Annotated in this window: 48 protein-coding genes (1 of these 48 running past the window's edge); 26 read left to right on the top strand and 22 right to left on the bottom strand. The window is 58.7% G+C overall.

Annotated features, from left to right (window positions below):
- From DU29_RS0102355 to DU29_RS0102275, 17 genes are all read left to right on the top strand, one after another.
- Positions 1–311, top strand: the end of a protein-coding gene (locus DU29_RS0102355) for a sensor histidine kinase (RefSeq protein WP_028620256.1). The gene continues 811 nt to the left of window position 1, outside the view; only the last 311 of its 1122 coding nucleotides appear in the window; its start codon lies beyond the left edge, outside the window; the stop codon is at positions 309–311.
- Positions 312–437: 126 nt separating this feature from the next.
- Complete coding sequence (ycaC, locus tag DU29_RS0102350) at positions 438–1064, top strand: isochorismate family cysteine hydrolase YcaC (RefSeq protein ID WP_033050230.1); 627 nt, start codon at positions 438–440, stop codon at positions 1062–1064.
- A 192-nt stretch (positions 1065–1256) separates the two neighbouring features.
- Positions 1257–1853 carry an MliC family protein gene (locus DU29_RS0102345; protein ID WP_028620254.1) on the top strand — a complete coding sequence of 199 codons (597 nt, stop codon included), beginning with the start codon at positions 1257–1259 and terminating at the stop codon, positions 1851–1853.
- Positions 1854–2641: 788 nt separating this feature from the next.
- The gene (gene rfaH / locus DU29_RS0102340) at positions 2642–3175 is read left to right on the top strand and encodes a transcription/translation regulatory transformer protein RfaH (RefSeq protein ID WP_028620253.1); all 534 of its coding nucleotides are present in this window, start codon (positions 2642–2644) and stop codon (positions 3173–3175) included.
- A 42-nt stretch (positions 3176–3217) separates the two neighbouring features.
- Complete coding sequence (locus DU29_RS0102335) at positions 3218–4378, top strand: outer membrane beta-barrel protein (RefSeq protein WP_028620252.1); 1161 nt, start codon at positions 3218–3220, stop codon at positions 4376–4378.
- A gap of 11 nt (positions 4379–4389) precedes the next feature.
- A complete protein-coding gene (locus DU29_RS0102330; protein WP_028620251.1) occupies positions 4390–4923 on the top strand; it encodes a polysaccharide biosynthesis/export family protein in 534 nt (177 codons plus the stop codon).
- Between the two features lie 2 nt (positions 4924–4925).
- A complete protein-coding gene (locus DU29_RS0102325; RefSeq protein ID WP_028620250.1) occupies positions 4926–7238 on the top strand; it encodes a GumC family protein in 2313 nt (770 codons plus the stop codon).
- A 135-nt stretch (positions 7239–7373) separates the two neighbouring features.
- Positions 7374–8765, top strand: a complete 1392-nt coding sequence (locus DU29_RS0102320; protein ID WP_028620249.1) for an undecaprenyl-phosphate glucose phosphotransferase — start codon at positions 7374–7376, stop codon at positions 8763–8765.
- 23 nt (positions 8766–8788) lie between these two features.
- Positions 8789–10147 (top strand): UDP-glucose dehydrogenase family protein, encoded by a 1359-nt coding sequence (locus tag DU29_RS0102315; protein ID WP_028620248.1) that lies wholly within the window; start codon positions 8789–8791, stop codon positions 10145–10147.
- Positions 10144–10851, top strand: coding sequence for a WecB/TagA/CpsF family glycosyltransferase (locus DU29_RS0102310; protein ID WP_028620247.1), 708 nt, complete (start codon positions 10144–10146; stop codon positions 10849–10851). The genes DU29_RS0102315 and DU29_RS0102310 overlap by 4 nt, the downstream gene beginning before the upstream one ends.
- Positions 10852–10880: 29 nt before the next feature.
- Entirely contained in the window at positions 10881–11963 is a 1083-nt protein-coding gene (locus DU29_RS0102305; protein WP_028620246.1) for a glycosyltransferase, read from the top strand.
- On the top strand, positions 11960–13072 hold the full coding sequence (locus DU29_RS0102300) for a glycosyltransferase (protein ID WP_028620245.1): 1113 nt from the start codon (positions 11960–11962) through the stop codon (positions 13070–13072). Before DU29_RS0102305 ends, DU29_RS0102300 begins: the two co-directional genes overlap by 4 nt.
- Complete coding sequence (locus DU29_RS01000000129375; RefSeq protein WP_081832417.1) at positions 13069–14397, top strand: O-antigen ligase family protein; 1329 nt, start codon at positions 13069–13071, stop codon at positions 14395–14397. Before DU29_RS0102300 ends, DU29_RS01000000129375 begins: the two co-directional genes overlap by 4 nt.
- Complete coding sequence (locus tag DU29_RS0102290; protein WP_028620244.1) at positions 14391–15326, top strand: glycosyltransferase family 2 protein; 936 nt, start codon at positions 14391–14393, stop codon at positions 15324–15326. Before DU29_RS01000000129375 ends, DU29_RS0102290 begins: the two co-directional genes overlap by 7 nt.
- A 237-nt stretch (positions 15327–15563) precedes the next feature.
- The gene (locus DU29_RS0102285) at positions 15564–16982 is read left to right on the top strand and encodes an oligosaccharide flippase family protein (protein ID WP_028620243.1); all 1419 of its coding nucleotides are present in this window, start codon (positions 15564–15566) and stop codon (positions 16980–16982) included.
- A 28-nt stretch (positions 16983–17010) separates the two neighbouring features.
- Positions 17011–18063: a UDP-glucose 4-epimerase GalE gene (gene galE, locus DU29_RS0102280; protein WP_033050229.1), complete on the top strand. Its 1053-nt coding sequence runs from the start codon at positions 17011–17013 to the stop codon at positions 18061–18063.
- A gap of 29 nt (positions 18064–18092) precedes the next feature.
- Positions 18093–19568, top strand: a complete 1476-nt coding sequence (locus DU29_RS0102275; protein ID WP_028620241.1) for a family 16 glycosylhydrolase — start codon at positions 18093–18095, stop codon at positions 19566–19568.
- Between the two features lie 27 nt (positions 19569–19595).
- Here DU29_RS0102275 and DU29_RS0102270 read toward each other — a convergent pair whose 3' ends face one another.
- Positions 19596–20684 carry an AI-2E family transporter gene (locus DU29_RS0102270; RefSeq protein ID WP_028620240.1) on the bottom strand — a complete coding sequence of 363 codons (1089 nt, stop codon included), beginning with the start codon at positions 20682–20684 and terminating at the stop codon, positions 19596–19598.
- A 170-nt stretch (positions 20685–20854) separates the two neighbouring features.
- Between DU29_RS0102270 and DU29_RS0102265 the strand changes: the two genes are divergently transcribed.
- The gene (locus tag DU29_RS0102265; protein WP_028620239.1) at positions 20855–22009 is read left to right on the top strand and encodes a MalY/PatB family protein; all 1155 of its coding nucleotides are present in this window, start codon (positions 20855–20857) and stop codon (positions 22007–22009) included.
- Between the two features lie 284 nt (positions 22010–22293).
- On the top strand, positions 22294–23151 hold the full coding sequence (locus DU29_RS0102260) for a glucose 1-dehydrogenase (RefSeq protein ID WP_028620238.1): 858 nt from the start codon (positions 22294–22296) through the stop codon (positions 23149–23151).
- A 363-nt stretch (positions 23152–23514) separates the two neighbouring features.
- Here DU29_RS0102260 and DU29_RS0102255 read toward each other — a convergent pair whose 3' ends face one another.
- Positions 23515–24015: a CinA family protein gene (locus DU29_RS0102255; protein WP_028620237.1), complete on the bottom strand. Its 501-nt coding sequence runs from the start codon at positions 24013–24015 to the stop codon at positions 23515–23517.
- A gap of 168 nt (positions 24016–24183) precedes the next feature.
- Between DU29_RS0102255 and DU29_RS0102250 the strand changes: the two genes are divergently transcribed.
- From DU29_RS0102250 to DU29_RS0102240, 3 genes are all read left to right on the top strand, one after another.
- Positions 24184–24795: a Yip1 family protein gene (locus DU29_RS0102250; RefSeq protein ID WP_028620236.1), complete on the top strand. Its 612-nt coding sequence runs from the start codon at positions 24184–24186 to the stop codon at positions 24793–24795.
- Between the two features lie 46 nt (positions 24796–24841).
- Positions 24842–26185 carry a cation:proton antiporter gene (locus tag DU29_RS0102245; protein ID WP_028620235.1) on the top strand — a complete coding sequence of 448 codons (1344 nt, stop codon included), beginning with the start codon at positions 24842–24844 and terminating at the stop codon, positions 26183–26185.
- A gap of 181 nt (positions 26186–26366) precedes the next feature.
- A complete protein-coding gene (locus tag DU29_RS0102240) occupies positions 26367–26663 on the top strand; it encodes a hypothetical protein (RefSeq protein ID WP_028620234.1) in 297 nt (98 codons plus the stop codon).
- A 96-nt stretch (positions 26664–26759) separates the two neighbouring features.
- Here DU29_RS0102240 and DU29_RS0102235 read toward each other — a convergent pair whose 3' ends face one another.
- Positions 26760–27986, bottom strand: a complete 1227-nt coding sequence (locus tag DU29_RS0102235) for a zinc-dependent alcohol dehydrogenase (RefSeq protein WP_028620233.1) — start codon at positions 27984–27986, stop codon at positions 26760–26762.
- A gap of 340 nt (positions 27987–28326) precedes the next feature.
- Here DU29_RS0102235 and DU29_RS0102230 point away from each other — a divergent pair, with 340 nt between their 5' ends.
- Entirely contained in the window at positions 28327–28803 is a 477-nt protein-coding gene (locus DU29_RS0102230; protein ID WP_028620232.1) for a hemerythrin domain-containing protein, read from the top strand.
- 68 nt (positions 28804–28871) lie between these two features.
- Here DU29_RS0102230 and DU29_RS0102225 read toward each other — a convergent pair whose 3' ends face one another.
- From DU29_RS0102225 to DU29_RS0102200, 6 genes are all read right to left on the bottom strand, one after another.
- Positions 28872–29408 carry a hypothetical protein gene (locus tag DU29_RS0102225; RefSeq protein ID WP_028620231.1) on the bottom strand — a complete coding sequence of 179 codons (537 nt, stop codon included), beginning with the start codon at positions 29406–29408 and terminating at the stop codon, positions 28872–28874.
- 52 nt (positions 29409–29460) lie between these two features.
- Positions 29461–29985, bottom strand: a complete 525-nt coding sequence (locus DU29_RS0102220) for a hypothetical protein (RefSeq protein ID WP_028620230.1) — start codon at positions 29983–29985, stop codon at positions 29461–29463.
- Positions 29986–30076: 91 nt separating this feature from the next.
- Positions 30077–31996, bottom strand: coding sequence for a hybrid sensor histidine kinase/response regulator (locus DU29_RS0102215; protein WP_028620229.1), 1920 nt, complete (start codon positions 31994–31996; stop codon positions 30077–30079).
- A gap of 85 nt (positions 31997–32081) precedes the next feature.
- Positions 32082–32999: a zeta toxin family protein gene (locus DU29_RS0102210; protein WP_028620228.1), complete on the bottom strand. Its 918-nt coding sequence runs from the start codon at positions 32997–32999 to the stop codon at positions 32082–32084.
- Positions 33000–33123: 124 nt separating this feature from the next.
- Positions 33124–35403 (bottom strand): ATP-dependent DNA helicase, encoded by a 2280-nt coding sequence (locus DU29_RS0102205; protein WP_028620227.1) that lies wholly within the window; start codon positions 35401–35403, stop codon positions 33124–33126.
- A complete protein-coding gene (locus DU29_RS0102200; RefSeq protein WP_028620226.1) occupies positions 35400–37067 on the bottom strand; it encodes a VRR-NUC domain-containing protein in 1668 nt (555 codons plus the stop codon). The genes DU29_RS0102205 and DU29_RS0102200 overlap by 4 nt, the downstream gene beginning before the upstream one ends.
- Positions 37068–37265: 198 nt before the next feature.
- On the opposite strand from DU29_RS0102200, the gene DU29_RS0102195 reads away from it, so the two are divergent.
- On the top strand, positions 37266–37490 hold the full coding sequence (locus DU29_RS0102195) for a YgdI/YgdR family lipoprotein (RefSeq protein ID WP_028620225.1): 225 nt from the start codon (positions 37266–37268) through the stop codon (positions 37488–37490).
- Between the two features lie 243 nt (positions 37491–37733).
- Here DU29_RS0102195 and DU29_RS0102190 read toward each other — a convergent pair whose 3' ends face one another.
- From DU29_RS0102190 to DU29_RS0102140, 11 genes are all read right to left on the bottom strand, one after another.
- Positions 37734–40781, bottom strand: a complete 3048-nt coding sequence (locus DU29_RS0102190; RefSeq protein ID WP_028620224.1) for an autotransporter serine protease — start codon at positions 40779–40781, stop codon at positions 37734–37736.
- A 201-nt stretch (positions 40782–40982) separates the two neighbouring features.
- Entirely contained in the window at positions 40983–42344 is a 1362-nt protein-coding gene (locus DU29_RS0102185; protein WP_028620223.1) for a TolC family outer membrane protein, read from the bottom strand.
- Between the two features lie 2 nt (positions 42345–42346).
- The gene (locus DU29_RS0102180; protein ID WP_028620222.1) at positions 42347–43681 is read right to left on the bottom strand and encodes an HlyD family type I secretion periplasmic adaptor subunit; all 1335 of its coding nucleotides are present in this window, start codon (positions 43679–43681) and stop codon (positions 42347–42349) included.
- Positions 43678–45444: a type I secretion system permease/ATPase gene (locus tag DU29_RS0102175; RefSeq protein WP_028620221.1), complete on the bottom strand. Its 1767-nt coding sequence runs from the start codon at positions 45442–45444 to the stop codon at positions 43678–43680. Before DU29_RS0102175 ends, DU29_RS0102180 begins: the two co-directional genes overlap by 4 nt.
- An 88-nt stretch (positions 45445–45532) precedes the next feature.
- Positions 45533–45955 carry an AprI/Inh family metalloprotease inhibitor gene (locus DU29_RS0102170; protein ID WP_028620220.1) on the bottom strand — a complete coding sequence of 141 codons (423 nt, stop codon included), beginning with the start codon at positions 45953–45955 and terminating at the stop codon, positions 45533–45535.
- Between the two features lie 65 nt (positions 45956–46020).
- The gene (locus DU29_RS0102165) at positions 46021–47478 is read right to left on the bottom strand and encodes a serralysin family metalloprotease (RefSeq protein ID WP_028620219.1); all 1458 of its coding nucleotides are present in this window, start codon (positions 47476–47478) and stop codon (positions 46021–46023) included.
- A gap of 413 nt (positions 47479–47891) precedes the next feature.
- Positions 47892–48350 (bottom strand): REP-associated tyrosine transposase, encoded by a 459-nt coding sequence (locus DU29_RS1000000131075; RefSeq protein WP_081832416.1) that lies wholly within the window; start codon positions 48348–48350, stop codon positions 47892–47894.
- Positions 48351–48437: 87 nt separating this feature from the next.
- Positions 48438–49523 (bottom strand): polyamine ABC transporter substrate-binding protein, encoded by a 1086-nt coding sequence (locus tag DU29_RS0102155; RefSeq protein WP_028620217.1) that lies wholly within the window; start codon positions 49521–49523, stop codon positions 48438–48440.
- Between the two features lie 63 nt (positions 49524–49586).
- A complete protein-coding gene (locus DU29_RS0102150; RefSeq protein ID WP_028620216.1) occupies positions 49587–49928 on the bottom strand; it encodes a cupin domain-containing protein in 342 nt (113 codons plus the stop codon).
- A gap of 41 nt (positions 49929–49969) precedes the next feature.
- Positions 49970–51376, bottom strand: a complete 1407-nt coding sequence (locus tag DU29_RS0102145) for an NAD(P)/FAD-dependent oxidoreductase (protein WP_028620215.1) — start codon at positions 51374–51376, stop codon at positions 49970–49972.
- 50 nt (positions 51377–51426) lie between these two features.
- Positions 51427–52242: an AraC family transcriptional regulator gene (locus tag DU29_RS0102140; RefSeq protein WP_028620214.1), complete on the bottom strand. Its 816-nt coding sequence runs from the start codon at positions 52240–52242 to the stop codon at positions 51427–51429.
- 262 nt (positions 52243–52504) lie between these two features.
- Here DU29_RS0102140 and DU29_RS0102135 point away from each other — a divergent pair, with 262 nt between their 5' ends.
- The gene (locus DU29_RS0102135; RefSeq protein WP_028620213.1) at positions 52505–52780 is read left to right on the top strand and encodes a DUF1652 domain-containing protein; all 276 of its coding nucleotides are present in this window, start codon (positions 52505–52507) and stop codon (positions 52778–52780) included.
- Positions 52781–52930: 150 nt separating this feature from the next.
- Here the strand turns inward: DU29_RS0102135 and DU29_RS0102130 are convergent, their stop codons facing one another.
- A complete protein-coding gene (locus tag DU29_RS0102130) occupies positions 52931–55393 on the bottom strand; it encodes a UvrD-helicase domain-containing protein (protein ID WP_028620212.1) in 2463 nt (820 codons plus the stop codon).
- Positions 55394–55629: 236 nt separating this feature from the next.
- Here DU29_RS0102130 and DU29_RS0102125 point away from each other — a divergent pair, with 236 nt between their 5' ends.
- Positions 55630–56325, top strand: coding sequence for a pirin family protein (locus DU29_RS0102125; protein ID WP_028620211.1), 696 nt, complete (start codon positions 55630–55632; stop codon positions 56323–56325).
- A 138-nt stretch (positions 56326–56463) separates the two neighbouring features.
- Here the strand turns inward: DU29_RS0102125 and DU29_RS0102120 are convergent.
- The coding region (locus DU29_RS0102120; RefSeq protein WP_028620210.1) for a phosphoglucomutase at positions 56464–57671 on the bottom strand (1208 nt) is incomplete at its 5' end.

Genomic DNA, 57671 nt, shown 5'->3' with positions numbered 1-57671 from the left:
TGATCAATAACGCCGTACAACACGGCGATGGTCGCGAGCCCGTCACGGTCGCACTGGAAGTCTCGGGTGATAACCTTCTGTTCAGCGTCCACAACAGTGGCAGCGTCATACCGGAAGATGTCCTGCCGTTTATTTTCAATCCGATGGGCCGCTACTCCCCGCAAGCGTCGATCGATCACGGGCCTTATTCGAGCCTCGGCCTGGGTCTTTTTATTGCTGATCAGATCGTTGGTGCTCACGGCGGCCGGATCGAGGTGTCCTCGGAAAGCAAAATCGGTACGAAATTCGTGGTAGTGCTCCCAATGGAGTGATGCCGGGCCATTGTCCTACCTGAGTGGACAGTCAAACCGTTTCCAACCTCTTTATCCTGTTCTCGTACTTCCTTAATCTGAGCCCATGTTGAACGACGCCCAACCAACTCGATAAAGGATTTCACCATGACCACTTACAACCGCCTGAACAAAGACGACGCCGTAGTTCTGATGATCGACCACCAGACCGGTCTGATCTCGCTGGTGCAGGACTTCTCGCCCAACGAGTTCAAGAACAACGTGCTGGCCCTGGCCGACGTCGCCAAATTTTTCGAGCTGCCGACCATCCTTACCACCAGCTTCGAACAAGGCCCCAATGGCCCGCTGGTGCCAGAGCTGAAAGAGATGTTCCCGGATGCGCCTTACATCGCACGTCCTGGTCAAATCAACGCGTGGGACAACGAAGATTTCGTCAAGGCGATCAACGCCACCGGTCGCAAGCAGCTGATCATTGCCGGTGTGGTGACTGACGTCTGCGTCACCTTCCCGACATTGTCGGCGTTGGCAGAAGGGTTTGAAGTGTTCGTGGTCACCGATTCCTCCGGCACCTTCAACACCACCGTGCAGCAGGCTGCGTGGAATCGCATGACGCAAGCCGGCGCGCAAATGATGAACTGGTTCTCGGTCGCCTGTGAACTGCAAGGTGACTGGCGCAACGATATCGAGGGCCTGGGCAACCTGCTCTCCCAGCGCATCCCCAACTACCGCAACCTGATGAACAGTTACTCGGCAATGGCCGCGCGCCAGGCGTAATAACTGCTTACCGCTAGTGTTGAGCGCTCGGTTCCTGCACGGGGACCGGGCGCTTTGCTGCGTTCTGAGTTCATCGCAACCGATAAAATCAACTATTGGACCCCTGCCCCGCATCGGCGAAAAGCAGTGCCTGTGAGACTATGCCGGGTCACACCTGCACGTTCGCGGTGCAGCTTCACTACAGGAGTGATCATGAAGCTTTTTTATCGCACACTGGCTTGCGCCGGTTTATCTGCGCTGGCATTCACCTCGCCGGCCTCCGCAGCGCAGGGTCCGTCGTTCAAATGCCCGGAAAAAATGTCCAGCAGCGTCGAGGACATTATCTGCAGAACCCCAGAGTTGGGCGCGCTGGACCGGACGCTGGCGGCTGCTTACAACGCCGCTCTGAAAAAGGCCGGTGCCGATTCCAGAGTGTTGAAAGCCGAACAGCGCGGCTGGATAAAAGGTCGCGATGAATGCTGGAAGTCCGACGATAAACCCGCGTGCATCAGCAGCCGTTATCGCCAACGTACTGTTGAAGTTCAAAGCACATATGGCCTTGTTGCCTCGACAGGGCCTGTTACCTACGACTGTGGCCGCAACGGCACAGTGAGTGCGACCTTCTTTCAAACCGAACCACCTTCTCTCGCTGCCGTTTATAGAGACCAGCGCTCGCTGATGACGGCCGCTCAATCCGCCAGCGGCAGCCGATATCAAGGTCAGAACGAAAGTTTCCGGGAACATCAGGGTGAGGCGCGGGTGACTTGGGGCTATGGCGCAGCCGAGATGACGTGCCAAAAGAAATCCTGACATCCGGGTGCGTGCAAACGCGGGACGAATTGCACGCTCGCACCTCGGCACTTGCACCACGCGGCTGCGCCGATTAATAGATTGAATTCGCTCCCCGATCAGGTGCAAAGTGCCCGAAGTTGGGGAGAAGGACCTTGCAAGTTGCCCAGGCCGTTAACCATGACTGTAGTTCTCAACTAAACTGACATCACAATGACTTCATTCTGTGTTAGCCATCGCAAAGACTACAAAACTTGCAAAAAGTTTAATTCTTCCGACAGAAAACCAACACCCTTAATCATCAATGACTTACAGTTCATCAATTTTGCTTTTCGATAAAAGGCATTCTTTTTGACTTGTAGCGTTTGACAGCTCGCCAAGACTGGACGATAACTATATCGGCTCGGGGAATGCCCATAAATGTTGCATTGTTAATTGCCCCCCCCCGGCAAGTCAGGACACGCACGAAGCTATTTAATTAGGGTCGCAAGTATCGACCATGCGGTAGCTTTGCCCTGACAAAACTCGACGACAATTTCATTACTAATTTGACTTTAGATAGAACAAAAGGCGATTTCAGCAGTTGCCATGAACTCTATCGCGCGATTTTGTCGCACAATTAAAACCACCCCAAATATCTGTTGCATTATTGATACATCAACTTCTCCACTATAACTATTGACGCTTTCTTTCTGACGATTCACCGGCCTCCATGGGCCACTGCCTACTAGCTGCATGATGGCAAGCGCGATGGCGTAGCTGTGCCTGTCGCCTGCTGAACTATCTTCGCTATGTATGGAGCTCCCCCCATGCAAGAAGTTATCGCCCTCCCTTCCAAATGGTACCTGTTGCAGTGCAAGCCCCGGCAAGATGAGCGAGCTCAGATCAATCTTCTGCAACAGAACTACATAACGTTTTGCCCTCAACTGGTCAGCGAACGCTTGCAGCGGGGCAAGCGCTTACGAACCCTGGAGCTGCTGTTTCCGGGCTACCTGTTCATACAGCTGAGTCGAGAAGATAACTGGGGCCCGATTCGTTCCACGCGGGGCATCAGCCGCATCGTCGAATTCAACCACGGGCCCGCCACGGTGCCCGATCACGTCATCGAGCACCTGCGCACTCGGTGCATCAACTCCCTGGAACCGCATTCCGAGCCCACCCTCGAACCCGGTGACACCCTGCAAATCATCCGCGGCCCGCTGTCGCCACTGGAAGGCGTGTTCCTGTCCATGCTCGGTGCCGAGCGCGTCATGCTGTTATTGCAGTTCCTGAACAGAGAACAACAGGTATGTGTGCCCTTGAGTCACCTTGAACGACAGCCAATGGCAGCTATAAACAAATGACTAATAAATAAAAGCCAAGCTGTTCTCGTCAGGAGCAAACATATGGGTTTGAAGTCTAACTGCCCTCTCATGCTGGTCATGATGTCTTTTTATCCTGGCGCTGCCTGGAGCATCGAACCACAATCGATCGATGTGTATGGATTCGACTTCACCCCCACTTTGTTATTTTCCGAAAGTTACGATGATAACTTTCGCGAGCTGGAGCACGATGTCGACTCGACCATGGTGACCAAAATTGCGCCCACCTTCGAGCTAAAGGCTGAAGACCGCAACAGCGGCACCCGACTGATCTGGCAGCCAACCCGCTACATCTATCACGATGACTCCGACGCCTCGAATACCGCGCAACGGTTGCGAGCGGACAGCGTGATGGAGTTCACCGATCGCCATCGCTTGAAACTGGAAGCTGAGGCACGCAAGTACGAACGCACCACCTCGACGGCTGTCGACGGCATCAATGACGAGATCAGCAGTCAGCGCGTCGGCGGCGTTTATACCTACGGCGCCAAAAGCGCTCTGAATCAAATCGACCTGGGCGCCAGCTACGATCGCCTTCGCTACGACAACGCTGACGGCATCAACGACGACAAAGAGCGCGACACCACGGCATTGTCCACCACGTGGTACCACCGCCTCGGCAGCAACACCCGCAGTTTGCTTGAGTACGACCACAAGATTTTCGACTACGTCGAGCCCAACAGCCCGCGCAGCAGCAAATCCAATGCCGTGCTGGCAGGCGCTGAGTGGGACGTGACTGCACGTACCACCGGCAAGGTGCGTATCGGCTATGAGCGCAAGGAATTTGACGAGAACGACTCCGGCGACCTCAGTAACCCGACCTGGCAAGTCAATCTGGACTGGAAACCCCGCACCTATTCCAAGTTCACCTTCCTGGCCAAGCAGGCTATGGCCGAAGGCGACGACGGCTCCGATGCCGTTAAAGCGACGTTCACCCAGGTCGGCTGGCGCCACGGCTGGACCGAGCGCATCACCACCATCGCCGAAGCCGGCATGGGTCGCTACGAATATGAAGGCCAGGACCGCACCGACGACCTTCAGGATTACAACCTGGCGGTGGCGTACGAGATGCGGCGCTGGCTGGACATCGAGCTGGGTTATCGGCACCGCGACAACGATTCCGATGCCGACAACGAAAGTTTCAAACGCAACGTCTTCCAGATCAGTTTCAACGTAAGCCTCTAGAGGTTTCCCCCATGAACTCGCGCATCTTCGTGCTTTTGTTCGCGCTCTGGCTGCTGCCCGACGCTCAGGCAGCCCAACCTGGTACTCAGTACAAACTGGCGGCCGGTGACGTCTTGCGAATCATCGTGTTCGGCGAGCCGGAGTTGAGTATGAAAAAGATCCGGCTGAGTGATGCCGGGACCTTTTCTTACCCGTTCCTGGGGGAAATCAACGCCTTGGGCATGACCCCGGGGCAAGTGGAGAAAATCATCGTCGATGGCCTCAAGCAAGGTTATCTGGTCGACCCCAAGGTCAGCCTCAGTCAGGTCGAGTACCGCTCGTTCTACATCAACGGTGAGGTGCAAAAGCCCGGCAGCTATCCGTTCGTGCCTGGGCTGACCCTGGAAAAAGCCATCGCGCTGGGAGGCGGGCTGACCGAACGCGCCTCGATCAAGCGCGTCACCATCGTGCGTGGTGACGGCGGTCCAACCCTTACCGATGCGGTGACCCGCAGCACTGTCATTGCCCCCGGCGACACCATCTCCATTGCACAAGGCTTTTTCTAATCATGGACAACAGCCCTAGCACCTACATAGAACGTCCTCTTCAGGCGCATCTGTATCAGCAGCATGGCGAAGAGAAGGACACCATCGACCTGATGAAACTGTGGCGGGTAATCTGGCGCGCCAAGTGGAACATCGGCTGGCTGGTGCTGCTTAGCGTGGTGCTGGCGACTGTCGCGGTGTCGATGATCACCCCGCAGTACGTCGGCAGCGCAACCCTGCTGATCAACGAGAAAAACCCACCGTTGATGTCGTTCCAGCAGGTCAAAGACTCGTCGACCAATGCCACCGATTACCTGCAGACCCAACAGGCGCTGCTGCAATCGCGGGAGCTGGCGGAACGCGCGGTGCGCAAGCTCAACCTTACGACCAACCCGATCACTGACCCGCGGCAACAGCCAAAGCCGTGGTTCACCCCACGCCAATGGCTGGCCGAACTCAACAGCGGGCAGTGGCTGCCAGGCCTGGCATTCCTCACACCGGTGCAGACCACGCCCACGGAACTGGACATCTTCAATCAGGTCACGCAAAACCTGATGCTGCACACCAGCATCAAATTTGTCGGCAAGAGTCAGTTGCTGGAAATCGAAGTGGAACTGCCTGACCCGAAACTGGCCGCCGACGTTGCCAACGCGCTGGCCCAGGGTTTCATCGACAGCCAGCTCGACACCAACGTGAAGTCCTCGCAAACCACCACCAGCTGGATGAACACCCGCCTTGTTGAACTGCGCGATAACCTGCGCCGCGCCGAGAACAAACTGCAGGGCTACCGCGAAGAGCAGGGCCTGGTCGATGTCGGCGGCGTTGCTACCATCAGCGCCAACGAACTGGAAATGACCGGCAATCGCATGATCGATGCGCGGCGCAATCGTGCCGAAGCCGAAAGTCAGTATCGCCAGGCCAAGTCGCTGAGCAATGGCGACCTCAGCCGGTTGTCGAGTGTGCCGGCGGTACTGACCAACCCACTGGTTCAGCAATTCCAGGGAGAACTGGCCAAGGCGCAGGCCAAGGTCGAGGAGCTATCGGGACGCTACGGGCCTAAACACCCGGCGTTGACCTCAGCGCAGTCTGAGTTGCGCGCCGCTACCACCAGCCTGCGTCTGCAGGTGCAGCAAGTGATCGCCGGTATCGAGCGCCAATATCAGCTGGCGGTGGCCAGCGAACAGGCTCTGCAAGGTTCGTTCAACACCAACAAGGCGCAGCTTCAAAACATCTCGCGCAAAGAGTTCCAGCTGCGCGAATTCCAGCGTGAAGTCGACAGCAGCCGGGCCTTGTACGAAACCTTCATTACCCGCTTGAAAGAAACCGCCGCGACCTCGGACATGGACTCCACCAAAGTGCGTATCGTCGACCCGGCGATTGCCCCGCTGGAAGCGAGCAAGCCGCGCAAGACGCTGATCGTGGCGATCGTCGCGGTGGTTGCCGCGTTGATCGGCGTACTCATGGCGTTCCTGTTCGATACCTTGAGCAACACCTTCAAGACTGACGATAGTGTCGAAAGCACACTCAATACTCCATTGCTCAGCGTTGTCCCGCTGGTGATGAAGAAGAGCCGTCGGCAACTGGCGCGCCTGTTTGACGACAATGACCATCCGCGTTTTTCCGAAACTATTCGCAACCTGCGCACCTGGCTGATGCTGCAAAGTAATGAGCAGCCGGCGCAAGTGGTGCTCGTCACCTCGACTGTCTCTGGCGAAGGCAAGAGCACCATCGCCAACAACCTTGCCTGCTCGCTGACGTCGCTGGAGCGGGTGCTGCTGATCGACGCTGACTTGCGCCAGCCGACGCTGTCGTCGAACTTCGACTTCCCGGCCGACGCGCCGGGGCTGGCCAACGTGATTGCCGGTACCGCACGCCTGGAAGACTGCATCCGCACGGTGGGCAATCTCGACATGCTGCCGGCCGGCAATGTATCGCCCTCCTCCCTCGACCTGTTGAGCTCGGCACGCCTGCCGGGGCCCGGCGAACACCGCCATGGCTCGCGTCAGCCGCCGCCACAGGACTTGCTCAGCTCGCCGCGGGTGGCGCGCATGTTTGATGCCCTGAAATTGCGCTACCGACACATCATCATCGATTCGCCGCCGGCCGAAATGGTCAGCGACGCGCTGCTGCTGGCCAAGCATTCGGACGCCGTGATCTACGTGGTCAAGGCAGAAAGCACCCCGGTCAGCCAGGTCCAGAAAGGACTCGCCACGTTGCAGCAGAGCCACGCTCCAGTGTTCGGGATCGTGCTTAACCAGGTCGACCTGCGCAAGGCGCGCAAGTACGGCCACAGTCATTCGGACACATTCTACGATTACGATTACGCCTCCAGGTAACGCTGGTCGCACGTCACCTCGCATCGCCCTTCGCTGCACCCGTTATCTCAATCGAGCCACATACCAGCGTGCCTGCCCCTATGCCGTGATTCCACGGCGCGGCCGATTCACGCCCCATGTCCAGAGGTTGAGCCGATGACTCCGCAATACACCGCTCAAGTCGCCCATCGTAAAGGCCTGACGTTCTGGGGTCAGTGGCTGTGCGCGCTGACCCTGGTCAACGTGCTGTTGATGGTGCTCGTCTACTGGCGCGTTGGCGCTCTGGCCAGTCCCTACCGGGTGCTGATGATTCTCACGGTGCTCGGTTCGGTGCCGATCTACGGCGCCATGCAGGTCTACCACAAACGCCACGGTTTACTGGTCGGGCTCGCTCGGTTGCTGGCCGGCTGGCTGATCCTGCTGGCGGTGCTGATCAGCATCGCGTTCATCACCCAGACCAGTGCGATTTTCTCGCGACAGGTGATCATCGTCTGGGCCATCGCCGGCTACCTGTTGCAAGCGGCCAGTTTCATCCCCCTGCATTGCCTCACCCGCCTGCATTCGAGCAAACGCTGCAACGAGCGCCGCTCGGTAATTCTCGGCACCTGCCCGACTGCCCATGAACTGGCGCGCAAACTGTCGCGGCCGAACCGTGCGCGGGTGCTCGGTTTTGTCGCCACCGCCGACCATGCCGGCCCGGCGCCGAGCATTTTGCCGCTGCTCGGCTCGGTCGATGACATCCGTGAAATCATCGATCGCATGGAGATTCGCCGTGTCTATCTGGTGCTGCCCATGGATAAGGCCGCCATGATCGAGGCGCTGTACATCGACTTGCTGGACATGAACGTCGACGTGGTCTGGATCCCGGATTTCAGCAGCCTGGTGCTGCTCAATCAATCGATCTCGGAAATAGAACGGATGCCGGCGTTCTATCTCAATGAAAGCCTGATCAGCTCGCACCCCGGCAGCCTGTTCTGCAAAGACTTGCTGGAGCGCACCCTGGCCGCGGTAGCGATCACCCTGCTCAGCCCGCTGCTGCTGGCCGTGGCCGTGGCGATCAAACTCACCTCCCCCGGCCCGGTGCTGTACAAGCAGAACCGGCATGGCTGTGACGGCGAAGTGATCAGGGTCTGGAAGTTTCGCTCGATGCGCGTGCACAAGGACGACGAAATCCGTCAAGCCACCCGCGACGACGACCGCGTCACTCCGCTCGGACGCTTCCTGCGCCGCAGCTCGATCGACGAACTCCCGCAGCTGTTCAACGTGCTGTTCGGCGCCATGGCCCTGGTCGGTCCGCGCCCCCACGCGGTGACTCACAACATCTATTACACCGGCAAAGTCCGCGCCTACATGGCCCGGCATCGCCTCAAGCCCGGCATCACCGGACTCGCGCAGATCACCGGCCACCGCGGTGAAACCGAGACGCTGGAAAAAATGCAGCAGCGCGTCGCCCAGGACCTCAACTACATCAACCAGTGGTCGCTGTGGCTGGACATCAAAATCCTCGTGAAAACGCCCTTTACCCTCTTTTCCAAAAACATCTACTGACGCCCCCGGCCTGAGGTTTCACCATGAATGTGAGCGTATTCGGCATCGGTTATGTGGGACTTGTACAGGGCGCCGCGCTGGCGGAAGTCGGCCATTCGGTGATGTGCGTGGATGTCGACGCCGCGAAGGTTCAGGCGCTGATCGAGGGCACGTTGCCCATCTATGAACCGGGTCTGAAAACCCTGGTGCGGGAGAATTACCAGAGCGGCCGCCTGCAATTCGGCACCGATCTGGCGGCAGCCGTGCGCCATGGCGATGTGCAGCTGATCGCGGTCGGCACCCCGCCCGACGAGGACGGCTCGGCAGATTTGCAGTACGTCCTCAACGTGGCAGAAACCATCGCGCAACACATGGACCGTTATCAGGTGATCGTTGACAAATCCACGGTGCCGGTGGGCACGGGTGATGTGGTCCGCGCACGCATTGCCGAGGTATTGGCCGGGAACGGGCGCAGCGATCTGACCTTCGACGTGATTTCCAATCCGGAATTTCTCAAGGAAGGCTGCGCCGTCGACGACTGCATGCGCCCCGACCGGATCATCATCGGCACCGACAGCGCACACGCCGAAGAGGTGATGCGCGAGCTTTACGAGCCGTTCAACCGCAACCGCGAAAAGATCATCGTCATGGACATCCGCAGCGCCGAGCTGACCAAGTACGCCGCCAATTGCATGCTTGCGACCAAGATCAGCTTCATGAACGAAATGGCCACGCTCTCCGAGAAACTCGGCGCCGATATCGAGATGGTCCGCCACGGCATCGGCTCCGATCCGCGCATTGGCTACCAGTTCATCTACCCCGGCGTTGGCTACGGGGGCTCGTGCTTCCCCAAAGACGTGAAAGCCTTGATTCACGCCGCGACGGCGGTGGATATCGATGCCCGTGTGCTGAAGGCGGTGGAAGCGCGTAACAACGAACAGAAAACCACGTTGTTCAGCAAGATATTCGAGCACTTCGATGGCGCGCTGCAGGGCAAGACGTTCGCGCTCTGGGGACTGAGCTTCAAGCCCAACACTGATGACATGCGCGAAGCGCCGAGCCGGGTGTTGATGGAAGCGCTGTGGAAAGCCGGAGCGCGCGTCCAGGCGTTCGATCCCAAGGCGATGGAAGAAGCCCAGCGCCTGTATGGCGAGCGCGAAGACCTGACGCTCGCGGGCACCAAGGAAGCCGCGCTGAAGAATGCCGATGCGCTGATCATCGTCACCGAATGGCAAACGTTTCGTGCACCGGATTTTGACCTGCTCGCACGCCAGCTCAAGCAGCCGCTGATTTTCGACGGCCGCAATCTGTTTGATCCGCAGCGCCTGGGCAAACGCGGTTTCACCTATGTGTCCGTCGGCAGGCAAACCTGGCCGCATGTCGTTGATGGAGGCATGCAATGATCAAACTGAACGTGATCGAGCAATATTCGCCGGCGCTGCTGGACGCGAACAAAGCGTTCTCCTTCGTCAACTTCGCCTCCATCGGCAGCTTCCTCAAGCAGCCATCCAATGCCGTCGCCTATTTTTGCGACGGCATGCTGATGTCGACTTTTATGTCGCGCGTGACCGGGCGCGCGGTGGGCCGGGTAAGTTTTGATTTCACTTCTATTGCCGACCCGGTGTTCAGCAGCGCCGAGGCGCAAGGCAAGCGCGTGTATTTCGTCGGCGCCCGGCAGGCCGAACTGGCGCTGTTCATCGAGAAGATTCTGCTGCGTTATCCCGCGTTGAACATTGCCGGTTATCACAACGGCTATTTCAATGCTCAGCAGGCCGAGGCTATTCACGCCGACATCTGCCGCAGCGAAACGCACATTCTGATCGTCGGGCTGGGCGCCGGACTGCAGGAACGGTTTGTCGACAATGCCCTCCAGGCCGGCTTCAGGGGCGTGGCGTTTACCTGCGGCGGCTTCATTCGCCAGGAGGCCATGGCCACGCAACAGTACTACCCGGCGCTGGTCGACCGTCTGCACTTGCGCGCCTTCTACCGCATGTACCGCGAGCCGCACACGATCAAGCGCTACCTGATCGACTACCCGAGCAACTTTTGCCACCTGTTGGCGATGATCGTTCGACGCAAAGTGTCGATCAACATCAGCGCACCCTGAAGCGCATTCTCAGCAGCGGGTCATTGACCATGCATATCCTGTTTATTCTTAAAGATTTCGAACCCGACGGGGGCGTTGAGCGGGTACAGCAACGCCTGGCCGAGCAATTTCTCAAGGATGGCCAGCGCGTCAGTTTTTTCGTGATCAACGGAGACACCCCGGACGCCGTGGGTGCAACCGCCATCGATGGCGCCGGCAGCGGCGTAGTCGGCATGCTCAAATCTATTGTCCTGTTGCGCCGGATTATCCGGCGCGAAAAGGTCACTCACCTGATCAGCGCCAAGGAGCAGGCCAACCTGTGCACCTGGTTCGCCACGCTGGGGCGTCCATGCAAGGTCATCTACACCCGCCACACCGCACTTGATTGCGCCGAGCAAAGAACCGGCGTCACCAGCCTGCGACTGCTCTACGCCCTCTACCTGTGCGGCAGCGGCAAAGTGGTGACGGTGTCGCAAGGTTTGCGCAGCTCCCTCGCCGACTGGATACCCTGGGGCCGCCGACGCATCACCTATTGCCCGAACGCAGTGGTAACAGAGCAACTGCTCAACGCCGCACAGACCCCCATGCCCGCCAACCTGCCAGGCGAGTTCTGGCTGGGCGTCGGCCGACTGGTGGAACTCAAAGGTTTTCACCTGATGCTCGACGCTTATGCGCTGGCATTGAGCCGCGAGGCACTGCCCGATCTGGTCATCGCTGGCGACGGCCCACAACGGGGTGCACTGACCGCGCAGGCGCAACGGCTGGGCATCGCCAACCGGGTGCATTTCACTGGATTTCTGCGCAACCCGTATCCGCTGATCCGCCAGGCCCGGCTGCTGATCCTCAGTTCATCACACGAAGGCATGCCGACCGTGTTGATCGAGGCCCTGGCATTAGGCACGCCGGTGTTGGCCTGCGACTGCGAAACCGGCCCGAGGGAAGTGCTCGATCACGGCCGTTTGGGGCAACTGGTCAAGGTCAACGATGTGCCGGCGCTGGCCGAAGGTTTGCTGCAAAGCCTGGCGATGTCTGCCGCGGTCACGCCGGGTGGGCAATCCCTGGCCGAGGCCGTCCGCCCTTACACCAGCCACCACGCCGCGCAGGCTTATTACCAGGTATGGAATCAATCATGAAAAAGCTGCTGATCATCCTCCACGACCTCAGCGCTGGCGGCGCCGAGAAAATGATGGCGAGACTGGCCGGTGCGTTTGTCGAGGCCGGCAACGACGTCACACTGCTGATGCTCACCGGCGGCGGCATGAACGTCGCGCTGCTTGATCCTCGGGTCAAACAGGTCGAACTGAACAGCCCGCGCAGCGCCAGTGCAGTCCCGGCGCTGGCACGCTTTTTACGGCACAACCGCTTCGATGCACAGCTGGCCGCCCTCACCCACGTCAACGTGGTGGCTATTGCCGCCTCGATACTGTCCGGCACCCTGCAGCGCCTGCACGTCAGCGAACGCAATGCGTTTTCACACGACAAACACGTCAATCCGGCGGCGGCGGTGCGCGCGGCTTACTGGCTGGCGCCGTTTCTGTATCGGCTGATTCCCAATCCGGTCATCTGCGTATCACGGGGCGTGGCGCAGGACCTGGTCGACACGACGATTGCGCGCAAGCGCGACGTGACGATCGCCGACAATCCGGTGCTCGATAACGATTTCCTGCAGAGGCCACCGGGCCTGCCGAGCCATCCCTGGCTGCTGGAAAAAACCACCGCGGTGGTCGTTGCGGTGGGTCGTCTGGCGCCACAGAAAGGCTTCGATACGTTGATTGCAGCGTTCGCCCGTTTGCCAAATTCAGGCACGCGTCTGATCATTTTCGGCGAAGGCAATCTTCGCGCGCAGTTGCAGGCACAGGCGGCGGCAATGGGTGTGGCCAATCGTGTCGATCTGCCGGGCTATACACGTCAGCCCATGGCGGAAGTGGCGGCGGCCGACTGCTTTGTATTGTCGTCACGTTTCGAAGGTAGCCCCAATGCGCTGGTTGAAGCGCTGGCAACCGGCACGCCCGTGGTGTCGACCCGCTGCCCGCACGGTCCGCAGGACATTCTCGACAACGGCAGGGTCGCGCCCTTGGTCGACGTCGACGATCCCGCCGCGCTGGCGCAGGCAATCGCCGGCGAACTGAGCGCCCCCCGCGAAGCGAATCTGCACGCGCGCATCGCCGCTGCCAATCGCTTCGTCAGTGGCCGCGCCGTGCACACCTATCTGGCGGCGCTGCTGGGGGGCGAACGCTCATGAGAAAACTGGAAGTCAGGTACTCCACGCTGCGCGACGGGTTTACGTTGTTCGGCGTGTTGTTCTACATCCAGGTGATTGCTTTTTTCCTGGGGCAAGGCGCTGCCCTGGACGATGCGCAACGGGACATGGAGGGCAACGTGGTCAATCAGATTGGCGGATTGGTTACCCTGCTGGTTCCGCTGTTTTTCTTCATCCGCAACAAGGTGTTCCTGAGCAAAAGTTTTTACCGCAACAATTTTTTTCTGCTGCTGTTTCTGGTGTGCGTGGCGGCGTCGATCAGTTGGTCCAGCGACCCGATGTTGAGCTTCAAACGCTTTATCGCGATGGTCAGCGTGGTGTTCTTTGCCGGGTTCGTTGCCTACAACTACAGCATTGAGAAAATTACTTTCATGATCGGTTCGGTGATTGGTGCTGCCGCGTTGATCGGTCTGATCTTCGCCGTGATCAGGCCGGACATTGCCTTCATCTCTGGCGGTATACGGGACGGCGCGTTCAAAGGAATTTTTACCGAGAAGAATGCCGGCGCGCGGATCAATGCCATTGCGATCCTGTTGCTGCTGCCGATGATCCGTCAACGCAATGTGATGGCGATGCTGTACGCGAGCTTTTCGCTGGTGGCGATTCTGCTCGCGCAGTCGGCGACGGGCATTGCGCTGATCGTCACGGGCGCGGCCAGCTACTGGTACTTCCTGACGATGATCCGCCTGCGGGTCAACCGTTCGTTGCTGGCGTTCTTCGCCGCGACGGTCGTTTATTTGCTGATCTGCGCCTTCATGTACGGCAACTACACGCTGCTGCTGGAGATGATGGGACGCGATCCTTCGTTGACCGACCGCACGCTGATCTGGGAACTGCTGACGCCGCTGATCGATAGCCAGTTTCTTAACGGTTACGGCTACGGCGCGTTCTGGTCGAGCCCGGATGCCGACGTTTTTATCAAGCGCTGGGGTTATATCGGCAATGCGCACAGCGGTTACATGGAAACCTTGCTCAACGGCGGCGCGCTGCAGCTGGCGGCGTTGATCCTGATGTTCGCCGAAGCGCTGATCAAACAATACCGAGCGGTAACGGCTGACCGCTCTGCTCAGTTCCGGGCCAGCGCGCTGGTGATCATCGCGCTGTTCATCGTCACCAATTACGTGGCGTACGTGATACCGAATTACCGTTCTGCGGAGTTTCTGGTGTTCTGCACGCTTGCTCTGACGTTCCGCCATCACCACGCCAAACGACCGGCCATGGCCGCTCGCTCGCCTGCACCGGCTTATGCCGTCCGCTCACAGGCCCTGTCCGCCGGGACCCGGTCCAAGGAGAAAAGCCCATGCTGAACGACGCTTCCCCATCACCCGGCACGGTGTGCGTAGTCATTCCGCTGTACAACGCCGCCAGCAGCATTCAGCAGACGCTGGCCTCGCTGAGCCGGCAAACCCGGTTGCCGGATAACGTGATCATCGTCGACGACGGCTCCAGCGATGACGGGCCGCAAATGGTCAGGAACTTCGTGGCGCCGTTTCCCATTACCTTCCTGCAACAAGCCAATGAGGGCCCGGGGAGTGCACGCAACAAAGGCATCTTCATGGCTCAAGAAACATTTATTGCGTTTCTGGATGCTGATGATCAGTGGCACCCGGAAAAGCTCGAGAAGCAGTTGGCGCTGTATGCTGAGCTGACGCGCACGGGGCATCGGGTCGGCTTGATCGATTGCTATCAACTGAGCGTGTTCAGTGACGGCAAGGAACAACGGGAAGAACGGCGTAAAAGCGGCAATCACTTTGCCGATTTCATGCGCGAGAACGTCATCAATGGCACTTCCGGGGTGGTCGTCAGGCGCGAGGCGATTGTTGCGCTGGGCGGTTTTGATCAAAAGCTGCGCTACGCCGAAGATCGTTTACTGTGGACACGGATTGCAGAGCATTGGGAAGTTCACACGGTGCCCGAAGTGTTGATCCGCCGCGGGGTCAACGCCAGCAACATCACCGCGCAGCCGCAAAAATATTACCCGCACAAACTCAAGTTCATTGACTTGTACCTGGAGCTTTACGGCACCCGCCTGACGCGCCAGCAGCGCATAGATTTCGTGCTGGCCAACCATGCCGACTTCCTTGGCACGTTCTCCCGGCGCGGCGAGCACGCGCAGGTGATCAAGGTCTTCCAGAAAATGCTCAAGCACTCGTGGCAGACACTGATTGTCTTCAACGGCAAACCGACCCTGCGCTACCTGTATGCGCGGATGAAAACGCTACGCAAAGCGCCCTGACCACGCCTCGCCTGGCAACGCGAACCCTGTAGCAGCTGGCGGAGCCTGCGTCCGAGTGCGCAGCACTCGCTTGTTCGGCAAACGCGGTTTTCCAGATACACCGCGCTGCCCGGGTTTACGGCTGCTACGCAGCCGGACGCAGCCTCGCAGGCTCGGCAGCTGCTACAGGTGCTACGGGCGGTGGTGACTGCGGTTCGTTAATTCATCCTTTGTCGTTCCAATCCCCAGGTCTTGCCCATGGCCAATCATCGTCTGGTTACATTGATCTGGATCTTCACCGAAAAATTCGGCCTGATTTTCCTCTCGATGATCACGTTTGTTGTTTATGCCCGGCTGCTGTCGCCAACGGAACTGGGCATCGGCACCGTGATTATCGCCATCGTCGAAGTGGTCGGCATCATCTACTCGTCCGTGCTGGAAGATCCGCTGGTGCGCCAGGAAAAGCTGGACGACCGTCATGTCTCGACCGCGTTCTGGTTTTCCGTGCTGATCAGCCTGGTGTCGATTCTGCTCATTAGCGGCCTGGCGATGCAGTACGCGCCTTCGCCGGAGTTGCAATGGATGACGGCGGTAGCCTCGGTGAAAATCCTTTTCACCATGATGGCGCGGGTGTACGTGGTGCAGATGCGCCGCAGCGGCAACTTCAAGATGCTCGCCACCCGCACGCTGCTGGGCAAGGTGCTGGGCGGCGTCGGTGGCATTGCGGTCGCGTTGTGGGGTTTTGGCGCCTGGGCAGTGATCGCGCAGGCGCTGATCATGGAGTTCGTTTCGGTGATCGTGCTGATGCGCGGCGAGCCCAAGCGAATTGCGTTCCACATCGACACCCGGTTCCTGCGCGAAACCCTCAGGGCCGGCACGCCTGTAGCAATCAATGTACTCAGTTCACAAACCCTGCAGCGCGGCGTCAATGTGGTGCTCGGCATCACGGCCGGTGCGAGCGCTGTCGGCATGTTCAACCTGGCGATGCGCATCATCGATCTGCCGCGCACCGCGATCTACAACGGCTTGATGAGTTACGCCCTGCCGGCATTCGCCCGGCGCAGCGCGGATTCTTCGCGGCTGATCGGCCTCATCAGCGACTCGACGGCGCTCAGCGGTTTTCTGCTGACGCCGCTGTTCATCGGCATCGCGCTGACCGCAGACGACATCATTCTGTTGATCTTCGGCGCCAAGTGGGCCGACGCCATTCCTCTGCTGCAAGTGCTGGCCTGCACGGCCGCACTCGGCAACCTGGCCATGTTCGCGACCACGGCGCTGGTCGCGGTCAATCGCAGCCGTCTCACCCTCAAGGCTGAAGTCGGCACCACCCTGCTCGCCCTGGCGCTGGTTTACAGCCTCGGCGCTGTCTACGGCGGCATGGCCGCAGCGTTGGCCCTGCTGGTCAGGATGCTGATCATCACGCCTCTGCAGATTCGCGGTTTGAATACCGCCATCGGTTACGGCTGGCGGGCGTTCCTGGAGTGCAACTACCGCAGCGTCCTCGCCTCGCTCGTGATGGCCGCTAGCGTAGTCACCTTTTCAACACAAGTGAGCCTGACCGGCTACGTGCATCTGATCGCCGACATCGCCATCGGCGCCCTGACGTATGCCCTCGCCTACAGCCTGCTGCACCCGCGCTGGCCGCAAGAATTCAAGACGGTTTTCACCACCCGCTGAAACGGTTCTCGCACAGGAATCACACATCATGCTCAGAAAAACCACGCTGATCACAGGCGGGGCCGGCTTCATTGGTTCCCACACCGCCCTGACCCTCATCAACGCAGGCCAGCAAGTGCTGGTGCTCGATAACTTGAGCAACAGCTGTCGCGAATCGATCACCCGTCTTGAGCAACTGACCCACACCCGGGTCGAGTTCATCGAAGGTGACGTGCGCAACCAGAAGCTGCTCGACGACATTTTCAGTCACTTCGACATCGATGCGGTGGTGCATTTCGCCAGCCTCAAGTCTGTCGAGCAAAGTGTGCGCAACCCGCTCGACTACTACGCCAACAACGTCGCCGGGACGCTCAACCTGTGCCGATCGATGGCGCGTGCAAAGGTGTTCAACCTGGTATTCAGCTCATCGGCGACGGTTTACGGCGACCCCGCACGGACACCGATTCTGGAAGACCTCGGCACTGGCAAACCGACCAACCCGTACGGCCGCACCAAATTGATGATCGAGGAATTGCTCACCGATCTGGCCACCTCCGACCCGCGCTGGAGCATTGCGTTGTTGCGTTATTTCAACCCCATCGGCGCTCACGAAAGCGGCATGATCGGCGAAGATCCCACGGGCAAGCCGAGCAATCTGCTGCCGTGCCTGACCCAAGTCGCCATTGGCCGCATTCCGGAACTGACCGTTTACGGCAGCGACTACCCGACCGTCGATGGCACCTGCGTGCGCGATTACATACACGTCGTTGACCTTGCCGACGGCCATCTCAAAGCCCTGCAAGCCTTGCGCGACAGTAGCGGCGTCAATGTCTGGAACCTCGGCACCGGCGTGGGCTACAGCGTTTTGCAGATGATCCGCAATTTCGAGGCCGTCACCGGGATTACTATCCCATTCCAGTTCGCCCCGCGCCGCGCCGGCGACATTGCCCAGTGCTGGGCTGATGCCAGCAAGGCCGGACGCGAACTCGGCTGGGCTGCCGAACGCGACCTGGAACGGATGATCGTCGACAGCTGGCGCTGGCAATCGCACAACCCGCTCGGTTATCGCTCGAGCCCGGTACCGCAGTTTGCCCACAAGTGAGCCAGTAGCTCAGAAGAAAGGAGATGCACATGGTCAGGGAAATATGGCTGGGCACGCTGTTGATGTCGGCAGCGTTGAATGCGTTTGCCAATGTCACCAGCCCGCCACTCAATGGTCTGGTGCTGTGGCTCGACGCTGCTGATGCCTCGACCCTCACCGTCGATGGCGAAAACCGCGTGACCCGCTGGCGAGACAAATCCGCCAAGGCCAGCGCAATCATCGTCGACCCTGTCGCGGCCACGGCGCTGCCATTGCGGGTCGACAGCGCCATGAATGGCCGCCCGGTGGTGCGCCTGAACGGCACCGCGGCGTTTTCCGGCTCGTCAATTCGTAAGAGCAAAGGTCCGGCCACGGTGTTTGTGGTGTCAAGGCGCTTGCCTGAGCAAGCCGGTGGCAAAGCCTGGCAGCGCTTGTTTAGTTCGCGGCCGCTACTTGCCGATAACGACAACATGCTGCCGAACTTTGGCATCAGCGTTCAACAGACCACGGCTTACGAGCCAAAGCTGGACTTTCTCGAAATCAATGACGTGCCAATCGGTCCGTTCGCGGTGGCGCGTAACGTGGTCGGCACTTCGGAAATCCTGCGCGGCGACATCGCCGAAGTGCTGGTCTACGACCGCCTGCTGAGCTCGCAAGCCGAGCGGGAAAACGCGTTCGATTACCTGGCGCAAAAGTGGTCAGTGGCACCACCTGCGAAATCCACGGCATGGACCCGCGTCGGTCCCCTCGGCGAAGTGCCACAACACACCAACCCCAACGCGCCGTTGTCCGATCAGGCCAACGCTGGCAAATGGGTGCTGGACACGCAGCTGTCGGATGATTTCAACGGGACGGCGCTCAACGCAACGCGCTGGCATGTCAACAACGCCACCGGCACTGATTCGCTGGGACGTAAGCCGGCGTTGTTTCTGCCGACCAATGCGGTCGTCAACAATGGCAACCTGAACATCTATTTCCGCAAGGAAACCCTGCCCGAAAAGTACGTAAAACTGGGCTACAAGGATTACAGCTCGGCGATGGTTCGCACCATTGAACGCGGGCTTTACGGCTACTACGAAGCGCGGGCAAAACCCATGAATTCCGCCGGTTCCAGTGCATTCTGGCTGGCCTGGACCGGGCTGCCCGACAACGCCACCGAGATCGATATCTTCGAGATTGGTGGCAAGACCAAGGACGGCGCTTTCGACAAAAAATACAACATGAACGCCCACGTCTGGGCCACGCCGCAAAGCGATGAGCACCTCAGTGACGGCAGCACCTGGGTCGCACCGTGGCGGCTGGCGAGCACCTTCCACGTCTATGGTTTCGACTGGCAGCAGGACATGCTGCGCTGGTACGTGGATGGCGTGCTGGTGCGAGAAGCGAAGAACACCAACTTCTTCTTCCCGATGCAGATCGTGTTCGACAGCGAGGCGATGTGGCAATGGTTCGGCGTGGTCGACGACGCCGACCTGCCTTCCACGTTCCGTATCGACTACGTCAAGGTGTGGAAGCGCGGCAACTAGGCCCCGCTCTGCCTGGAAGAGGCTAGCTCAGGGCGTTGTCGCCACGTCCGGTGTGTCCTCTACCCATTGCCAGAACAGTTGATAGCCGACCGCCAACACCACCGGGCCGATGAACAATCCGATGATGCCGCCGGTGACCATCCCGCCTAGCGCGCCGATCAGGATCACCGGCATCGGCACGTCAACGCCACGCCCCAGCAGCAGCGGCTTGAGCACGTTATCGACCAGGCCGGCGACGAACACGTAAATGGCAAAGACGATGGTCGCAGTGCTGGCGCCTTCGGTGGCGAACACATAGGCGATCACCGGCAAGGTGATCAAGGTGACCGGCAGTTGCATGATCCCCAGCAGCAACACCGCCAAGGCGAGCAAACCGGCGCCGGGCACGCCTTTAAATACAAATCCCAAGCCCACCAGCAGCATCTGAATGAATGCGATGCCGACCACGCCTAACGCTACCGCACGAATCGTCGCGGTGCACAGCGCGGCGATTTTCGGGCCGCGGACCGGGCCGCTGAAGCGCGACGAAATCAGCACGGCACTGCGCGCGCCGCTTTCGCCGTAGGCCATGAAGATGCCAGCGATGATCAGGGCGAAGATAAATGTCAGGAAACCCATGCCGACGCCGGCCAGTTTGCCCAGCAAGGCCAGACTCACGCCTTTGATCTGCGGGATGTATTTCTCGGTCAATCCCGGCAGGTCAGTGGACGCCTGCAGCCAGATCGCCGACAGCGGCTTGCCCACCAGAGGCCACTCCGCGAGCGATTCGGACGGCGGCGGAATGGTAATGCCTTGGGTCCTGACCACGTGTATCGATCTCTCGACCGAGTCGGCAATCGAAGTGCCCAACAGGTAGACCGGCACCATCAAAATGAGCACCGCGACCAGCACGATCAGCGTCGCGATGCGCCCTTCTTTGCGGCCCAACGGCCCTCTGAGTCGCTCTTGCAGGGGATAAAGGGTGATCGCCAGGATCAGCGACCACAACATCAGGTCGCGGAACGGGCTGAAGATCTCGAAGCAGAACAACACCAGAACGGCGATAAGCCCGGCGCGAATCAACACGTCGAGCAGGTTGCGTGTGAACGCTTTTTCGGTAAGGGACGTTGGCTCCATTGACGACTCCATGTATTTCGCGGCATAGGCTGGGTTGGTTAGCCCAGCATAGACGCTGGCTGGAAAATGCGCGGCGCGGTGCAGGCCAAGCCTTCGCGAGCGGGCTCGCTCCCACAGGTGCGTGGGATTATCATGGCGACCTTTCCCCTCCTGTTGCTACGAGACCGCGCATGACTTTCGATTTTGATCAGGTGTTCGACCGCCACCACACCGGCAGTACCAAGTGGAGCCGTTACCCGGCGGACGTCTTGCCGATGTGGGTCGCCGACATGGATTTCGCCGCGCCGCCGGTGATCGTTCAGGCCCTGCAAAAACGTCTGGAGCATCCGTTGCTCGGCTACAGCGTGGCGCAGGAAGGGTTGCGCGAAGCAATCGTCGCCGATCTGTGGAACAAATACGCCTGGCGCGTCCAGCCGCAGGAGCTGATTTTCCTGCCGGGGGTGGAGTCGGGTTTCAACATGGCTTTGCGTGCGCTGGTCGAGCCGCAACAAAACGTGGTGGTGCAGGTGCCGAATTACCCGCCGCTGCGGCATGCAGCGGGCCACTGGGGGCTGAACAAGGTCGAGCTGAACTTCGACGCGCTGGCGGACGGCACGTATGCCACGCCACTCGACACACTTCGCCAATCGCTCAAGGGCGGCGGCGCGTTGCTGCTCAGCAACCCGCACAATCCACTGGGCAAAGCCTTCCCCCGGGAAGAGCTGCAAGCCGTCGCGGATATCTGCCTGGAGCAGAACGCCTGGATCATCTCCGACGAGATCCACGCCGAACTGTGCTACGACGGCCGCGTGCACATTCCGACCGCCTCGCTCAGCGAAGACATCGCCCGCCGCACCATCACGCTGATGTCGGCCAGCAAGGCGTACAACATCGCCGGGCTGAAGACATCCTTCATGATCATTCAGGACCGCGCCATCCGCGAACGGGTCAATCATGCCCGTTGCGGCATGGTCGACAGCGTCAACCCGCTGGGCATGGAAGCCACACGCGTCGCCTACAGCGAAGCCGGGCCATGGCTGGCAGCGTTGAAGACGTATCTGCAGGGCAACCGCGATTATCTGGTGGACGCGGTTCGCACCCGTCTGCCGGGCGTCAGCATCAATGTGCCGCAAAGCACCTACCTGGCCTGGCTCGATTGTTCGGCGCTGGGGCTGGCCGATCCGCAGAAATTCTTTCTTGAGCAGGCCAAGGTCGGCTTGAGTGCAGGATTGGATTTTGGCGACGCCTGCCAGCAATTCGTGCGCCTGAACTTCGGCTGCCCGCGGGCATTGCTGGAGGAAGGTATTGCGCGGATGGAGCGCAGTTTGCGCGCACGCATTGGCTGATGAGGTTGTCCCGGCAATGACAGGGCGCTGTAAAAGCAAAGCTCGCACGTGAAGACGGATCTGGATTCTTCCACGGTAAAACTGTAGGAGCTGGCTTGCCAGCGATAGCGGTGGTTCAGGTGACAATGATGTTGGATGTGAAGCCGTCATCGCTGGCAAGCCAGCTCCTACAACGGTGTCCCGATGGTTTCGAGCTTTGGGCAGCTCCAGTAAATCCAACCGAACTCAAGGCAAAAAGAATGGGTCAACCCTTTGGCTCGTTTACCTTGAACAGGAGAATTCCGATGATCGACTATCCAAAGCCACCGTTCCCGAAACAGACTCAGCCCGTCCCCGGCTCCCAGAAAAAAATGGACCCGTACCCGGATTGCGGCGAGCAAAGTTACAAAGGTTCGGGCCGGCTGGAAGGCAAGATTGCCCTGATCACCGGGGCCGACAGCGGAATCGGTCGTGCGGTCGCCATTGCATTTGCCCGTGAAGGCGCTGATGTCGTGGTCGCCTACCTCAACGAACAGGAAGACGCCCAGGAAACCGCACGTTGGGTCGAGCAAGCCGGGCGTCAGTGCCTGTTGCTGCCGGGTGACCTGGCGCAAAAAGAGCAGTGCCAGGCACTCGTCGATAAAACCGTCGAGCGCTTTGGTCGCATTGATGTGCTGGTCAACAACGCCGCTTTCCAGATGACCCATGAAAACTTCGAAGACATCCCCGATGAGGAATGGGTGATGACGTTCGACGTCAATATCACAGCCATTTTCCGCATCTGTCAGGCCGCGCTGAAGCACATGCAACCCGGCAGCTCGATCATCAACACCAGTTCAGTCAATTCCGACATGCCCAAACCTTCCCTCCTCGCGTATGCCACGACCAAAGGCGCGATCGCCAACTTTACCGGTGGGCTGGCGCAGATTCTGGGGCCGAAGAATATCCGGGTGAACTGCGTAGCCCCGGGGCCGATCTGGACGCCGCTGATCGTCTCGACGATGCCGGACGAAGAGGTGCAAAATTTTGGCGCAGAGACGCCACTGGGTCGTCCGGGCCAACCGGTGGAAGTGGCGCCGATTTACGTATTGCTGGCGTCGGATGAGGCGAGTTACATCACCGGTCAGCGCTATGGCATCACCGGCGGTAAGCCGATGCTGTAGGTCTTTGCGACTGCTGTGTCCACCTTCGGATTTTACGACTGCTGCGCAGCCGGACGCAGGCTGCGCCAGCTGCTACAGGTTTTGCGCCGCTCACAGCCTTGTAGCAGCTGCCGAAGGCTGCGTCCGGCTGCTACAGGTTTTGCGCCGTTCACAGCCTTGTAGCAGCTGCCGAAGGCTGCGTCCGGCTGCTACAGGTTTTGCGCCGTTCACAGCCTTGTAGCAGCTGTCGCAGCCTGCGTCCGGCTGCTACAGGTCTTGCGCCGTTCACAGCCTTGTAGCAGCTGCCGAAGGCCGCGTCCGGCTGCACAGCAGTCACCTCTTCTCTCCAGAACTACGCGAAGTGTCTGGCCTACGCCTAAGGCTCTACTCCCGCTCCCCCGCCAACGCCCGCCGATGGAAATGCGCCAACTCCCTCAGCGCATGCTCTGCAGCCATCAGTTGCACCTCACACCGCGTCCCAAAAAACCGCTCGCGCCGACTGAACACACAGCGTCCTTCCCCGGTCTGAAACGCCCAAGCGAAACACACCGTACCTGCAGGAATGCCGTCCACATCCTCCGGCCCAAGAATGCCGGTAGTGGCCACCGCCACGTTGGCAGTGCTGTCGCGCAAGGCGCCCAAGGCCATTTCCCTGGCCACTTCACAACTGGTCAGGTTGAAGGTTTCGATCGTATACGGATTAACACCGAGCAACCGCTGCTTCGCCTCCGGGGAATACACCACATAGCCGCTCTCGATCAGATCTCCACTGTGTGGCACTTCCGCCAATAACGTGACGATTTTGCCGGCAGTGCAGGATTCGGCAGTGGTCAGCAGCAGGCTATTTTCACGCAAATATTCGACAACCGATTCACTAAGAGACATGGCAATTTTCCAAAGTGAGAGCTGCTCGGTTGACCTCGACTGCAATTAATCATTCCGTCCATTGCAGTCCAGCTCATTGCCCAATGAAAAAATGAACCCCAAAGGAAATTCAGACCTCAATACCTTAAGCGGCTTCTGTCACAGGCCGATCCAGATCAGGAGGTCGTCATGTCCGCACCCATCGTCAAGCTGTTCACCCAACCGAATTTCGCGTGGACGGATATTCGCAAGGAAGAGGAAGCGCACCCGCGCCATTACCTCGCCCATTTGTTGTTACTTGCCCTGATTCCAGCTGTGTGTCTGTTTATCGGCACCACCTATGTCGGTTGGAGCCTGGCGGAAAACGAGACCGTCAAACTGAGCACCAGCAGCGCTCTTCAGCTGTGCGTCATGCTCTACCTGACCATCATCATCGGCGTAGTGCTGATGGGTATGTTCATTCGCTGGATGTCCCGCGCCTTTGACTCGCGCCCAACCCTCAACCAGTGCATCGGTTTTGCGGCCTACACCGCGACACCCTTTTTCCTGGCTGGCATCGCAGGGCTGTACCCAAGTCGCTGGCTGGCCATCATCGTGCTGGGCGCCGCCGGGGCTTATTCCACCTTCCTGCTGTTCGTGGGGTTGCCAACCTTCATGCATGAACGCAAACAGCAAGGCCTGCTGAATGCAGCCTGTGTGTGGGGTGTGGGGTTGTTGGTGCTGGTGACCATTCTGGTTGAAATGATTCTGCTCTGGTTCAACGTCCTGACGCCAGAATACGTACGCGCGACAGTCGGTTGATTAGCGTGGTCCGATACATTCCGACAATCTCAGGCGATTACGCATCGTGAGTTTCGTGGTATGGGTTGCCGTACTCGGTGCGGTGCTGTTGACGCTGGCGCTGACTTCATCTCACCTGCGCTGGATGCCCGTGACGACCTCGGCGGTGTGCCTGGTGCTGGGGATTGCCATCGGCCCCTCGGGTCTGGGTTTTCTTGAACTGAATACTGACGATGCGGCTGTCTGGATGGAGCACCTCACGGAAGTCGCGGTGCTTTTTTCGCTGTTCGTCTGCGGCCTGAAACTGCGCCTGCCGCTCAGAGATAAAACCTGGCGAGTCGCTTACGGTCTGGCGGGGCCGGTGATGGTGCTGACAATCGGCGGCGTTAGCCTGTTGTTGCATTATTGCTTTGGACTGTCATGGGGCGCGTCGGTGTTGATCGGCTCGATCCTCGCCCCCACCGATCCGGTGTTAGCCGCTTTGGTGCAAGTGAACGACGCCCGTGATGACGACAGCGTGCGCTTCGGGCTTTCCGGTGAAGCCGGACTCAACGACGGCATTGCTTTCCCGTTCGTGATCCTCGGTTTGCTGATGTTGCAACACGACGGGGGCACCGGCTGGATCTGCGCCTGGGCGCTGCGCGACTTACTGTGGGCCGTCCCGGCAGGGTTTCTCACGGGTTATCTTATGGGGCGCGGTATCGGCCGATTGACCTTGACCCTGCGCATCAAGAATGAAGACAGCACCCTCTCCCCGAATGATTACCTGGCCCTCGCGTTGATTGCTTTGGCGTATGTCGGCGCCGAAGCAGTTCATGGTTATGGATTTTTGTCGGTATTTGCCGCGGGCCTCGCCTTGCGCCATGAGGAAGTCAACTCCACCGGCGACGACGAAGTACCTGCCGAGCATCTCGTGCAACCCGTGGTTGGCCACCTGGACGTCGACCCGCAAAACGCCGTGCATGGCGACACGCAAAATCTGCAAGACAGCCAGGTCGCCGCCGGGATCATGATGAGCGACATGCTGGCTTTTGGTGGCTTGGTGGAGCGGGCGATGGAGGTGTTCCTCGTCACCTTGCTCGGGGTGATTCTGATCTCGCATTGGGACTGGCGAGCGCTGCCGATCGCCGCCGTGTTGTTCTGCCTGATTCGCCCGCTCTGCGTGATCGCGATGCCCTGGGGCGGTTTGCTGCCGATGCGTCAGCGAATGCTGATTGGCTGGTTCGGTATCCGCGGGATCGGCAGCCTGTACTATCTGTTCTATGCCTTGAACCATGGGCTGGAGCCGTCGGTAGCGAACGTGTGCCTAAACCTCACGCTGTCGGTCGTTGCGCTGAGCATCCTCGTCCACGGCATCAGTACGCAGCCGATACTTGCTCGGTATGAGCAGCGCAAGAAACGAAAAGCTTGATGTCGGTTCAGCTCATTTACGTTTGAATTGATCAAGTTTTTACGTTCATAAAATTGCAATCCTTCGGCAACTTGACCGGTCATACCTTTATCACTGCCCTGCCCGCGCGGGGTGGGAATTCTCCGGTCCGGTTCCTGAGGCGATGGCCTGTGAAGGAACCTCTACATCAAAGGTGCCCGACATGATCCATTATTCCACCCGCGACGAAATCACCGCTTGCCGGGCGTTTGCCCTTGATCGTAATCGCCATCTGTTCGAAGAAGCTCAGGCGCTGAGTAACAGCGCATTCGAACTGCTTGAGGGCAGTGACCTCGATGCTGAACAGTTCGACCGATACCAGGCCATGCGCAGGAAAGCGGATTTGAAGTACGAGGAAGCCATCGAACATTTGCGCTTGCTGAATGAGGATTTCCCGGCGGTGACCACGGCCCCACCGCTCATGCAACGTCCGGCGCATTCGTACGAATCCAGAGCATGAACGTGTAGGAGCCAGACTTGCCGGCGAAGACGATTTGAACTGTCTTCGCCGGTAAGCCTGGCTCCTGCTTTTTAGTACCCGGGCCAGGCATTCAACTTACATGGCGGGGACCGGCGCCACATCAGCAATGTTCTCAGTCAGCGGCACATCGCTCGATCCCGGGGTCAGGATGACCTTGCGGCACTCTTCCTGTTTTTTGTCGAACATCTTGTAACCTTCGGCGACCTGCTCCAGCGACATCCGGTGCGAAATGATCGCGTCCGGTTGCAGACGGCCGGTTTCAATGTACCCGAGCAATTCCGGCAAATAACGCTGCACGTGGGTCTGACCCATCTTGAATGTCAGGCCTTTGTCGAACGCATCGCCAAACAGGAACCCGTGAATAAACCCGGTATAAACGCCCGGCACACTGACGACCCCGCCACGACGCACGGCGGCGATGCATTGGCGCAAGGCCTTACCGCTGCTGCCTTCCAGTTTCAGCGTGGCCAGGATGGTTTCGGTTGTACTGCCCTTGGCCTCGAATCCCACTGCATCAATTACGGCATCCACCCCACGGCTGCCCGCCGTTTGACGGATGATCGTATCGGCAGGATCGTCGTCATCATCAAAATTGATCGGGATCACCCCGTAGGTCTTCTGCGCGTAAGCCAGCCGATAGTCGTGGTGATCGACCATGAAAATCTGGTCGACACCCAGCATTCTTGCGCATGCAGCGCTCAACAATCCAACCGGTCCGGCACCGTAGATGGCCAAACTTGAACCCTGTCCTACGCCTGCATTGAGGACCGCTTGCCAGGCAGTCGGAAGGATGTCCGAGAGGAACAACACTTTTTCGTCCGCCAGTGTGCCAGGGACCTTGAAAGGACCGGTATTGGCCTTCGGCACTCTGACCAACTCAGCCTGGCCACCAGGCACGCCACCGTACAAACGACTAAAACCAAACAAGGCTGCCGGTGGCGGAATGATTTTCTTGTTGAGACTCGCACCAGGGCCGCTGTTGGTGGTTTCGCAGCAGGCGAACTGCTCCTGCTGGCAGAAGAAGCAATCGCCGCAGGCGATAACGAACGGGATGACGACTCGATCCCCGCGCTGGACGGCCGTCACGTCCTTGCCGGTTTCCTCGACGATGCCCATAAACTCGTGACCGAAAATATCACCGTGTTCAACGGTCGGAATCTTCCCACGGTACAGGTGCAAGTCAGATCCACAGATGGCGGTGGCCGTGACGCGCAGAATGATATCGTCGGGTGCTTCTATAACGGGATCGGGCACGGTTTCAATCCTGACGTCATGTGCTCCGTGGTAAGTCATCGCACGCATGGCTGCTTCCTCGCTGGTCAATAAAGACATCGGTTGTCTGTATTAAGGGAGCAACGGCGAGGCGCGAGTTCAGTTGGAAATATGGCGAATCTGATCAGCGGTGCGGCCGGGTAATTTGACCGGTAACTGTCTGTTGGAGCGCAGCCGCGAACTGCATGAGTCAAATTACAGGCTCATGCAACCTGCACGAAGGGGCGTAATCTCCTGGCCGGCTAACTTGTTGAAATAGCTTAGTATTTTGAATTTCTAAAAAGCGGCACGGCATATGCTCTGTCAGTAAGAGCGACATTCGGCCCAGAGACCGTTCGCGCTCAACCCTGACTTGATGAGAGATTCGACCATGAACGCCATTGACCTGTTGAAAGCCGACCATGAACGCGTAAAAGCCATTCTCACTCAACTAAGCGAGTCCACCGAGCGAGGTGTGAAAAAACGCACTGATCTGCTCGCCAAACTGGAAATGGAGATCACTATTCATACTCGTCTTGAAGAAGAAATTCTTTATCCCGCTTTCAAAGAGGCTGGCGGCAAAGAGCAGGACATTATGTATTACGAAGCGAAGGAAGAGCACCGCACTGTGGACGCGCTCGTGCTGCCCGACCTGAAGAAGACTGATCCGGGCAGCCTCGAATTTTCCGGTCGTGTGAAAGTGGTCAAGGAACTGCTTGAGCACCACATTGAAGAAGAGGAAGAGGAAATGTTCCCGCAGGCGAAGAAGCTGTTGGGCAACGCTACCCTGGAAGAGCTGGGTGCCGAGATGGAAAAAATGAAAGCGCAGTACAAGAAAGAAATGAGTGCGAGCAATCTGGCGGCGTAAGTGACGTTATGCCCCTGTGGCAGTGGCGAAGCGGACACAGGCTTCGCCAGCTGCTACAGGTTTGCGTTTTAATTCAATGGATCGGTCACTTGAATATAAAACCCGTAAAAACCCAGCATTATCCAGAACGTGGCGAAGATCCACGGCGTGCGTACAGAAAACAACAACGACTTGCGATAGCCCTTGTGCGATGACTCCATCTCACTGAACAACGGTGACTCGTCATAAGCCGCCCCCATCACCGGTTCACTGCGCAGCAGTTCGCTCTGTTTGAAATGCCAGTGGTCGATGATGTCGTAAGCGGCGCGAATGCCAGGCCATGCATTCAATGAACTGAGGACACCGAGCAGTGCCAAAAACGGCGGCACTACCAGCGTAAACAATTTCCCCCACTCCGGGTTAAGGTTAGCCATGCACGACGCGAAGGCAATCACCAGAAAGGATTGCGCGGTCAGGTAAGCATCGGTGCGATTGGCCAGGATGCTGGTTTCGTATTGAATTTCTCGCCGATAGAAGTCCAGGCGCTCTTTGGGTGAGCCAAACATTTTGGCGTTGTGCTCGGACAGGGCTTCTTCCAGAGGAATTTCAGTCAGTATTTTTGGCACGGGAATCACGCACGAAATCGAAAGGGGTTAGAAGAACCGGCAGCCGACAAGTTCAGCCGGCAAGCCAGGTTTCGACCAAAGGGCCTGTGCCCCCGTAGACCGGATCAGTTACGGGACACGCCACTTTGGAAATTCGGACAATGGATGCATCGTGGGTATCCGGGTCGGGGCGCTGGATGTCGTAGTCCTCCTGACCTACAGGATAGGCACCCACCACCAGAAAATCCGCGCTTTGCTGCAGGCTGCAGTGGCCAGTGCCGGCCGGCAGTATCAACACGTCACTCTCTCCCACCTCGTGCTCCGTCCCGTTCGGACCGCCGAGCTTCAATCGTGCCCGGCCTTTGGCGATGCCTAGAACTTCGTGCGAATTCGAGTGGTAGTGGTGATAGTCAAACACCTGCGCGCGCCATTGTGCAGGCCAGTGGTTGGCGCTGAACAAGGCTTCGAATGCGCTGGCTTTGTCCGCTGAATCAAGCCCGACGTTTTTATAGATCAGCACCGGCAGACGGCTATTCGGCGTCTGCCCGTCGTCTTCAAAAAACAGCTGAATCAGCGAATTTCCAGTGAGATTGTTCATGATTGAAGCGCTCCGCAGGGCCGTAATATTGTGAGCGGCACGACGGCGAAAGATTCAGTGCCGTTGTCCCGGAGCGCCCGATGGTGTCTCGTCACTTCATTGTCGTGGCAATGATCTCCACAAGGTTGAGCTGAGTGAACGGCTTCGACAATCGCGGCAGTTTCGTTGCGAAGCCCTCCAGACGCTCGGCGTAGCCCGTTGCGAGAATGATCGGCAGGTCCGGCCTGAGATTTCTGATCTCTCGTGCCAGCTGTGCACCGTCCATCTGCGGCATGGCCATGTCAGTGATCACCAGATCGACGGCCTGATCGCTGTCAAACACTTTCAGAGCCTGTGCGGCGGATACTGCACTGATCACCCGATGCCCGAGGTCTTCAAGCAACAAACTGGTGCTGGTCAGGACCAGACTGTCGTCGTCCACCACCAGGACACATAAACGAGGCACCGGCGGCGCATCCTCTTCCGGTGCCGACGTCGCTAGCACACCGCGGGTTGATACCGGCAGCCACAATTCGGCGATCGTGCCTTCGTCCGTCTGACTCTTCAGAATGAAGCGGCCACCCAGTTGTTCGGTGAAGCCATGCACCATCGACAACCCCAGCCCCGTGCCTTTACCTACGCCCTTGGTGGTAAAAAACGGGTCCATGGCCATGGCCAGCGTGGATTCGTCCATGCCCTCCCCGGTATCAGTCACACTCAGGCAGACGTAGCGTCCGGTCGTCTGAGGCAACTGTGGCTGCCCCTCGGCCTCCTCGGTTTTTGCACTGATGATGATCTTGCCGCCATGGGGCATGGCGTCGCGAGCATTGGTCGCCAGGTTCAGCACCGCCAGTTCAAGCTGATTGACGTCCGCGATCACCGGCTCAAGCGTGGGTGAGAACTGCGTTTCCAGAACAACCGAAGGACCTAGGGAACTGCGCAACAGACCACTGATACCCAGAATCAGCTGGGGTATTTCGACCACTTCAGTCTTGAGCTCCTGACGTCGGGCAAAGGCCAGCATCCGCTGAGTCAGAGAAACACCGCGCTGGGCACCTTGTGTGGCATTGTCCAGCAGGCGGGTAATGCGCGGGTCGTCGCCCACACGTTTGCGCACGATTTCCAGATTGCCCAGTATCACCGTCAGCAGATTGTTGAAGTCGTGGGCGATGCCCCCGCTGAGCTGTCCGATCGCCTGCATCTTCTGCGCCTGGAACAGCGCTTCACGGGTTTTCTCCAGCGTTTGCTGAGCAATCGTCGCTTCAGTAATGTCCCGGGTGATCTTGGCAAAACCAAGCAAGGTGCCGGTTTCACCCCAAATCGGGTCGACGACGACGTGAGCCATGAACCGGGTGCCATCCTTGCGCACACGCCAACCCTTGTTTTCAAAACGACCTTCGCGCACGGCACTGTCGAGGGTGCGCTGCGGCTCCCCCGCTGCACGGTCTTCGGGGGTGTAGAACAGCGAAAAATGCTTGCCGATGACCTCTTCCGGCCGGTAGCCCTTGATCCGCTGAGCCCCTGGGTTCCAATTGGTCAGGCGACCGTCCGGTGCGAGCATGTAGATGGCGTAGTCGGTGACGCTCTGCACCAGCAGCCGGAACTGCTGCTCGCTCTGTTTAAGGGTCTCTTCGGCCATCTTGCGATCGGTGAGGTCCCGGGTGATCTTGGCGAAACCCAGCAGTTCACCGGTGGCCGCAAAGATCGGATCGATCACGACGTGGCACCAGAAGTGCGTGCCATCTTTGCGCACGCGCCAGCCTTCGCCTTCGAAACGCCCCTCATGGATTGCCGTGTCCAGCGCGCGTTGCGGGAGCCCGACAAGGCGATCTTCATCGGTATAGAACCGCGAAAAGTGTTGCCCGAGAATCTCGGCTTCCTCATACCCCTTGAACCGCCTGGCGCCTGCGTTCCAGCTGGTGATGATGCCTTCCGGATCCAGCATGTAGATTGCATAGTCAATCACAGCATCGATCAGCAGGCGTAAACGCCCGTCCTCGATGGTGCTGGCTTTGCTTCGATCCTCGCTCATTGAGCTCTCACTTCAGAATGCTTTGGTGGAGTATGAAACAAACCGAAAATTTGAAAAGGGCGAAAAGCATACATGCCAGAAAGAGTTACCGATTCACGTGCTTGACGATGTAGGCGTACAGGTCGTTGTACACATGAACGGGAACAAGTTTGCTATCCGTAATGGTTTTGGACAGCGTGACGTGACAGGCTTTGATGACATCGCCGCGATCGTCTACGCTATAGGCCGGGTTTTCGACAATGCCAGCGTAAATACTGTAAGCGAAATGCACTTTCGTCGTCGTGGTCGTGACGTCTCCATTGGCCGCTTTGCAATAGGTGCTCTGGGCCTGCAAATTGCGCTCGTACAAGGCACCGAATCCGCGCTGGTACAGAAAAATCTTCGAATGATTAACTGCCTTGGCCGCCGTCTCGAAAGCCCGGATGACAGGTTGTGCATTGCTCAGGCTGAGAGTTAGCTGGGGAGTGGCGAGGAACCGCTCCAACTCCTGTTTTTTCAGACTTGCCAGGCCCCTGTCGATACTCGACACATGCGCAAACTCCTGGGTGCACCCGACAATGTGAATTTCGAATTGATAGCCTTGCGCTGTCGCCATTGGTGGCCATGTCGCAAAGTCGAAGCTGTCGAATGCACACTCCATGATGATGTTGTACTTCTCGGCGAAAGCCTGCTCAAAAATCTTTTGCGAGACCTCACGGACGAAGGCCTCGGTATGCTCATACGCGTGCAAAACGCCGAGTTTGATCATGTCGGCGTACTGTGGATGCTCCTCCCGATATTTCGGCAGGTACAAGCGAACGTAATTGACGTAGGGATGCGTTTTCTCTGGCTGCAGTAGGGATTTTTCCAGCAGATACGTCTTGCCTGATCCCTGCACGCCCGCGACGACCAGTACTTTCGGGATCGCCTCCTTGGTGATTCCTTTGAATAGCGCTGGGCTGATCTTGTCGAAGGCCTCTATGACCTGGTCCGGGCTATACGAATATTTCGGTGCTGCTGACATGGCTTGATGTCCTTATCAAGGTTGGGAAAAGAATGTCCTGCCCCTTTAATAAAGGTCACCTTCGCGCGTTCTACAAACAGGTGTGTTTTTCAGCATATGTCCATGTCTTTTAAGGGAAAAAATCCTACTCCACACAAGGAGTATTCGCTGCCCCGACAGACCACCAGCGCGGCAGCAATTGCTTGACCTTGCTGTCGTCAAACCGGTCGTCAATCAACATCACCACCCCTTCGTCCTGCTGGGTCCGAATCACTCTTCCCGCGGCTTGAACCACTTTCTGAACGCCCGGATACAGATAGGTATAGTCGTAGCCCGCGCCGAAAATGGCGGACATTCTGTGCTTCATCTGTTCGTTGACCGGGTTGAACTGGGCCAACCCCAGCGTGGCTATAAACGCACCGATCAGCCGCGCCCCGGGCAGGTCGATGCCCTCGCCGAAAGCGCCGCCCAGTACGGCGAAGCCTACCCCCTGACTCTGTGCGGTGAATTGATCGAGGAAGTCCTGACGTTGTCCTTCCGCCATACCACGCGATTGCGACCACAATTTGATGTGAGGATGTTTTTCTGCGAGTAACTGCGCCACCTGCTGCAGATAATCGAAGCTGCTGAAAAACGCCAGGTAGTTACCCGGTCGCTGGCCGAACTGCCGGGCGATCAAGTCCACGATCGGCGCCAGCGACGCCTGACGATGGACGAAACGCGTGGAAATCTGGCTGACGATGGACACGGCCAACTGGTCAGCGTGGAACGGCGACTCGACATCGATCCAGACCGTACTGGCCGGAGCTCCGAGGAGATCTGCGTAGTAGTGGCGTGGACTCAGGGTCGCCGAAAACAGCACGGTGCTGCGTGCAGCGGTCAAGCGCGGGCGAATGAATCCGGCGGGCACGACATTGCGCAAGCACAGCTGAGACAGGTTGCGCGGGCGGTCGAGGTCGCGCTTGCTGATGTCGAACAGGAACTGCTCGTCATAAAGCTCGGCCACACGACAGAATTGCAGCATGTCGAAATAAAAGCTCTGCAAAGCACTGTCCAGGCCCTGCGGATGATCGTTAAGGTAATCGCCGATGCTGGCGCTGCAGGTGAACAGCGCCTGAAGGAGCTTTTCCGGGGGCTTGTCGTAGGCCTGATAAGCGCCAGGCTGCTGGTTATGCAGGGCGTTCCATTCACGGTTGACCCGCTGCAGGGATTTCTTCAGGACCTCAGGGGCACTTTTTCTCACGCCGTTAAGCGCCGCTTGGTCAAGGCTGGCGCTGTACATCTGCCGGCCACGCTCGACCAGGTTGTGCGCTTCATCCACCAGCACCGCGACTTTCCAGTTGTTGGCCTGGGCCAGCCCGAACAGCAAGGCGCTGAAGTCAAAGTAGTAGTTGTAGTCAGCGACCACCACGTCGGCCCAGCGTGCCATTTCCTGGCTGAGATAATAAGGGCAGACGTCGTGCCTCATGGCCACTTCGCGCAAGGCGTTCTGGTTCAGCAGTGTCAGCTCACTGGCGGCCTGACGAGCTGCTGGCAGGCGATCATAGAAACCCTGGGCCAGCGGGCAGGACTCGCCGTGACAGGCCTTGTCCGGATGCTCGCAGGCTTTGTCCCGGGCGATCATCTCCAGCACACGCAGCGGTGGCGCATCGGCGCTGTCGATAATGACTTGGGCGGCGTCGAGTGCCAGCTTGCGTCCCGGAGTTTTTGCCGTGAGGAAGAACACCTTGTCCAGCTGTTGCGGTGCCAGTGCCTTGAGCATCGGGAACAGCGTGCCGACGGTCTTGCCGATACCGGTCGGCGCCTGGGCCATCAGGCAACGACCGGTGCTGATGGCCTTGAACACCGATTCTGCCAGGTGCCGCTGTCCCGGACGAAACTGCGCATGGGGAAACGCCAGTTGTTGTGCCGCCGCATTACGCGCTTCGCGATGCGCCATTTCCTGCTCGGCCCATTTGAGGAAAAGGCGGCAGTGCTGTTCGAAAAACCCCTGAAGGTCTGCGGCGCTGAACGCCTCCACCAGACAGGTTTCCTTTTCGCTGACGATGTCGAAATACACCAGCGCCACGTTGATCTGCTGCAGATCGAGTTTCTGGCACATCAGCCAGCCATAGACCTTCGCTTGCGCCCAGTGCAGGTGGCGATGGTTGGCCGGTTGTTTGCTGAGGTCACCGCGATAGGTCTTGACCTCTTCCAGGCAGTTTTGCGCAGAATCGTAGCCGTCTGCCCTGCCCCTGACCTTCAAGGTTTGAAACAGGCCTTCCAGTGCTACTTCACTCTGATAGCCCTCGCTGCGGCGCGACGCCACTGTGCGATGGCCAACGATGCCCTCCAGCGCAGTCGGCGAAGGTGTGAAACGCAAGTCGAGGTCGCCGACCTTGGCGGTGAACTCACATAATGCCCGCACGGCAATGCTGTAACTCACGCGCTCTGTTCCGCCCATTGCACGTAACACACGGCGATCGGCATCTGATGCTCATGGCAGAAGTCGAGCCAGCGCAGCTGGTTATCCTGCAGGCGATCACCGGGGCCTTTGACTTCGATCATGCGGTACGTCTTGTCCTGCGGCCAGAACTGGATCAGGTCCGGCATGCCGGTCCGATTGGCCTTGATGTCCAGCAGCAGCCGGTTGAACCAGTGCCTGAGGTGGTCTGCCGGCAAGCAGGCGAGCGCCTGATTCAGCAAGTCCTCGTTCAACGCGCCCCAGAATACGAACGGCGATTGCACGCCCCATTTCTCGATATAGCGTTGGCGAATCGTCTGCAGATAACGGCCATCGTCCAGTTCTTCCAGACACCTTTGGAACACCTCAGCCCGGCGCGCGTGAAAGTCTTCGTGATGGAGGTCCACCGGGCCACGTTGGAACGGGTGGAAAAACGCGCCCGGCAGCGGTGCGAAGATCGCCGGCCAGCACAACAGGCCGAACAGTGAATTGATCAGGCTGTTTTCGACGTAATGCACCGGCGCCAAGTCCTCCGCCAGATGCGCCTTGACGTGAAATTCCACCGACAGCAGCGGATCGGTCCTGGCCAATTGCAGATCCAGTCGCAGCATGTCACGGCGAGAAGCATGCTTGATCGGCGGTCCGCCGAGTTTGCGGCGCAATCTGGGCAACATGCGCAACAATTGCTGCTGCTCGGCAGCGCTTTCCGGCGCTTGCTCGGCAGCTGCGGCGATCTCCAGAGCCAGTGCGTATTCACCGCAGCGTTCCAGCACCAGAATCAGCCGTCGGCGCGATCCGGGCCAGGCACAGTTGCGATAGATCATCAGGGCGGTTGGTAAATCTGCGCTGCGCTCGCAATATTGCGCGATCTGGAAGAGGAATTTGTTGCGGCGTTTTTGCAGCCAGGGATTGCTCAAGGCCAGACCGTTGACCTCCTCGACGATGTCCTGCACCGCTTCACCATCCTCGAAACGCTGCTGACACGCATGAAGAAACAGGCAGGCATCCACGTCGTCGCGGCTGCGCAACCCCCGGGAGTCGGCGCTGAACTCGACTTTTTCATAGGTAAAGATGCCGAGGTCAGCAAGGACGAACTCTGACCAATCCTGGTAGAGATTGCCGAAAAACATCAGACGCAACCGGTCACACACATCCATGATGGTCAGGCTTAGCAGGCGATCAGCCAATGCCGGGCACCACTGGGTGAAGGCGTTTGTCCCGGGGAAGTGTTCGGTCAGCACTGGCAGCCAGTCGTTTTTTTTGCCTTTGGGCTGTTCGATGGCGTGGCCGAAGCATTGCAGTATTTCCGCCTTGAGCAACACCTCGAATAAAGCGTCGAGTGATAATGGCGAGTGCTCGTCAATCCAGCCCAGCGCCAGTAACGGCCCGGCGGCCGAAGCGATGTCGCCAATTTCCGTGTAAAGGAGTTTGCTCGCACGGAAATGCAAACCCTTGCGCATGACCAGCCGTACCAGCAAGGCCCGGGATGCTTGGGGCAACTGGACGAATTGCCGGATGAAGGATTGCTCCTCCTCGCTCAACACATCGGCGTAACGAAGTTCAAGCCAGTCAAGCACTTGCATGAAATTGTTCAAGTAATACAGCGGATTATCGAGCGGATTAGCGATCACGGAAAACAGGGCCATGGCGAGCGAGTACTGGTTATGCGTACAGATAGCAGCTACGCCCGGTCCGGCGCAAACGGAAATGGATAAGCGGCGGCGCAATATTGGTTTTATTGCGCGGACATCGAACTTTCCAGTGTTCCACTGCACCTAACCGCGTCAGGTACAATGCCGATTGCTGCACGAAGCAATCGCGTGGTTTTTAAGGATGAGGTGGTGATGAATATCAGAAATCTGGGTTTGCCCTTGGTCGCAGTAGCGGTTCTGGCCCTCGCCGGCTGCTCGACGCAAACGGTTGTGACGTTGCAAAACGGTACTCAATACCTGACCAAGGACATGCCGAAAACCGAAACTGAAGATGGCTTCTACGAGTTTGAAGACATCTCTGGCTCCAAGGTGAAAGTTCGCTCCGATGAAGTCGCTACGGTTCGCGAGGAAGACTGAGCCTGGCACTGATTAGCGCGACTCTGTGGGAGCAAGGCTTGCCCGCGATGGCGGCATCATCCGACATCACCGTTGTCTGATCCGACGTCTTCGCGAGCAAGCTTTGCTCCCACACAGTCAGCGACCTACACAAGTTTTGCTCGAGCTTCGCTCCTGCATAGATTTCCTGCCAGTCACCGGATCACCGCCCCCATTCCCCGTAGGGCGATGCCGGTTCACGCTGTGGTCCGAAAAAACGTCAGATCAGAACTGCCAATCCAGTGTCAGACCCATCCCGTGGTCTTTCTCGCGAGAGCCAATCAGGCCGTTGTAATCCAGGCTCAGGCGCGTATCGCGACCCAGCGCCAGACCCGCGCGAGCGCCGACCACCGCGGCATTGCGGTCCAGAGACACACCCTGCACGCTGAACGCGCTGTTGCCGTTGGCGAACGCCAGGTGGTCCTCAGAACCTGTATCACTCAAATTGTGCTGCCAGCCCAGCGTCGCTGCCAGTTCAAGCTTCTGCGTGTCCGACAGCGCGAATGCCTTGCTCGCCCGTACACCGAGGGACGACAGCACGGCGTCGCGGTTGTCTTCGCCGCCCTTCAACGCGGCGACATCACCCTTCTCGGTGAAGCTGTCGCGGTTCAGGTGCACGTACGCCAGGTTGGCAAACGGTTCAAGCGCCAAAGGTTGCAGGTCGAGCCGATACGCCGCTTCCGTGAAGAGTTGTGCGGTGGTCGCGTCGCGCTTGGATTTCTGTTTGCCACTGACCTCGGCCATGTGCAGATCACGTTTTACATCGATGCGATGCCAGCTGTAAGCACCGCCGACGCTCAGTCGCAGCGCATCGATTTCATGACCCAGGTAGGCGCCCAAGTGGTAGCTATCGACCGAAGCGGACGAATGCGTGCCATCGCCCATGCTCAACGAGCTGTCGCTGTACCCGGTGACAAAACCCAGGCGGGTGTCTTCAGTGATCAAACCGTCGACACCGGCCAGCAGCCCGCCGATGGAACTGCTGGAACTGGCCTGGTCATGGCCGCCATCACTCTTGCCCCACGCGCCGAGCACTTTGACCCAGGCATTGCTGCGGTCATCAGTCGGCGCAGCAGCGTCGAACAGATCACGCTCACGTAAGCGCTCGCCGACTGCTTCGCGCAGGTAGCGACTGTCGTTGATCAGCAGCGTGCCGAGCGCCGGATGGATTTCGCCGGACAGTTGCTGGAACGCTTGTTGCGCGACGTTCGCAGTCGGCGACAACAGCACACTTTCATACAGCGAATTCCCCGCGCCCAGCCCTTCAACCGCCGCTGCGACCGAACGCTGATTGGGCGTCTGGCCGACGTCGGCGAAGGCTGTGGCGTTGCGTTCTACCGCCAGTTCGATAGCAGTCGCGGCGTAATCCAGCGTGCCGCCAATGAACAGGTAATTCGGCACGATCGCGCCAAATCGACCTTGAATACCGCCCGCCGCTTGCAGGATGTTGTAGCGATTGCCCAGCAGTGTGCTTGTTTCGGTGGTGCTGAGCACGGTCGGGCTGTTTTCCAGAGACAGGCTCACGGTCGCGCCATCGATCACGGCGATGCCGCCCGCGACGATTTGATCACTGCGGGCAGGCGACAACTCCACCGCGTAGGTTGAGCCTCGCTCGAAGGTCACGTCACCGGCCACTTGCAGGGTGCCGATGGAATTGCCGGGGGCCACGCTGCCGCCGCTTTTCGCAGTCAATGCGCCGATGCGCCCGTTGCCACCGAGTACGCCGCTGTCGTTAACGGTGACGGCCGAGAGCAGCGAACCATTGATCGCCAGTCGGCCCTGATTGACCAGGGTCGGGCCGGTGTAGGTATTGGCGCCGTTCAGGACCAGCGTGCCGATGCCTTGCTTGGTCAGGCCGCCATGGCCGGAGATATCGTTGCGCCATACATCCAGGCCGCAGTGCACATCCGTGCACACCCGCTGGGTGGGTTTGCCCGCGTCGATGATCGCGCCGATGCCTGGCAGATCAGCGACAAACTGGCTGGCACCGTAACCGCCTTCGATGCGGAACGCCTCGGGAATGTCTTGCTCAGTCACGAACATCCCTGGACCGTCGATGCCTTTGCGCAGGTTGATCATGCCCCAGCCATACAGTGCGTCGATGCCCGGCGCCCCCATGTCGGTGGCCGTGGTACGCAAGACGCTGGCGACCTGGGCGCCGGTCATGTAGGGGAAGCGTTCCATTAACACCGCCACCGCGCCGGCCACATGAGGGGCGGCCATGGAGGTGCCGTTTTTGTTGCGGTAGCCGACAGTCAGGTTATCGGCGCCGGTGCCATCGACGATTGCGCTGAAGATCGCCGTGCCCGGCGCAGACACGCAGAAGCTCGCGGTGTAACCGCAGCGCGAGGAGAACGTGCTGATGGTGTAAAGGTCGGCGCTGCTGAGGTTCGGGTTTTTCTGCAGGGCCGCCACGGTGACCCAGTTGGGCGCTATTTGCGGCACGAAATAACCGAGGCCGGCGATGGCGTCCGGGTTGTTGAGGTTGTAATCGTTGCCGGCGGCAAAGATTGTCACGATGCCAGCGCGGGCTGCGGCGATTGCGCCGTCATAAGCGCCGCCCTGCCGTGTGCCGAGGATCGGATTGATCTGGTCGAATTGCAGTTGCGCGTCCTGCACGGTGAAATGCGGATACGCCGGGTTGCGCCCGCCCAGATCGAATCGGTCGGTGATGCCGATGCCCCAGCTGTTGTTGATGATGCGCGCGCCGCTGGCAATCAAGGCATCCCATCCCGCCTTGTACACGGCGCCGTCGTTGCCGAGGATGATGCCATCTTCAGGCCCCGGGTCGCCATTGTCGGCGCTGATGATTTGCGCGCCATAGGCCACGCCGTGCATGGGATTGCCGTCACGGCTGCCGGCAGCGATGCCGCCAACGTGTGTGCCGTGGTCACCGAGCTTGCCGTTCGAACCCACCGAGAGTGAGCCGTCATAGCGGAACGCGTCCCCGGCTTTGACCGGGATATACGGGTCGGTGTACTCACGAATGCCGCTGGTGACCAGGGTGATCACTTTCTGGCTGCCGGTAAATTCCGGGTGCGCTGCATAAACCGGTTGATCGAAAATGCCGAGTTTTACACCCTTGCCGCTGTATCCCTCCGCGTAGGCGTGCTGAGCGTTGATCGCGCCGAGCCCCCAATCGGCATTGAACTCGGCACTGCGCCAGCTCTCGGGATTGCCGGAAGCGCCGGTTTCAACATAGGGCGCGGCATGCACGCTGCTGGCGGTTGCCAGTGCGCAGAGCAAGGCGAGGTTGTTGTATTTGTTATTCATCTAGCGACTGTCCTTAGTGGTATTGAGAAAAATTCCCTGTGCTTTGAAAAGCACGCTTTTTATGAACATCTGGGGTGACTGCTTCGCAGCCGGACGCAGCCTTCGGCAGCTGCTACATGTATTGCGTAAACCCCGGTCCTGTAGCAGCTGCCGAAGGCTGCGTCCGGCTGCGAAGCAGTCGTAAAATCAGCCCCCACGTGTTCAGGTTCTTGGGCCGCGCCCGAAGGCTTCGTCCACCTTTGCCAGGTCCTGCGCACTCAGCGTGCCGGCGTAGTAATGCAGCTTCGTCCAGGCCATCAGGTAGTCGTAGCGTGCCTGGGCCAGATCGCGGCGGGTGGTAAATAGTTGTTGTTGTGCATTCAAGGCATCGAGATTGACGCGCTCGCCGCCGAGGATGCTTTGCCGGGTCGAGATCACCAGCGCTTCGGCAGAACTCAGGGCTTTCTGATAAGCGCGCAACTTGCTCACCCCCGACAAACAAGCGCTGAACTGTCGGCGCAACTCGATCAGGGTTTGCCGGGTCTTGCCGTCCAGTTCGTAGTCGGCCTGCTCCATCACGCGGCTGGCCTGGCGAGTCGAGGCCGATACGCCACCCCCGGCATACAGCGGCACACTGATCTCGACGCCGATGGTGTTGGTCTCGTAGCGCTGGTTATAGGTGTTGCCGCTTTCCGACTCGTTCTGGCGCACCGTGGCGTAGGCGCTGATTTTCGGCAGATGCCCGGCACGGTTGCGCTCGACTTCATAGCGCGCGACTTCCAGCGCCTGACGCTGAGAAGCGAGGTCGGGATTGTTGGCCACGGCCAGTTCATGCCAGGCGTCATAACCCGCTGGTTGCAGGGTGAACGTTTGAAAGTCCGGATTCATCGGCCAGAGATCGGCGATGTCGAACGCCGCCACGCCCGTCAGCGCACCAAGTTCGCGCAGCGAGGCATCCTGTTCATCGCGGGCTTCGATTTCTTCAGCGCTGGCCAGTTCGTAACGCGACTCAGCTTCGAGGATGTCGGTGCGGGTGCCCTCGCCCTGACGGAACATCTCCCGGTTCTGTTGAAACTGTTGCTCGAACGCTTTCTTCTTCGCCAGGGCGATGTCGATCTGGTCTTGAGCGAACAGCGCCCTGGTGTAATGTTCCAGCACGCGCACCAGCAGCTCCTGACTTTTTCCGCGAAAGGTTTCATCGGCGAACAGCGACTGCGCCACGCCTTTGCGATACGTGGCGTAGGCCTCGTAATCGAGCAACGGTTGCTGCAGCGTCAGCGATGATCCGTAGCTGTCGTAGTTGCGCTCATCGTTCTGCCGGCGGCCACGGTCGTTGAGGTAGGACACATCGGAATTGTTCCGGCCCTTGTTGTAGCTGTAACCGAGCTTGGGCAACAACCCGGCGCGGCCAATGGCACGGTTTTCCAGGCCCGCATCGCGCTCCTTGATAGCGCCGAGAAACACCGGATCGTTGCGCAATGCCTGCTCATAAACTTCAAACGGCCCCATCGCCAGTGCAACGTTGCAGCTCGCCAACGCAAGGGCTGCCGTCACCATCAAAAGCTTGTTCATACAACGCAACATCCTTATTGCTCGGTCAATGCAGAATTCGCCCGGTCCAGCAGCGGTTTGAACAGGTAGTTGATGAGTGAGCGCTCGCCCGTGCGCACAAACATTTCTGCCGGCATGCCGGGCCGGATTACCAGGCCATTGAGTTTTTCCATGGCCTGATCGCTGACGCTGCTGCGCAACACGTAATACGGTGCGCCGGTTTTCTCGTCGAGCATCTGGTCGGCGGAAATCAGGCTGACTTCACCGGGAACCCGGGGCGTGCGGCTCTGGTTGAAAGCAGTGAAGAGAATGTCCACCGGCAAATGGGTGCCGACCTTGTCGATCAGGTTGATCGGCAGATGCCCCTCCACTTCCAGGCGGGTGCCCTGCGGAACAATTTCCAGCAACGTCTCGCCCTGGCGCACGACGGCGCCTTCGGTATGCACGCTCAGATTCACCGCAATGCCGTCGGCAGTGGCGATGATCTGACTGTGCCGCAGGTCGACACCGGCAGAATTCAGCTGTTCTTCCAGAGTGACGGTTTTCAGCTGGGCGTCGGCCAGTTGGCTGCGCACTTCCTTTTGATATTCATCGATGTGCTGCTGCTGTTTCAGCCGTGACTCAATGATGCCCTGCTCGACGCGACCACTCTCGCCGCTGTTTTCGGCCAGCTGCTGCTGCACTTGCGACAGCTGCCGCTGGTACTCCATCAGACGGTTGCTCGGGATGTAGCCGTTATCGGCGAGCGGCTGCAGATTGCTCAACTGCTGCTGCAACGAACTGGCTTGCGCCGTGAGGTCGCTGCGCGCACGACGCATACCCGCCAGTTGTGCGCCGGCACCTTCGATGTTGGCGCGCAACGCCGCCTGTTCCCGCGAAAACGCTTCGCGGCGGCTGCTGAATAACTGCCGCTGACCTTCCAGCACCAACGCCAGACGCGGATCGGCAGCATCGCTCAACTCGCTGGGGAAGTTCACGTGCGACAGGTTGTCCCGCTCGCTTTGCCAGCGCGCCAGGCTGGCCCAGGCCATGCGGTATTGCGCTTGCAGCGACTGCACATCGGCGGCAACCTGCGTCTGGTCGAGCTGGAACAGCGGCTCGCCCAGCTTCACCACCTGCCCCTCGCGCACCAGAATGTGACTGATCACACCGCTGCTCATCGACTGCACAGCTTTGCGCTTGCCGGAAACCACCACGGTGCCCTGCACCGCAATGCCCTGATCGAGCGGCGCCAGGCTGGCCCAAGTAAAAAAACTGCCGGCGCCGACAATCGCCAGAACCCAGCCCATGCGCGCGAAAAACCCCGCATCGCGTTCAGGTCGTTCGCTGATGTATTGGTGTTCCATGTTGGCTTCCTCAACGCTGCTCATACACCCGAACTCCGTGTCATGGGTTGATACTGGCGGCTCATGCTCAGCCCGGCCGGTGTCGGCGCAGCTTTCACCTCGTGATTGCCGGACAGTGCCTTGAGCACCTCATGGCTCGCGCCGAAGGCTTGCAAACGACCTTCATTGAGCACCAGCAACTTGTCGGCCTGGGCCAGCGCCGAGGAACGGTGAGTGACCAGAATGACGCTGGTGCCCTGAGCTTTCATCTGTGCAATAGCCGAGGTCAGCGCCGCTTCACCCACGGCGTCGAGGTTGGAATTGGGCTCGTCGAGCACCACCAGACGCGGCTTGCCGTACAAGGCTCGCGCCAGGGCGATGCGTTGTTTCTGACCACCGGAGACGCCGCTGCCAGCCTCGCCGAGCAGCGTGTCGTAGCCTTGCGGCAGGCGCAGAATCAACTCATGTACGCCTGCCTGCTGCGCAGCCGCGACCACCATTTGCGCATCGGCCTCGCGGAACCTGGCGATGTTTTGCGCGATGCTGCCGCTGAACAATTCGATGTCCTGCGGCAAATAGCCGATGTAGGGGCCGAGATCGTCGCGATTCCAGCGATGGATGTCCGCGCCGTCCAGCCGAACGGTGCCGCCGAGAATCGGCCAGACGCCGACCAGCACCCGGGCCAGAGTTGATTTGCCCGAGCCGGAGGCGCCCAACACCCCCAGCACTTCGCCGGCAGCGAGCTGAAAATCGAGCAGATGAAGTGTCGCGTTGCGTTGCCCGGGCGGCCCGGCGCTGACCTGCTCGAAGCTGATCTGGCCGTTCGGCGCAGGCAGGGCCATCGCCTCGTCGTTGGGCGGGAACGCTTGCAGTAAATCGTCCAGGCGACGGTAGGCGAGTTTGGCGCCGCTCCACTGTTTCCACACGGCGATCAACTGGTCGATGGGGCTGAGTACTCGACCCATCAGGATGGACCCGGCAATCATCATCCCCGCCGTCATGTCGCCCTTGATCACCAGCAACGCGCCCAGGCCCAGCACCAGCGATTGCAGGCACAGGCGCAGGGTTTTGCTGACAGAACTGATGATTGCACCGGTGTCGCTGGCCTGATTTTGCAGGCCGAGGAAACGCGAGTGCATCTCGAACCAGCGGGACCGCAAGGCACCGAGCATGCCCATGGCCTGAATGGTTTCGGCATTGTGCAAATGGCTGGAGGCCAACTGGCTGGACTTCTGCGAAAAAACCGCGGCTTCGCCCAAAGGCTTTTTAGTCATGGTTTCGTTGAGGCACGCCAAACCGATCAGCAGCAATGCGCCAGCGGTTGCGAACACGCCCAGCCACACATTGAACAGGTAGATCACCAGCAGATACACCGGGAACCACGGAGCATCGAAGAAGGCGAACAACGCCGGGCCAGTGACGAACTGGCGGATGTGGGTCAGGTCCCCCAGTGACTGCCCGGCATTGCCCTCGCCCTTGAGCAGATTGCGTTCAAATGCCGCCTCATAAACCCGCAAATTGAAGCGGCGTTCAAGTTGGCTGCCGATTCGAATGACAATAAAACTGCGGACGATTTCCAGCAAACCAATAAAGACGAAGAAGCCCACGACCATGAGTGACAACATGGCCAGCGTGGTTTCATTCTGTGAAGACAAAACGCGGTCATAGACCTGAAGCATGTATATCGAGGGGACTAACATCAGGATATTGATCAGCGCAGTGAAGCAGCCGACGCTGATCAAAATGCTCTTGTAGTCACCCAGCGCCGCAATTAAGGGCGTGGTGACCGAACTGTTTGCCATCTTCATGGGGCTCTTCCCTGAGGGATTATTCCTCGCCTGCCTGGCAAGGTAGTGCTTACACTTTCATAACAAATTAATTAAGTGCCGCTCATACTCATTGCACTTCACGTTTAATGATCACAACAAGTCCGGACCGCAACCGAGTTTGATAATGCCCATCGCGCTGCCGACTCAGGAATAGCACTTTCGAACCTTCGGCCCTGGTGATGGCGATGCCGTCGGGTTCCGGAAACCAGCCCACGACTTTTTCGCCTGCCCAAGCGCTGAGACATTCGGCGCCCTCGCCCAGGGTCTTTTCCGCCAGCAGTTTGAGGGTGCAGGCATTTGAAGGTTTGTCCTGTTGTGCCTGCGACTCGGCCGATTCGTTGTCGCCGGTCAAAGTCGCTTGCCATAGCCCGGCAAGTTCCGAAGGGTCTGCCAGTTTCAGGCTGGTTGCCATGGTGATATCTCCGTAAAACATGATGAACGTCGCCAATAGCCACGCGGTGTTTCGATGGGTGAAAACCGGTTGGATCATAAGTTTGTCACTCCTCGCGGATGCAGAAAGCAGCGCGTCTGCGCCGCCCTCCTTTGCGCTTCACATCACGCGGCAATGTCCGAGACTGCCGCCTGGCCTACGGTGCTGACGAGGAAATCAGCCACGCCATGGCCAGAGAAGTCCACCGCCAACTGGCTGTTGCCGCCAGACGAGCTCAACACCGCATCGCCGGCCGCGCCGCTGAACGCATTCACGAAGTGCAGGCCCGCGCCTTTGGTGATAGCGGTCAAGTCGATCTTGTCCAGGCCACTGACGAAATCAAGGATCTGGTCGATTGCACCTGGCTTGGAATCGCTGCTCGCGGCGAACACAAAAGTGTCCGAACCTGCGCCGCCCCACAGCTTGTCCGCGCCGCCGGCACCCCAAAGGATGTCATTACCGGCACCTCCCTTGAGTTCGTTGGCCGCACCGTTGCCAATCAGCAAGTCACTGCCAGAACCGCCCAAGGCGTTTTCGACCGATACACCTTTGGCAATCGACACGTTGCCTTTCATGCCGCCAACGTCGGAGAATGAGGCTTCATTAAGGTTGATTTTCTGGTTCTGGGTGAAACCGGAAAAGTCCAGAGTGTCCTTGCCGCCCGCATCCCAAACCGAGAACACCACTTTGTCGGACGAGGAAGAGGCGCTCAGAAAATCTCGCCCGGCGTTGGAGTTGAAGCCGTAAGTGGTGTCGCCGGTGCGGGTGGTGGTATTGGCGCCGTAGAGCTTCTGGATGGCGGCAATGTCATCCATCAACGGGCCCGCGGCGTAGGCTTCGACGCCGCCCTTGGTGAAATCCTGGGCGGTATTGCTTTCACTCCAGTAGCTCATGACGCTGTAGCCGCGAGTGTCCTGCCCGTAGGTAGCGTCGTTGTAGGTCGGATTGCCGTTGCCCGCGTTGTAGTCGCCGGGATGGGCGAGGCCCAGGGAGTGGCCGATTTCGTGGGTCAGGGTCTGACGGCCGTAGTTGTTCAGCTCCGGGTTCTGGTTGGCCGTGTAGCTTCTGTTGGTCAGGTACCAGGAAGTACCGTCATAACCGGCACCCGTTCCTGGCAGGTAGGCAAAGGCCGCTGCACCATCCTGGCCACCGCTGTAGTTGCCGAAGGTCATGTGCGAATCGCCGCCCGTGGCCTTTTCAGTGAAGGTCACTTTGGAGACGTCTGCCCAGGATTGCATCGCGAGTGCGGCCTGGGCTTTTTGTTGGGCGCTGAACTGGCTGAAGCCGCTGATCCCGTGTTTGTTCATGACGCTGGATGAAGCGGAAGTCAGGAACGTGTAGGTCAGTTCGATTTTGCCGCTGCCATCCTTATCCTGATAGGCAGCGCCGTCGCGCAGCAACTGCGTGGCGGCCTGATCGACCGAGTACGAGGGTTTGCCATTGACGGTCAGATTGCCACCACGGTCATATTGATGGGCGAATGTATTGATCTGGTTGTATGCAGTACTCGCAGCTGCCAACCCACCGAATGGCTGGAAGGCCTGCTCGGCATTATCAATAGCGGTGTTTTTTAGTTTCGACATAAACACACTTCCTTGTTTAGCTATGGTTCAGTTTTATGGAATAGAACGATCTCCGGCGAGATCGTCCAATCACTCGCGCAATGAAGGCGAAAGAAAACTGACACAATTCGAAATCAACCGTCTACTGATTTTTTTTGGATGCAAACACGATTGCCACGGCAAGTTTCCCCAATTGATCGCCCTATTAGAGCTCTATAGTGAGCAATAACAGGGATTTTTAATAAGCGACCATTCAAACTTGAATTTAGAAATCAAATAACGGCAAAACCGGTTTGTGTCTATCACGTCTCATTTCTCGGGTCGGAGAAATATCACAACGTACAACTGACCTGTAGCAGCTGCCGAAGGCTGCGTCCGGACATGCCGGAGCCGAACGCAGGTTGCGTCCGGCGCAGATCCCAGTCGTCAAATTTTCATAACCAGCACGCGTCCCAGAGTGGGTAGTCATGGACGCGGGTGACCAGGCCGGCACGTATGGGGTTGGCTACAACGTATCGGGCAAGGTGTTTCACATCATCCTCTCGCCGAACCGCTCGATCGTGGTAGCCCTTTTGCCACAGTCGCTCTCGCCGGCCCAAGGCCTGATTAACGGCAACACTGCTTCGCGATTTGATACGACGCATAAGATCGGACAGCGTTTTTTGGCGCAGCTCCACCAAACAATGCATATGATCCGGCATCACAACCCACGCCGAAAAATCCGCCCAACCCTCCTCCTGTGCTGCACGAAATTCCCGAACAACCAACCTCCCCAACCGCCAATCACAAAAAAACGGCTGTCGTTGATCAACGACAGCCGTAAGCAGATAAACCCTCCCAACCCCTGAAAACCGACCGACCCTCAGACGTCCTGCACTCGTAAATATCCGCATTCCATTGCCTCCAACCCGTTCCTGAGAGGCAAGAATCTACCGCGATACCAAACGCCCGACAGGCACCCAATCCTTACAAAATATGCCTCAACTCCCCGTGCGAATCTTGTTCCACAACCGCGTGCGAATCCGGTCGATGTTCAGCGGCATGGCCTCCAGCGCAAACAACTTGTTCATCATTTCCGGGCTTGGGTACACCTTGGTGTCGTTCTTGATCGCCGGATCGATCAGGTTGTCCGCCTGCTCGTTGCCATTGGCGTAATGCACGTGGTTGGTGATGCTGGCGGTCACCTCCGGGCGTAGCAGGTAGTTCATGAAGGCGTAGCCGGCCTTCTCGTCCGGCGCGTCAACCGGCATGGCGACCATGTCGAACCAGATAGGCGCACCTTCTTTGGGAATCGCGTAGCCGATTTCCACGCCGTTCCTGGCTTCCTTGGCGCGGCTATCCGCTTGCAGAATGTCGCCGGAGAAACCGACCGCTACGCAGATGTCACCATTGGCCAGGTCGCTGGTGTATTTGGACGAGTGGAAATAGCTGACGTAGGGGCGGACCTTCATCAGCAACGCTTCGGCTTTTTTGTAGTCTTCCGGGTTTTTACTGTGGTGCGGCAACCCCAGATAGTTCAGGGCGGCGGGCAACATCTCCGGGCCGTTATCGAGAATCGCAACGCCGCACTTCTGCAGTTTTTCCATGTACTCGGGTTTGAAGATCAAGTCCCAGGAATCCACCGGCGCATTGTCACCCAACACCTCTTTGACCTTGGCAACGTTGTAGCCGATGCCGGTGCTGCCCCAGAGGTACGGAAAACCGTGCTCGTTACCCGGATCGTTGGTCTGCAACGCCGTGAGCAACACCGGGTTAAGGTTTTTCCAGTTCGGCAGCTGGCTCTTGTCGAGTTTCTTCAGCGCCCCGCCTTGAATCTGTCGGGCCATGAAGTGATTGGACGGGAACACCACGTCATAACCGGATTTGCCGGTCATCAACTTGCCATCCAGGGTTTCGTTGCTGTCGTAGACGTCGTAGCTGAAGCCTATACCGGTTTCTTTCTGGAAATTCTTCGTGGTGTCCGGCGCGATGTATTCCGACCAGTTGTAGATTTTGACCGTTCCGGCCGCGTGACCGAGGGTCGCGACCAGTGCCAGTGGGGCCAGTGTCAGTGTCTTGCGATTCATGAGTCGATTCCTGTAGTTACTTTTGTCTTTTTTAGGGCTGGCAGGCAATCAAAGGATCAAGGTTCAGAAAATCAAAACGTAGCTCTTGCGCACGGTTTCCTGGATGTCCCAGATACCGAGGGTGTTGGCCGGTAACATCAGTGCGTCGCCCGCTTCTATGTGCAGGGTTTCGCCGTCGTCCGGGGTGAACGTGCAGCGACCCTGAATGAAATGGCAAAACTCCTGGGCAACGATCTGCCGCCGCCAGCGACCCGGCGTGCATTCCCACACGCCGGTTTCGACGCCATCGTCGCGTTCAACGCTGGTGGTCGACGCCACAGCGACCGGGGTGCCCAAGGGCACGGCCACCGGGTTCGACTCCTGCAGCTCAAGGGTGGCGGTGTTTTTGAATTGGGTGATGCTCATAGGGTTACCTCGATGAAGCCTTTGGATGAAAAGCGTGGTGATTACTGCATGAAACCTTCCATGAACCCGGCCACGCGGGTGGACAACGTACGCCGCCACGGTGGGCTTGCCGGGTTGGCCAGCGTCTGATCCTCGTGGACGAAGCTGCGGATGATCGCGTTGTAACCGAGCCAGCGGCAGGGTTCCGGTTCCCACGCCTTGAGCGCCTGAAGGCCACCCTGAGTGATCACCCAGGGCTGACTGACCAGTTCGCTGTCGCGGTGCAGAATCAGGTGCGCCAGGGTTCGACCGGCCAGGTTGCTGGCCCCCACGCCTTCGCCGCCGTAGCCGCCAGCAAGGGCAATGCCGCTTGCCTGGTCGCAGAGCATGTGCGGCTGGAACCGCCGCGACATCCCCAGATTGCCGCCCCAGGCATGCGTAATGCGCACGTCCTTGAGTTGCGGAAACAGCTCGCTGAACAGGTAACGGCGCAGTTCAACTTCATTGGTGGTCAGGTCAAAGTCATGGCGCAATTTGCCGGCGAACTGGTAGCCGCCGCGCGCGCCGAATACCAGACGGTTGTCGGCAGTGCGTTGCCCATAGGTCACTTGACGGCTGCTCTCGCTGAACGCCTGGCCGTGGCTCAGACCGATAGCGTCCCAGGTCGCAGCGGGAAGTGGCTCGGTCGCCACAATCAGACTCTGCACCGGCAACTGATAGCGGCCCAGCGGAGGCAACGTCGTGGCGTAACCTTCTACGGCCGGCACAACCCAACGGGCACGAACCTGAGCCTTGTCAGTGCGCAAACTGCCCGAACGCCAATGGGTGACCGCACTGTTTTCGTAGATCTTGACGCCCAGGCGCTCGACCGTCCGGGCCAGCCCGCGCACCAGTTTCGCCGGATTCAGCGTGGCGACGTGCGGGGCGTAGATGCCGCCGTAAGGTTTGGCCACGCGGACCTGCTGCGCGAGTTGCTCACGGTCGAGCCAGCGATAATCGTGCTCGGTGAGCCCTTGGCTGTAGAGTTTGTCGAGGTACTGGCGCAGGCTGGTTTCCTGCTCGGGATAGCGTGCAGCGCAATACAACACCCCGCCTTTACGGTAATCGCAGGCGATGCCTTCACGCTCAAGCACCACCTCCACTTCATCGGGGATGCTGTGCAGCAGGTCGTAGGAAGCACGCCGTTGCTGCGGCGACAGATCGGCAAGCAAGCGGTCTTCGCCAAGGATGTTGCCCATCAACCAGCCACCGTTGCGCCCGGACGCACCGAAACCGGCTGTCTGCGCTTCGACGATGGCGATGTTCAACTCAGGTGCCAGACGTTTGAGGTAGTAAGCGGTCCAAAGGCCGGTATAGCCGGCGCCGATGATCGCGACGTCGACATCCAGATCCTGCTCCAGGGCCGGACGTGCACTTAACGGCTCGTCGAGTTGGTCCATCCATAAACTGATGTTGCGCCACGCCGACATGCCAGACTCCATCAATCAAACTTCGATGGCGTCGATCCTAGTGCGGGGTCTCAGGGATTGTCTTGCGCGCGTGCACGCAAAGAAATTTGTTTGACGTAAGCCTTTGGCGACTGCCCGGTGTGCTGACGAAAACAGCTGTAGAACGCCGACAAGGAATTGAAGCCGGCGGCGAAGGCCAGGTCGTCGATGCGTACCGGCGTTGTGGCCTTGTCCAGTGCTGCGAGCAAGTGTTGCAAGCGTGCCTGGTTGACGTAGCGATAGAAGCTTTGACCGAGCACCTGGTTGAGCAGATAGGAAATCTGATTGCGGCTGTACCCGCTCTCCTTGGCCACCCGTTGCAGGTCGAGCGCAGGGTCAAGATACGGCTGCTGACGCTGGAAATATTGTTGCAGGTCATCGGCCATAAAGCTCAACTGGCGCGGTGACAACCCCAGGCGACTGACCGCTGGGCGCTTCGCGGCGGCACTGGTGCCGACGTGATGCTCATGCACAAGAGACGCGTACTCATTGATCCGCCAGATCAGACCGTCTCGTACGGTAATCGCCTCGCTGGCCCGAAACGACACCAGCCCTTCACCACCACGCAAGGTGATGCGGTATTGAATGAACGCCGTGTTGCCATCCAGACGAATTCGGTCCGAATGCTCAAGGGCCTCGTCCGGATCCCGCGGCATGCTGCTGCGCACGTACTCGCGCAATTCATTCAGGCCCATGACGCGGTCCTGGAAGAAGTCGTTGTATTGAACCTCGGGGTGATACAGCGCCATGACCCCGTCCAGGTCCCGGTGTTTCCAGCGCAGGTGATAGCGCATGACGGTATCGCGCGTGGCCTCGGTCTGCAGCGGACCATCATCATCGACGTGCATAGACGGCTCTGTACGGAAAACCCGAGCTTGCCGAAATTCGCTGCCCCGATCAACGATCAATCGATAATGTAGTTTTGTTAGACAATGCCACGCTGTGACCCGGATCAAAAAAAACGGAACCAATCGCCAAACGGCCTGAGAAATCCACATTTATTTCACATCCAGATGCTACTTTTAATGGCAGTCACCGGTTGAGCCATTGAAGGCTCTTCCCTCCTAACATGAGCTAACGGAAGCGCTCGATGATGCAGGTGGGCCACACATGAACAAGGGCTTCAGCAACAAGGTTACCTTTCCAAACGCCTGCCAGCTGATGCGCTGGCATTTTCATCCCATGGGATTCGAGGCGAGCATGGATGCGCCGGGCAGCATGATTGCCCGTCTGTTTGACCGTGCCAGTGGCGAGACCATGATTGCCATTGCCGGCATTCCGTGTGCGACGGTGATGAACGCTGCGGATGTCGAGCGAATCATTGAAGCGGTTGAGGATGAGCTGGAGGCGTTTGTGCCATCTGCTGCGCTGCGCAGTTATGCGTGAAGCTCAGTACATGATCCTGTAGCAGCTGGCGCAGCCTAAGTCCAGCTGCGTAGCAGCCGTCTACTCCAAAGACCGTTTACCTGACCCTGCTGCGCAACGGGACGCAGGCTGCGCCGGCTGCTACAAGTTATGTTTAGCGGCACACAGCGCTTACATGCCCCGATGATCAATAAAGAACGGTTTGCTCTTGTCCACTCGATCAGAGGCCTTGGGCATATTCGCCGCTTGGGTGTCGGACGCATCCACATACCAATAGCAGTGGCTCACCGCACGAGTGATGCCGACATACGCCAATCGCAAAATCTCATCCTTCTGCGCGTTATCGTAGGCTTCGTTATCGCCGGCCTTGCCTAATCCGGCCATGCAGTACACCTGATTCTTGTACGGCGAACTGGTCAGATGCTGGCAGTCCCCAAGCAGGAAAACGGCATCAGCCTGCAGGCCCTTGGCACTGTGGTAGGTCAATTGTTTCAACCTGCGCAATTCGAATGGCAAGCTAGAATCAGCATTAACTACGGACCGGATGTGCTGTTCGATCAATAACTTATCGCCACTTTTTCGATACAGCATAAGGATTGAATCGCCCTGTTTGTAGTGATCCATCAGCCTCGCGGCCAAACCCTGATCGTCGCGTTCCAGGACTTCTACCGGCAGCAAGGATTGCGCCTGACCGCTGGCCTTGGCCTTTTTCCCGGCAATAGCGGGCGCTGCACGCACGATGTGTTCAGCAGCATCAATGATGTGCTGGTGGCTGCGGTAGTTTTCGCTGAGCATGACTTTAGTGCTGCTCGGCGACGGGAATTCCTTGTTGAATTCCATGAAATACGTCGGCGAGCTGCCCCGCCAACCGTAGATCGACTGCCAGTCATCACCGACGCACAACAAGGACGACCGCTGCGCACCGCGACCTACGTGCATCGCCGGGCCACGACTGCGAATCTCGGCGAGACTTGCCCGTATCCAGGAGACGATCTGCGGTGAAACGTCCTGAAATTCGTCGATCATCAGGTGCGACATGGGTCGCAGCAATTCATCGCTCAACAGCTTCAGGTTTTCCGGTGAATGCTCGCTGAACAGAGCGAACATGCGGTTGTACGTCATGACTGGCGGCTTCTGGTCCAGCAGGTGATCTTCCAGCGCGCGCCAATACAGGCTCAGAGCCTCGAAAAAGAAACGATCCGGATCGTCTTTGGCGAAACTCATCTGGCCGACAGCGTTGGGAACGTCGAGCCCGAGGTTCTCGATGAACCCGGCTGCCGCCACAAAACAGTCCAGCAACGGCGCAGAACCCAGCTCACCCTTGACCTTGTATTCGAAGCCCGGGCCGGCGCTGGCATCGCCAGCCACTGAAGCCAAAACGCGTTTGGACATCTCGTAACTATCCAGCCATATCAACGACTTACGGCAGAAAGCTTGAAACAGGGTACGTTTTACTGCCCATTCTGCACGGACCGATAATTTGGAACCTGGCCGGCTGACCTGCGGGTTTTCGCGAGGATCGAACCCCAGCACTACCCAGGCATCCAGGCTTGGAATGTAGCCATGGCTATGAAAAATAGAGCCATTAATATCGAACGTCTGGCGCTTTGGCTCGATGCCCTTGATCGGCCAGGCACCGGCGCCGAACCACAAATCCTCGATCAGATCGCAGAGTTCTTCGTCGCGCTTGGCCGCCAATTCGGTCACAGCCACACGCTTCTGCACGTCGGGGTGATCGCGCTCCAGCTCCTTGAGTTGCAAGGCATGCCGGGAAAGCGGTTTGATCAGCTCGCGGAATCGCTCGTCATTGGTATGCAATTGGTGATAACAGGCATTGAGTTGCTGACGTTGCGCGTCGTTGATGCGCAGATCAAATGGGTTGCTGTCGACATCCTCATCCTGACCCTGTGCGCGATGGCTGAGGTTTTCGAACGCCTGCAGGCGCTCGAAGCCCGGCAGGCTACGGACCATCGGCAATATGCGCGAATGGAAGGTGCGCACCAGCTCTCGCGCCTCTACAGCACTGATTACCCGCCCCCACAGCGCGAATAATTCGATCAATTTGTTGATGAAGTCCTTGCGCGATTCTCGAGTGAACGTCACCACGGTCATCGAGCTGAGTTCAAAGCCCAGATAATGGCTGAGCAGCAGAATACGCAGCACCAGCGTGGTGGATTTGCCCGCACCTGCGCCGGCAATCACCGAGGTTGATGGCGTATCGCTGAAGATCATCTTCCATTGCGCAGCGCTGGGCTGCACGTGGGGCGCCAGCAATCGGGCGACGTCGGCCTTCATGCGTTTCTTCAATTCTGCCGTCAAAGGCAGACGCCAGTCATCGAACAAATTGTCATCGATGTTCGGCGGACGGTGCTCAGTGGAGCGCGAATCGCGGATAAGCAATACCTGCCGACCTTCCTCCAGCCCCTCCAGCTTGCCTTCTTTATAACCGTAATCAACGCCGGCGCTGTGCCCGCTGCGGAAACCATCCGCCTGCCCGTGCAGCCAGGACGCCCGGTGCTGAGCGCGTAGACGGGTCAGGCCATGCCCGAAAAATCGCGCGGCCAAACGTTTGATTAGCGGCATCTCGGCCAAGGGACGTAATTCGGGAGGAAGTTCGGGGGTGTGTTGCGGCACGCGGGCTGACTCCAGGGTGTGAGGCTGTTGAAGCTATGGTGTGCGCATTTGCTTTTCATTTCTAGTGAAATGCTTACAGGTCATTGGCTTATGCGATGAAGTGAAGGTGGCGTAGGAATTGAAGCACCGCTCTAAACATCAAGTTAATCGATCATAGCGCGGCAGTTTTTGCGCTTTTTATCGATGGATACTTGATTGATGATGCTCGCCATTACCACCCTATCCAGGAGACGAACATGCTCGAACTCAGACCTTTCAATCGACTGGGCGGCGCCCACCATGGCTGGTTGGATGCCCATCACCATTTTTCGTTCGCCGAGTATTACGACCCTGAGCGTATGAACTGGGGCAACCTGCGCGTGTGGAACGACGACATCATCGCTGCCGGCACGGGCTTCCCGAAGCACCCTCACCGCGACATGGAAATCATCACCTATGTGCGCGAAGGGGCCATTACCCACGAGGATAATCTGGGCAATAAAGGCCGCACTGAGGCAGGCGATGTGCAAGTCATGAGCGCTGGCACCGGCATCGCTCATAGCGAATACAACCTGGAATCGAGCGAAACCAAAATCTTCCAGATCTGGATCATCCCGAACGAAGCCGGGGCAGCACCTTCGTGGGGCGCCAAGCCCTTCCCCAAGGGGCAACGCGAAGGCTTTGTGACATTGGCCAGCGGTAAGGCCGGCGACGATCAGAGCCTGCGAATCCGTGCGGATGCGCGCTTGGTCGCGGCCAATCTAAAAGCGGGCGAGTCGGCTGAATATCGCCTGGACAATGGCCGACGCGCTTACCTGGTTCCGTCCACCGGCGTCATTGAAGTCAACGGCTTGCGTGCACAAGCTCGAGACGGTGTTGCAGTGGTCGATGAGCAAGTATTGCGGGTGACGGCGGTTGAAGACAGTGAAATTGTCTTGGTCGATTTGGCTTGAATGGCTGAATGCCGCGCAAAAAAATGGGCGACCGTGGAGGTCGCCCATTTTGTTTCAGGCCAGTGCTTCAGCGCCTAAAGTGACGTCTTCGCGAGCAAGCCCGCTCCCACAGGGTGCTGAGTACTGGCGGGCGTTCATTCACTTAGCGGAAATAGCGCCATCCACCAGCGTTTGCGCTTCGGCCACCAACAGCTTCAGATGCTGGTCGCTGACGAAGCTCTCTGCGTAAATCTTGTAGATGTCCTCCGTCCCGGATGGACGCGCCGCGAACCAGCCGTTCTCGGTCATGACTTTCAGGCCGCCAATCGCCTGATCATTACCTGGTGCATGGCTGAGGATGCTCTGAATCGCTTCACCAGCCAACTGCGTAGACGTGACCTGATCCGGCGACAACTTGCTCAACAGCGCTTTCTGCTCCGGATTGGCCTTGGCGTCGACGCGCACCGAGAACGGTTCGCCCAGTTCATCGGTCAATACGCGGTACGCCTGGCTTGGATCGCGACCGGTGCGCGCGGTCATTTCTGCCGCCAGCAGGGCTGGAATCAGACCGTCCTTGTCAGTGCTCCACACGCCGCCATCCTTGCGCAGAAATGACGCGCCGGCACTTTCTTCGCCGCCAAAACCCAGCGAGCCATCGAACAGGCCGTCGGCAAACCATTTGAAACCGACCGGCACTTCGTACAGGCGACGACCCAGACGCTTGGCGACACGGTCGATCATCCCGCTGCTGACCACGGTTTTACCGACGGCGGCATCGGCGCGCCATTGCGGACGATTCTGGAACAGGTAGTCGATACTCACCGCCAGATAATTGTTGGGCGCGAGCAAACCGCCAGACGGCGTCACGATGCCGTGACGATCGTGGTCCGGGTCGCAGCCGAACGCTACGTCAAAGCGGTCTTTCAAGCCGATCAAACTTTGCATCGCATGGCTGGACGATGGGTCCATGCGGATCTGGCCATCCCAATCCACGGTCATGAAGCGGAACGTCGAATCGACCTGTTGGTTGACCACTTCCAGGTCCAGACGATAGTGCTCGGCAATTGCCGACCAGTAGCGCACCCCTGCTCCGCCCAATGGGTCTACGCCCATACGCAGCTTGGCGTCGCGAATGGCGTCAAAGTCGATCACGTTGATCAGGTCAGCGACATAAGTGTTGAGGTAGTCGTGGCGATGGGTAGTGCTCGCCTTCAGCGCCTGTTCGTGGCTGATGCGTTTGACCCCGGCGAGCTTGTTGCCCAGCAGTTCGTTGGCCTTGGCTTCGATCCACTTGGTGATGTGCGTATCGGCCGGGCCACCGTTGGTGGGGTTGTACTTGTAACCGCCACTTTGTGGTGGGTTGTGCG

The sequence above is a fragment of the Pseudomonas sp. Ant30-3 genome, from assembly GCF_000690905.1.
In the GTDB taxonomy this organism is placed as follows: Bacteria; Pseudomonadota; Gammaproteobacteria; order Pseudomonadales; family Pseudomonadaceae; genus Aquipseudomonas.
Note: the sequence above shows the minus strand (reverse complement) of the source record. Positions and strands in the feature narration are given on the sequence as shown.

Excerpts from the sequence above, each read along its gene's own strand:
- DU29_RS0102190 (WP_028620224.1), bottom strand. The coding sequence starts at position 40,781 with ATGAATAACAAATACAACAACCTCGCCTTGCTCTGCGCACTGGCAACC.
- DU29_RS0102270 (WP_028620240.1), bottom strand. The coding sequence starts at position 20,684 with ATGGAGCCAACGTCCCTTACCGAAAAAGCGTTCACACGCAACCTGCTC.
- DU29_RS0102180 (WP_028620222.1), bottom strand. The coding sequence starts at position 43,681 with ATGAGCAGCGTTGAGGAAGCCAACATGGAACACCAATACATCAGCGAA.
- DU29_RS0102310 (WP_028620247.1), top strand. The coding sequence starts at position 10,144 with ATGATCAAACTGAACGTGATCGAGCAATATTCGCCGGCGCTGCTGGAC.
- DU29_RS0102215 (WP_028620229.1), bottom strand. The coding sequence starts at position 31,996 with ATGAGCGAGGATCGAAGCAAAGCCAGCACCATCGAGGACGGGCGTTTA.
- DU29_RS0102145 (WP_028620215.1), bottom strand. The coding sequence starts at position 51,376 with ATGTCGGCGTGGCGCAACATCAGTTTATGGATGGACCAACTCGACGAG.
- DU29_RS0102260 (WP_028620238.1), top strand. The coding sequence starts at position 22,294 with ATGATCGACTATCCAAAGCCACCGTTCCCGAAACAGACTCAGCCCGTC.
- DU29_RS0102325 (WP_028620250.1), top strand. The coding sequence starts at position 4,926 with ATGGACAACAGCCCTAGCACCTACATAGAACGTCCTCTTCAGGCGCAT.
- DU29_RS0102220 (WP_028620230.1), bottom strand. The coding sequence starts at position 29,985 with ATGAACAATCTCACTGGAAATTCGCTGATTCAGCTGTTTTTTGAAGAC.
- DU29_RS0102315 (WP_028620248.1), top strand. The coding sequence starts at position 8,789 with ATGAATGTGAGCGTATTCGGCATCGGTTATGTGGGACTTGTACAGGGC.
- DU29_RS0102230 (WP_028620232.1), top strand. The coding sequence starts at position 28,327 with ATGAACGCCATTGACCTGTTGAAAGCCGACCATGAACGCGTAAAAGCC.
- DU29_RS0102150 (WP_028620216.1), bottom strand. The coding sequence starts at position 49,928 with ATGAGCATCACCCAATTCAAAAACACCGCCACCCTTGAGCTGCAGGAG.
- DU29_RS0102185 (WP_028620223.1), bottom strand. The coding sequence starts at position 42,344 with ATGTTGCGTTGTATGAACAAGCTTTTGATGGTGACGGCAGCCCTTGCG.
- DU29_RS0102320 (WP_028620249.1), top strand. The coding sequence starts at position 7,374 with ATGACTCCGCAATACACCGCTCAAGTCGCCCATCGTAAAGGCCTGACG.
- DU29_RS0102200 (WP_028620226.1), bottom strand. The coding sequence starts at position 37,067 with ATGGCCCTGTTTTCCGTGATCGCTAATCCGCTCGATAATCCGCTGTAT.
- DU29_RS0102155 (WP_028620217.1), bottom strand. The coding sequence starts at position 49,523 with ATGAATCGCAAGACACTGACACTGGCCCCACTGGCACTGGTCGCGACC.
- DU29_RS0102275 (WP_028620241.1), top strand. The coding sequence starts at position 18,093 with ATGGTCAGGGAAATATGGCTGGGCACGCTGTTGATGTCGGCAGCGTTG.
- DU29_RS0102265 (WP_028620239.1), top strand. The coding sequence starts at position 20,855 with ATGACTTTCGATTTTGATCAGGTGTTCGACCGCCACCACACCGGCAGT.
- DU29_RS0102210 (WP_028620228.1), bottom strand. The coding sequence starts at position 32,999 with ATGTCAGCAGCACCGAAATATTCGTATAGCCCGGACCAGGTCATAGAG.
- ycaC (WP_033050230.1), top strand. The coding sequence starts at position 438 with ATGACCACTTACAACCGCCTGAACAAAGACGACGCCGTAGTTCTGATG.
- DU29_RS0102175 (WP_028620221.1), bottom strand. The coding sequence starts at position 45,444 with ATGAAGATGGCAAACAGTTCGGTCACCACGCCCTTAATTGCGGCGCTG.
- DU29_RS0102335 (WP_028620252.1), top strand. The coding sequence starts at position 3,218 with ATGGGTTTGAAGTCTAACTGCCCTCTCATGCTGGTCATGATGTCTTTT.
- DU29_RS0102235 (WP_028620233.1), bottom strand. The coding sequence starts at position 27,986 with ATGCGTGCGATGACTTACCACGGAGCACATGACGTCAGGATTGAAACC.
- DU29_RS01000000129375 (WP_081832417.1), top strand. The coding sequence starts at position 13,069 with ATGAGAAAACTGGAAGTCAGGTACTCCACGCTGCGCGACGGGTTTACG.
- galE (WP_033050229.1), top strand. The coding sequence starts at position 17,011 with ATGCTCAGAAAAACCACGCTGATCACAGGCGGGGCCGGCTTCATTGGT.
- DU29_RS0102125 (WP_028620211.1), top strand. The coding sequence starts at position 55,630 with ATGCTCGAACTCAGACCTTTCAATCGACTGGGCGGCGCCCACCATGGC.
- DU29_RS0102250 (WP_028620236.1), top strand. The coding sequence starts at position 24,184 with ATGTCCGCACCCATCGTCAAGCTGTTCACCCAACCGAATTTCGCGTGG.
- DU29_RS0102285 (WP_028620243.1), top strand. The coding sequence starts at position 15,564 with ATGGCCAATCATCGTCTGGTTACATTGATCTGGATCTTCACCGAAAAA.
- DU29_RS0102305 (WP_028620246.1), top strand. The coding sequence starts at position 10,881 with ATGCATATCCTGTTTATTCTTAAAGATTTCGAACCCGACGGGGGCGTT.
- DU29_RS0102300 (WP_028620245.1), top strand. The coding sequence starts at position 11,960 with ATGAAAAAGCTGCTGATCATCCTCCACGACCTCAGCGCTGGCGGCGCC.
- DU29_RS0102290 (WP_028620244.1), top strand. The coding sequence starts at position 14,391 with ATGCTGAACGACGCTTCCCCATCACCCGGCACGGTGTGCGTAGTCATT.
- DU29_RS0102140 (WP_028620214.1), bottom strand. The coding sequence starts at position 52,242 with ATGCACGTCGATGATGATGGTCCGCTGCAGACCGAGGCCACGCGCGAT.
- DU29_RS0102135 (WP_028620213.1), top strand. The coding sequence starts at position 52,505 with ATGAACAAGGGCTTCAGCAACAAGGTTACCTTTCCAAACGCCTGCCAG.
- DU29_RS0102240 (WP_028620234.1), top strand. The coding sequence starts at position 26,367 with ATGATCCATTATTCCACCCGCGACGAAATCACCGCTTGCCGGGCGTTT.
- DU29_RS0102255 (WP_028620237.1), bottom strand. The coding sequence starts at position 24,015 with ATGTCTCTTAGTGAATCGGTTGTCGAATATTTGCGTGAAAATAGCCTG.
- DU29_RS1000000131075 (WP_081832416.1), bottom strand. The coding sequence starts at position 48,350 with ATGCGGATATTTACGAGTGCAGGACGTCTGAGGGTCGGTCGGTTTTCA.
- DU29_RS0102170 (WP_028620220.1), bottom strand. The coding sequence starts at position 45,955 with ATGATCCAACCGGTTTTCACCCATCGAAACACCGCGTGGCTATTGGCG.
- rfaH (WP_028620253.1), top strand. The coding sequence starts at position 2,642 with ATGCAAGAAGTTATCGCCCTCCCTTCCAAATGGTACCTGTTGCAGTGC.
- DU29_RS0102165 (WP_028620219.1), bottom strand. The coding sequence starts at position 47,478 with ATGTCGAAACTAAAAAACACCGCTATTGATAATGCCGAGCAGGCCTTC.
- DU29_RS0102195 (WP_028620225.1), top strand. The coding sequence starts at position 37,266 with ATGAATATCAGAAATCTGGGTTTGCCCTTGGTCGCAGTAGCGGTTCTG.
- DU29_RS0102345 (WP_028620254.1), top strand. The coding sequence starts at position 1,257 with ATGAAGCTTTTTTATCGCACACTGGCTTGCGCCGGTTTATCTGCGCTG.
- DU29_RS0102330 (WP_028620251.1), top strand. The coding sequence starts at position 4,390 with ATGAACTCGCGCATCTTCGTGCTTTTGTTCGCGCTCTGGCTGCTGCCC.